The 57,671-nt window shown below is 72.3% G+C and carries 47 protein-coding genes, 1 tRNA gene and 1 pseudogene (1 of these 49 running past the window's edge); 28 read left to right on the top strand and 21 right to left on the bottom strand.

The features are described from left to right. The first annotated feature begins 131 nt into the window (after positions 1-131). The 4 genes from ACZ6TI_RS26250 (at position 132) to ACZ6TI_RS26265 (ending at position 2,994) form a co-directional block, all read left to right on the top strand. Positions 132-413 carry a hypothetical protein gene (locus tag ACZ6TI_RS26250; RefSeq protein WP_465347801.1) on the top strand — a complete coding sequence of 94 codons (282 nt, stop codon included), beginning with the start codon at positions 132-134 and terminating at the stop codon, positions 411-413. 135 nt (positions 414-548) lie between these two features. After that, positions 549-1,391 (top strand): glycosyltransferase family 2 protein, encoded by an 843-nt coding sequence (locus ACZ6TI_RS26255; RefSeq protein WP_465347802.1) that lies wholly within the window; start codon positions 549-551, stop codon positions 1,389-1,391. A gap of 36 nt (positions 1,392-1,427) precedes the next feature. Then, positions 1,428-2,156: a histidine phosphatase family protein gene (locus tag ACZ6TI_RS26260; RefSeq protein WP_465347803.1), complete on the top strand. Its 729-nt coding sequence runs from the start codon at positions 1,428-1,430 to the stop codon at positions 2,154-2,156. After that, the gene (locus tag ACZ6TI_RS26265; protein WP_465347804.1) at positions 2,140-2,994 is read left to right on the top strand and encodes an NAD(P)H-hydrate dehydratase; all 855 of its coding nucleotides are present in this window, start codon (positions 2,140-2,142) and stop codon (positions 2,992-2,994) included. The genes ACZ6TI_RS26260 and ACZ6TI_RS26265 overlap by 17 nt, the downstream gene beginning before the upstream one ends. 11 nt (positions 2,995-3,005) lie before the next feature. Here the strand turns inward: ACZ6TI_RS26265 and ACZ6TI_RS26270 are convergent, their stop codons facing one another. The 7 genes from ACZ6TI_RS26270 to ACZ6TI_RS26300 all read right to left on the bottom strand — a co-directional run bounded on the left by ACZ6TI_RS26270 (position 3,006) and on the right by ACZ6TI_RS26300 (position 8,855). After that, a complete protein-coding gene (locus tag ACZ6TI_RS26270; RefSeq protein WP_465347805.1) occupies positions 3,006-3,218 on the bottom strand; it encodes a hypothetical protein in 213 nt (70 codons plus the stop codon). Positions 3,219-3,364: 146 nt separating this feature from the next. After that, the gene (locus ACZ6TI_RS26275) at positions 3,365-4,309 is read right to left on the bottom strand and encodes a hypothetical protein (RefSeq protein WP_465347806.1); all 945 of its coding nucleotides are present in this window, start codon (positions 4,307-4,309) and stop codon (positions 3,365-3,367) included. An 87-nt stretch (positions 4,310-4,396) separates the two neighbouring features. Then, positions 4,397-4,522: a hypothetical protein gene (locus ACZ6TI_RS26280; protein ID WP_465347807.1), complete on the bottom strand. Its 126-nt coding sequence runs from the start codon at positions 4,520-4,522 to the stop codon at positions 4,397-4,399. Positions 4,523-4,703: 181 nt separating this feature from the next. Continuing rightward, the gene (locus ACZ6TI_RS26285) at positions 4,704-5,888 is read right to left on the bottom strand and encodes a polysaccharide biosynthesis protein (protein ID WP_465347808.1); all 1,185 of its coding nucleotides are present in this window, start codon (positions 5,886-5,888) and stop codon (positions 4,704-4,706) included. After that, positions 5,852-6,877, bottom strand: coding sequence for an NAD-dependent epimerase/dehydratase family protein (locus ACZ6TI_RS26290; RefSeq protein WP_465347809.1), 1,026 nt, complete (start codon positions 6,875-6,877; stop codon positions 5,852-5,854). Before ACZ6TI_RS26290 ends, ACZ6TI_RS26285 begins: the two co-directional genes overlap by 37 nt. Next, on the bottom strand, positions 6,874-7,668 hold the full coding sequence (locus tag ACZ6TI_RS26295; RefSeq protein ID WP_465347810.1) for a glycosyltransferase family 2 protein: 795 nt from the start codon (positions 7,666-7,668) through the stop codon (positions 6,874-6,876). The genes ACZ6TI_RS26290 and ACZ6TI_RS26295 overlap by 4 nt, the downstream gene beginning before the upstream one ends. Then, positions 7,665-8,855, bottom strand: coding sequence for a nucleotide sugar dehydrogenase (locus ACZ6TI_RS26300; RefSeq protein ID WP_465347811.1), 1,191 nt, complete (start codon positions 8,853-8,855; stop codon positions 7,665-7,667). Before ACZ6TI_RS26300 ends, ACZ6TI_RS26295 begins: the two co-directional genes overlap by 4 nt. Positions 8,856-8,977: 122 nt before the next feature. Here ACZ6TI_RS26300 and ACZ6TI_RS26305 point away from each other — a divergent pair, with 122 nt between their 5' ends. Genes ACZ6TI_RS26305 through ACZ6TI_RS26315 form a run of 3 tightly spaced genes read left to right on the top strand, consistent with a single transcriptional unit; the run spans position 8,978 to position 13,290 of the window. After that, positions 8,978-9,721 (top strand): FkbM family methyltransferase, encoded by a 744-nt coding sequence (locus ACZ6TI_RS26305; protein ID WP_465347812.1) that lies wholly within the window; start codon positions 8,978-8,980, stop codon positions 9,719-9,721. Next, a complete protein-coding gene (locus ACZ6TI_RS26310) occupies positions 9,718-11,496 on the top strand; it encodes a hypothetical protein (protein WP_465347813.1) in 1,779 nt (592 codons plus the stop codon). Before ACZ6TI_RS26305 ends, ACZ6TI_RS26310 begins: the two co-directional genes overlap by 4 nt. A 3-nt stretch (positions 11,497-11,499) precedes the next feature. Continuing rightward, the gene (locus ACZ6TI_RS26315) at positions 11,500-13,290 is read left to right on the top strand and encodes an MmpA family trehalose lipid delivery protein (protein ID WP_465347814.1); all 1,791 of its coding nucleotides are present in this window, start codon (positions 11,500-11,502) and stop codon (positions 13,288-13,290) included. Between the two features lie 55 nt (positions 13,291-13,345). Here ACZ6TI_RS26315 and ACZ6TI_RS26320 read toward each other — a convergent pair whose 3' ends face one another. Then, positions 13,346-14,548: a glycosyltransferase family 4 protein gene (locus ACZ6TI_RS26320; RefSeq protein WP_465347815.1), complete on the bottom strand. Its 1,203-nt coding sequence runs from the start codon at positions 14,546-14,548 to the stop codon at positions 13,346-13,348. A gap of 102 nt (positions 14,549-14,650) precedes the next feature. Here ACZ6TI_RS26320 and ACZ6TI_RS26325 point away from each other — a divergent pair, with 102 nt between their 5' ends. The 3 genes from ACZ6TI_RS26325 (at position 14,651) to pgfA (ending at position 22,390) form a co-directional block, all read left to right on the top strand. Further along, positions 14,651-16,348, top strand: coding sequence for a substrate-binding domain-containing protein (locus ACZ6TI_RS26325; protein WP_465347816.1), 1,698 nt, complete (start codon positions 14,651-14,653; stop codon positions 16,346-16,348). 14 nt (positions 16,349-16,362) lie between these two features. Next, the gene (locus ACZ6TI_RS26330; protein ID WP_465347817.1) at positions 16,363-21,231 is read left to right on the top strand and encodes an alpha-(1->3)-arabinofuranosyltransferase domain-containing protein; all 4,869 of its coding nucleotides are present in this window, start codon (positions 16,363-16,365) and stop codon (positions 21,229-21,231) included. Between the two features lie 100 nt (positions 21,232-21,331). After that, the gene (gene pgfA / locus ACZ6TI_RS26335; protein WP_465347818.1) at positions 21,332-22,390 is read left to right on the top strand and encodes a cell envelope lipid trafficking protein PgfA; all 1,059 of its coding nucleotides are present in this window, start codon (positions 21,332-21,334) and stop codon (positions 22,388-22,390) included. A 9-nt stretch (positions 22,391-22,399) separates the two neighbouring features. On the opposite strand, the gene ACZ6TI_RS26340 is transcribed toward pgfA, so the two are convergent. After that, the gene (locus ACZ6TI_RS26340; protein WP_465347819.1) at positions 22,400-23,026 is read right to left on the bottom strand and encodes an SDR family NAD(P)-dependent oxidoreductase; all 627 of its coding nucleotides are present in this window, start codon (positions 23,024-23,026) and stop codon (positions 22,400-22,402) included. A gap of 65 nt (positions 23,027-23,091) precedes the next feature. On the opposite strand from ACZ6TI_RS26340, the gene ACZ6TI_RS26345 reads away from it, so the two are divergent. Together ACZ6TI_RS26345 and ACZ6TI_RS26350 are read left to right on the top strand one after the other, a co-directional pair. Continuing rightward, positions 23,092-23,427 (top strand): TetR/AcrR family transcriptional regulator, encoded by a 336-nt coding sequence (locus ACZ6TI_RS26345; RefSeq protein WP_465347820.1) that lies wholly within the window; start codon positions 23,092-23,094, stop codon positions 23,425-23,427. Between the two features lie 99 nt (positions 23,428-23,526). After that, the gene (locus ACZ6TI_RS26350; protein ID WP_465347821.1) at positions 23,527-24,882 is read left to right on the top strand and encodes a vanadium-dependent haloperoxidase; all 1,356 of its coding nucleotides are present in this window, start codon (positions 23,527-23,529) and stop codon (positions 24,880-24,882) included. Here ACZ6TI_RS26350 and ACZ6TI_RS26355 read toward each other — a convergent pair. Next, positions 24,876-26,225 (bottom strand): NB-ARC domain-containing protein, encoded by a 1,350-nt coding sequence (locus ACZ6TI_RS26355; RefSeq protein ID WP_465347822.1) that lies wholly within the window; start codon positions 26,223-26,225, stop codon positions 24,876-24,878. The two genes, ACZ6TI_RS26350 and ACZ6TI_RS26355, sit on opposite strands and share 7 nt — an antisense overlap. Positions 26,226-26,570: 345 nt before the next feature. On the opposite strand from ACZ6TI_RS26355, the gene ACZ6TI_RS26360 reads away from it, so the two are divergent. Continuing rightward, the gene (locus ACZ6TI_RS26360) at positions 26,571-27,059 is read left to right on the top strand and encodes a hypothetical protein (protein WP_465347823.1); all 489 of its coding nucleotides are present in this window, start codon (positions 26,571-26,573) and stop codon (positions 27,057-27,059) included. Positions 27,060-27,186: 127 nt separating this feature from the next. Here ACZ6TI_RS26360 and ACZ6TI_RS26365 read toward each other — a convergent pair whose 3' ends face one another. The 5 genes and pseudogenes from ACZ6TI_RS26365 to selD form a co-directional block, all read right to left on the bottom strand. Further along, positions 27,187-27,735: a hypothetical protein gene (locus ACZ6TI_RS26365; RefSeq protein ID WP_465347824.1), complete on the bottom strand. Its 549-nt coding sequence runs from the start codon at positions 27,733-27,735 to the stop codon at positions 27,187-27,189. 54 nt (positions 27,736-27,789) lie between these two features. Then, positions 27,790-28,791, bottom strand: a complete 1,002-nt coding sequence (nrfD, locus tag ACZ6TI_RS26370) for an NrfD/PsrC family molybdoenzyme membrane anchor subunit (protein WP_465347825.1) — start codon at positions 28,789-28,791, stop codon at positions 27,790-27,792. Further along, positions 28,788-29,708 (bottom strand): 4Fe-4S dicluster domain-containing protein, encoded by a 921-nt coding sequence (locus ACZ6TI_RS26375; protein ID WP_465347826.1) that lies wholly within the window; start codon positions 29,706-29,708, stop codon positions 28,788-28,790. The genes nrfD and ACZ6TI_RS26375 overlap by 4 nt, the downstream gene beginning before the upstream one ends. 20 nt (positions 29,709-29,728) lie before the next feature. Then, positions 29,729-32,986: pseudogene (fdh, locus tag ACZ6TI_RS26380) on the bottom strand (formate dehydrogenase); the annotation flags it as partial. 83 nt (positions 32,987-33,069) lie between these two features. Next, on the bottom strand, positions 33,070-34,089 hold the full coding sequence (selD, locus tag ACZ6TI_RS26385) for a selenide, water dikinase SelD (protein ID WP_465347827.1): 1,020 nt from the start codon (positions 34,087-34,089) through the stop codon (positions 33,070-33,072). 55 nt (positions 34,090-34,144) lie between these two features. On the opposite strand from selD, the gene ACZ6TI_RS26390 reads away from it, so the two are divergent. The 5 genes from ACZ6TI_RS26390 (at position 34,145) to ACZ6TI_RS26410 (ending at position 39,072) form a co-directional block, all read left to right on the top strand. Next, positions 34,145-34,240, top strand: a tRNA-Sec gene (locus ACZ6TI_RS26390). 19 nt (positions 34,241-34,259) lie between these two features. After that, the gene (gene selA / locus ACZ6TI_RS26395; RefSeq protein ID WP_465347828.1) at positions 34,260-35,549 is read left to right on the top strand and encodes an L-seryl-tRNA(Sec) selenium transferase; all 1,290 of its coding nucleotides are present in this window, start codon (positions 34,260-34,262) and stop codon (positions 35,547-35,549) included. 1 nt (position 35,550) lies between these two features. Further along, on the top strand, positions 35,551-37,347 hold the full coding sequence (gene selB, locus ACZ6TI_RS26400; RefSeq protein ID WP_465347829.1) for a selenocysteine-specific translation elongation factor: 1,797 nt from the start codon (positions 35,551-35,553) through the stop codon (positions 37,345-37,347). A gap of 44 nt (positions 37,348-37,391) precedes the next feature. Continuing rightward, positions 37,392-38,123: a GAF and ANTAR domain-containing protein gene (locus tag ACZ6TI_RS26405; protein ID WP_465347830.1), complete on the top strand. Its 732-nt coding sequence runs from the start codon at positions 37,392-37,394 to the stop codon at positions 38,121-38,123. 238 nt (positions 38,124-38,361) lie between these two features. Next, positions 38,362-39,072, top strand: coding sequence for an ANTAR domain-containing protein (locus tag ACZ6TI_RS26410; RefSeq protein WP_465347831.1), 711 nt, complete (start codon positions 38,362-38,364; stop codon positions 39,070-39,072). Positions 39,073-39,082: 10 nt separating this feature from the next. Here the strand turns inward: ACZ6TI_RS26410 and ACZ6TI_RS26415 are convergent, their stop codons facing one another. Next, the gene (locus ACZ6TI_RS26415) at positions 39,083-41,656 is read right to left on the bottom strand and encodes an ATP-binding protein (protein ID WP_465347832.1); all 2,574 of its coding nucleotides are present in this window, start codon (positions 41,654-41,656) and stop codon (positions 39,083-39,085) included. A 91-nt stretch (positions 41,657-41,747) separates the two neighbouring features. On the opposite strand from ACZ6TI_RS26415, the gene ACZ6TI_RS26420 reads away from it, so the two are divergent. Beyond that, positions 41,748-44,972, top strand: a complete 3,225-nt coding sequence (locus ACZ6TI_RS26420; protein ID WP_465347833.1) for an FG-GAP-like repeat-containing protein — start codon at positions 41,748-41,750, stop codon at positions 44,970-44,972. A gap of 85 nt (positions 44,973-45,057) precedes the next feature. Here the strand turns inward: ACZ6TI_RS26420 and ACZ6TI_RS26425 are convergent, their stop codons facing one another. Next, positions 45,058-45,789, bottom strand: coding sequence for a response regulator transcription factor (locus ACZ6TI_RS26425; RefSeq protein ID WP_465347834.1), 732 nt, complete (start codon positions 45,787-45,789; stop codon positions 45,058-45,060). Continuing rightward, positions 45,786-47,000 (bottom strand): sensor histidine kinase, encoded by a 1,215-nt coding sequence (locus ACZ6TI_RS26430; protein WP_465347835.1) that lies wholly within the window; start codon positions 46,998-47,000, stop codon positions 45,786-45,788. The genes ACZ6TI_RS26425 and ACZ6TI_RS26430 overlap by 4 nt, the downstream gene beginning before the upstream one ends. Before the next feature lie 185 nt (positions 47,001-47,185). Between ACZ6TI_RS26430 and ACZ6TI_RS26435 the strand changes: the two genes are divergently transcribed. Genes ACZ6TI_RS26435 through ACZ6TI_RS26445 form a run of 3 tightly spaced genes read left to right on the top strand, consistent with a single transcriptional unit; the run spans position 47,186 to position 50,039 of the window. Continuing rightward, entirely contained in the window at positions 47,186-47,617 is a 432-nt protein-coding gene (locus ACZ6TI_RS26435) for a DUF6220 domain-containing protein (RefSeq protein WP_465347836.1), read from the top strand. Continuing rightward, positions 47,614-49,581: a multicopper oxidase family protein gene (locus ACZ6TI_RS26440; RefSeq protein WP_465347837.1), complete on the top strand. Its 1,968-nt coding sequence runs from the start codon at positions 47,614-47,616 to the stop codon at positions 49,579-49,581. The genes ACZ6TI_RS26435 and ACZ6TI_RS26440 overlap by 4 nt, the downstream gene beginning before the upstream one ends. A gap of 56 nt (positions 49,582-49,637) precedes the next feature. Continuing rightward, on the top strand, positions 49,638-50,039 hold the full coding sequence (locus ACZ6TI_RS26445; RefSeq protein WP_465347838.1) for a DUF6223 family protein: 402 nt from the start codon (positions 49,638-49,640) through the stop codon (positions 50,037-50,039). A 184-nt stretch (positions 50,040-50,223) separates the two neighbouring features. Here the strand turns inward: ACZ6TI_RS26445 and ACZ6TI_RS26450 are convergent, their stop codons facing one another. Together ACZ6TI_RS26450 and ACZ6TI_RS26455 are read right to left on the bottom strand one after the other, a co-directional pair. Next, positions 50,224-50,616, bottom strand: a complete 393-nt coding sequence (locus tag ACZ6TI_RS26450; protein WP_465347839.1) for a VOC family protein — start codon at positions 50,614-50,616, stop codon at positions 50,224-50,226. Continuing rightward, positions 50,613-51,365 (bottom strand): arsenate reductase/protein-tyrosine-phosphatase family protein, encoded by a 753-nt coding sequence (locus ACZ6TI_RS26455; protein ID WP_465347840.1) that lies wholly within the window; start codon positions 51,363-51,365, stop codon positions 50,613-50,615. Before ACZ6TI_RS26455 ends, ACZ6TI_RS26450 begins: the two co-directional genes overlap by 4 nt. 227 nt (positions 51,366-51,592) lie before the next feature. Between ACZ6TI_RS26455 and ACZ6TI_RS26460 the strand changes: the two genes are divergently transcribed. From ACZ6TI_RS26460 to ACZ6TI_RS26485, 6 genes are all read left to right on the top strand, one after another. Beyond that, positions 51,593-52,234, top strand: a complete 642-nt coding sequence (locus ACZ6TI_RS26460; protein WP_465347841.1) for a hypothetical protein — start codon at positions 51,593-51,595, stop codon at positions 52,232-52,234. Continuing rightward, the gene (locus tag ACZ6TI_RS26465; protein ID WP_465347842.1) at positions 52,231-52,644 is read left to right on the top strand and encodes a hypothetical protein; all 414 of its coding nucleotides are present in this window, start codon (positions 52,231-52,233) and stop codon (positions 52,642-52,644) included. The genes ACZ6TI_RS26460 and ACZ6TI_RS26465 overlap by 4 nt, the downstream gene beginning before the upstream one ends. After that, on the top strand, positions 52,631-53,419 hold the full coding sequence (locus tag ACZ6TI_RS26470; protein ID WP_465347843.1) for a hypothetical protein: 789 nt from the start codon (positions 52,631-52,633) through the stop codon (positions 53,417-53,419). Before ACZ6TI_RS26465 ends, ACZ6TI_RS26470 begins: the two co-directional genes overlap by 14 nt. A 427-nt stretch (positions 53,420-53,846) precedes the next feature. Beyond that, the gene (locus tag ACZ6TI_RS26475) at positions 53,847-55,424 is read left to right on the top strand and encodes a pectate lyase family protein (protein WP_465347844.1); all 1,578 of its coding nucleotides are present in this window, start codon (positions 53,847-53,849) and stop codon (positions 55,422-55,424) included. Continuing rightward, positions 55,424-56,368, top strand: coding sequence for a pectate lyase family protein (locus ACZ6TI_RS26480; protein WP_465347845.1), 945 nt, complete (start codon positions 55,424-55,426; stop codon positions 56,366-56,368). Before ACZ6TI_RS26475 ends, ACZ6TI_RS26480 begins: the two co-directional genes overlap by 1 nt. Further along, positions 56,368-57,333 carry a pectate lyase family protein gene (locus tag ACZ6TI_RS26485; protein WP_465347846.1) on the top strand — a complete coding sequence of 322 codons (966 nt, stop codon included), beginning with the start codon at positions 56,368-56,370 and terminating at the stop codon, positions 57,331-57,333. The genes ACZ6TI_RS26480 and ACZ6TI_RS26485 overlap by 1 nt, the downstream gene beginning before the upstream one ends. Positions 57,334-57,362: 29 nt before the next feature. Here the strand turns inward: ACZ6TI_RS26485 and ACZ6TI_RS26490 are convergent, their stop codons facing one another. Continuing rightward, positions 57,363-57,671, bottom strand: the 3' portion of a protein-coding gene (locus tag ACZ6TI_RS26490; RefSeq protein ID WP_465347847.1) for a helix-turn-helix domain-containing protein. It continues 564 nt past the right edge of the window; 309 of the gene's 873 nt are visible here — the last part of the coding sequence; its start codon lies beyond the right edge, outside the window; its stop codon occupies positions 57,363-57,365.

The raw sequence follows: 57,671 nt of genomic DNA on the forward strand, positions 1-57,671 counted from the left end.
GGCGTACTGGTCCTGCGCATCCCGATCGCCGAGAAAGCCAAGCCCCGCAAGATCAACGTAGTCGGCCGATCGCACGACGACCAGAAGGTGATCACCAGCTGAACCGACGGTTCTCGCCAGAGGTGACCGACATGATCAGCATTCCCATCGCCCGGGCCGGCACGGCGTTGTCCCCGGAGTGGGATCGTGGTTTCGACGAGGCGTTCGTCGAACTCGTCACCGGCGACCGCGACCTGGTCCGGGAGGAGTTCGACGCCCTCATCGGCGCCACCTGGAGCGAGCCGCCCGAACCTCCGGCGCCGCCCGCTCCGCCCACCAGCCGGCCAGAACCACGACCGCCACCCGGCGACGGGCAGAGCTCGTCAGCCCGGCAGTCCGACAACCCCGTCACCGACCAGCGATCACCGCCTTGACGCCCGGTCCGGAGAGTCCGCCACCCGATTCGGGGGCGGACTCTCTCGTTTTGCCGGTCGGCGGCCCGTTTGGCACTTTCCGGCTCGGGTACCCGGGCACGCGCTCAGGACCGAGAAGGAGACCGTGATCCGACCGTGACGACCTTCCCCCGCACCGGCACGATGCACGAGACCGACGAGGTGACGGTGGTGGTCGCCACCCGAAACCGGCCCGACCGGCTGCGGGAGACCGTCCCCCGGCACCGGGCGCCGGTGATCGTGGTCGACAACGGCTCGGAACGCCCGCTCGCCGTCGACGGAGTGGAGATGATCCGCCTCGACGACAACCTGGGAGCGGCCGCCCGCAACGTCGGCGTCGAGCGCGCCCGCACCCCGTCCGTCGCCTTCGCCGACGACGACTCGTACTGGGCGCCGGGCATGCTCGCCGCGGCAGCGGCCCTGCTGCGCGCCCACCCGCGGACGGCGCTGCTCACCGCTCAGGTCCTGATCGGAGCCGACGAGCGGCTCGACCCGGTCTCCGCCGGCATGGCCACCGCGCCACTGGGCGTCCCGCCCGGCGGCGCCGGACCCTCGGTGCTCGGCTTCCTCTCGTGCGCCACGGTGGTCCGCCGGGACGCGTTCATCGCCGCCGGCGGATTCCAGCCGAAGCTGGTGGTGTACGGCGAGGAGGGCCTGCTCGCGATGGACCTCGCCGCGGCCGGCTGGCAGCTGAGCTACGCCCCGAGTCTGGTGGTGCACCACCTGCCGGAGCCGGCCGGCCGGGATCAGCGGGCGCGGCGCCGGCGGGAGGCCCGCAACCGGGTGCTGACCGCGCTGCTGCGCCGCCCGCCGGCCGTGGTGGCCCGCGAGGTCCGCGCCGCGCTGCGCACCGATCCGAGAGCGGTGACCGGCCTGCTGAGCGACCTGCCCTGGGCGCTGCGACACCGCCGTCCGTTGCCGGCCGAGGTGGAAGCCGCGCTGCGCGTGCTGGGCGACTGACGGTACGACGGCGGCACAGCGGGTAAGAGTCCGGCCGTGAACGGAATTCAGTGGCTCGGCGTGGTGCGGCATGGGCAGAGCACGGGCAATGTGCTCGCGCAGGACGCGGAGAACAGCGGTCTGGAGCAGATCGACATCCCGGAACGCGACGCCGACGTGAACCTTTCGCCGACCGGCCGGGAGCAGGCCGAGGCGGTGGCACGCTGGATTGCCGGGCGCGCCGATCACGACCGGCCTCAGGTGGCCCTGGTCTCGCCGTATCGGCGGGCGCGGCAGACCGCCGAACTGGCCCTGTCCGGCTCCGGCATCCCCGCGCTGGTCGACGAGCGTCTGCGTGACCGTGAGCTCGGCGTCCTCGACCTGCTGACCGCCCACGGCGTCGAAGTCCGGCTGCCCGCCGAGGCGGTCCGCCGGCGCCGGCTCGGCAAGTTCTACTACCGGCCGCCGGGCGGTGAATCCTGGGCCGACGTGCTGCTGCGGCTGCGTGCGCTCCTGCGCGAGCAGTCCGCGGACCTGCCCGGCGGCCGGGTGCTGCTGTTCGCGCACGAAGCCACCGTCCTGCTCGTCCGCTACCTGGCCGAGATGCTGGACGAGGAGCAACTGATGACCGTGGCCCGGCAGACGTCCGTCGCGAACTGCTCGATCAGCAGCTGGCGCCGGGTGGACGGCCTGTTCCGGCCGGAACTGTTCAATTCCGTCGATCACCTGCACCGCCACGGTGCGGAGCCGACACGTCAGGAGGATGTCGATGCCGAACCGGTCTGACGAGACCGTCATCACGCCCCGGTTGCTGCGCGACTGGCCACTGCCGGACCCGGGCGGTGACAAGAAGTCGCGCGGCACCGTCCTGATCGTGGGCGGGTCCCGCGACACGCCGGGCGCGGTCCTGCTGGCCGGGGTGGCGGCGCTGCGGGCCGGCGCCGGCCGCCTGCAGCTCGCGGTGGAGGAATCCACCGCGTCGGCGCTCAGCATCGCCGTCCCAGAGGCGAAGGTGGTCGGCCTGCCCGAACACCACGGGAACGTGCCGGACGCGGTGCTCGAGCTGGCCGGCGCCGCCGACGTGATCGCGATCGGACCCGGTCTCGACGACATCGACGAGACCGCCGAGCTGATGCGCAAGGTGCTCGACGCCGCGGCCAAGGACGCCTCGGTGGTGCTGGACGCGTACGCCCTGGGCGCCCTGAGCAACGACGACAGCCTGATTGCCGGCCGTCCGCAGCCGGTCGTGCTCACCCCCAACGTCACCGAGGCGGCCCGCCTGCTGGGCGCGGAGCCCGGCGACGACCTGGCCGCCGCGGCCCGGAGACTGGCCGAGCGCTATCACGCGGTGATCTCGCTGCACGGGCACATCGCAGAGCCCGGCGGCGATTGCTGGCGCGAGGAGACCGGCGACGTCGGACTCGGCACCTCCGGCAGCGGGGACGTGCTGGCCGGCATCATGTCCGGTTTCCTGGCCCGGGGCGCCGATCCCGCCCAGGCGGCGTGCTGGGGCTCGCACGTGCACGCGCTCAGTGGGCGGCGGCTCATCCCGCGCTACGGCCGGACCGGCTTCCTGGCCCGCGAGCTCGTCGACGAGGTGGCCGCCGCCATCGCGACCATCTGAGACCCTGAGCCCTAAGCCTCCCGGTTGCCGGCGCGGCTGTTGATGCCCGCGTTGCTGCTGCCGTCGGCCGGCGTGTCGCCGGTGGGCGCCTCGTCGGTGCGGAAGGTGCCCGTCTCCGGAGCGCCGGTGATGTGCTGATCGGTGCTGCTCCCGGAGACGCCGCCGGCCACGCCCCGGCCGTCGTCCGCGTCCTCACCGGTGCCGGTGTTTCTCGTGCTGCTCATGAGCCGTTCCCTTCGTGTCGCTCGGACATCTCCCACTCGGGTACCCGTGGACGCGCGAGTAAGACACCCGCTGAAGCACCTGGTTTCGTGGGCGGAGGGCCCGCCCCCGGAGCCGGGGGCGGGCGCGTCTCGCCCGCGTCGGCCGATCAGGCGGTGGGGACGGTGATCGGGAGCTTGGTCGTCCCGTCGCCGAACTTGGTTTCGATCGTGTAGTCGCCGCCGGCTCCGCCCTCGGGCCACTTGATGGTGAAGATGACCTCGAGGTCCTGGATGCGCTTCAGCTGCTTCGCGATCTCGTTCGGGCCCTGGTCGGCCGCCTGCGTGGTCTGGTCCGGCAACCGCAGGCGGAAGTCGTCCTGCTGCACGTTGTCGGAGAAGAACTCGTCACCCTGCACCTGCATGTCCAGATAGCAGACGATGGCGCGATAGCCCTTCTTCACCTGGTGGTGCTCGGTCGGGTAGTCGGCCCGGAGCTCGCACTTGTTGTACCAGACCCGGCCCCGCTTGTTGGTCTTGACGATCGGCTTGTCGACGATCGGCTTCGGCTCCAGGTTGATGTCCTGGCCGCCGCCGAGCGGGAACTCGGACTGCGCCTCCTGAGCGCTGCCGACCAGCAGCGTCGCCTGCTTCAGGTCGGTGACCTTGTCGTCCGGACGGAGGTCGAAGGTGATCGTGACGTTCTGGGTCTCACCGCCCGGCAGGCTGGTGAGGTCCTTCTCGAAGCCGCCCTGGTAGAACCCGTCGTCGACCTTGAGAAGGAAGTTGGCGCTGCCGCTGACACTCGACGTCGTGATGTTCTCCACCTTGGCGTCCAGGAACAGCGGCGAGTCCGGCGACTCCTTGGCGGGGTCGTAGGTGAGCGTGCCGAGGCTCAACTTCATCCCGTACGCGATGGCGGTCTTGTTCACGTCGACGGTCTGCGGGCCGTCGACGGCGTCGCCGGTGCCGCTGTTCGAACCGCTCTCGGCGTCGCCGGTGCCGGAATTGCTGGAACTCGACTTCTTCTTGTCGCCGAGTTTGCCGACGCCACCGCAGGAACTCAACGGCAGCAGGGCCGCGACCAGCAGGACTGCAATTGCCTTACGTGACATTTAAAAATACCTTTCCTCGAGTCCCCGGGGACTCGGTTCGATGTTCTGGTCGGCCGACTTGTTCTTCGAGACCACCGTCGTAGTCGTTCATCTGGCCTGGCTTTCCGGCAGCGCCGGGAACGGGACCTCGCCCGCTTCGGACGGCAGCACCACGGCGAGTGCCAGCGGCGCCGCCACGGCGCCACCCACCGCGATCGTCGTCAATTTGCGCATGAACGTACCTTTCTTGAATGCCGCCGCGCGGAATTCCGATGCATCGGGAATGGAAAGGAAACCGCACAGTAAGCGATTTGCTTGAACCGGTTCGGATCCTACCGCGAAGAGTCAAGGCTTTGACGAGCGTGATTGCGTCGCTCTTAGCGACGACACGCATACGTAAAATGACGAACTATTCTTACCGAACCCGGATGGTCGCGAACGCGGTTGCCGCCAGCGCCGCGGCAGCGGTGGCGGCCGCGCACCACAGAATCGCCGTCAGGGTGTGCGGCACGAGCCACTCGGTCGTCACCACCAGCACCGCGGTCGCCGCCCACAACGGGGCCGACGGCCACGGCGCGCCGGCCGCCACCCGGGCGTTCACCAGCACGAACAGCAACGCATAGAGCGCGCCCGTCGTCGCGAAGACCGGGGCGTAGCGGCCCAGCTCGACATAGTCCGGGCCGCCGGCCAGGCGGAACGCCAGGCCCCCGGCCACCGCGGACGCAGCGATCAGCACCGCCCCGCACCCGCCCACCAGGGCGAGCGCGATCAGCAGAGCCCGGCGGCTCCCTTGCGCCAGCCGAGGCAACGCCAGCACGGTGATCACCTGCGGCGCCCACAGCGCGCCCTTGGTCAGCACCGTCCCCACGGCATATGCCCCGGAGGTCGAGGCCGGCAACAGATGCCGGGCCAGCAGCAGGTCCGCGGATGACACGACCAGCATCGCCAGCGTCGCCGAGCAGGCGGTGAGGACCTGCTTCGCGGAAACCGCCGGCCCCCGGGAAGCCGCCCGGCTCAGCGGAGCCAGCACCACCGGGATCAGCAGAGCCGTCGCCGTCCCGAGGAACACCGTCCCGGTCAGGCCGAGACCGAGGAGCAGCCCGGCGATGAATCCGAGGTAGCGCCCGGCCGCCAGCACGGCCATGCCCACGGCCAGGCGCAGGAACCGCGAGTCACCCTGCAACTCCCCCAGCCGTCGACCGGCTACGACGGCCGCCGCGGTGTAGACCGCGAGCAGCAGCATGACCGCCGGCGGCAGGCCGAGCACCGGGCCGGCGACCGGCACCAGCAGAACCACCACGCCCGCGCACACCAGGGCGGTGAGCCGGCCGAGCTGGACGGCGGTCGCGCCCGGATGCCGGGCGCGGTGCACCGCGACCGCGATCTGCAGACCGGTTCCGGGCACGCCCGCGATCGCGGCGATCGCCAGCACCACCGCGAGCGCTCCGAGGTCGGCGGCGCTGAGCCGGCGGGCGCCGAGCACCGGCACCAGATATCCGAGCGCGTTGGTGACCGCCCCGGCAACGGCGACGGCCGCCCCCGCGAGGCCGATGCGACGCCGGGTTACAGCCGGCCCTGGTCGACCGCTCGCGTGATCCACGGGATCACCTCGTCGAGCATCGTGTCCAATGTGGTCTCCGCGGTGAAGCCGAGCACCTCGCGCGCCTTGGTCACGTCCGGCACCCGCATCGCCACGTCGTGCGCGAAGGGCTCGTCGCTCACCCACCGGAACGGCACGTCCGGGCCCTTGATCTTCTGCCAGATCAGCGCGGCCAGTTCGAGCACGGTGGTGGACGCGGCGGTGGACAGGTTGAAGTCCTCGTTCACCGCGGCGTCGGACGACATCGCCGTCACGATGCCGCGCGCCAGATCACCGCCATAGGTGTAATGCCGCACCTGCGACCCGTCGCCGAGAACGTGCAGCGGCGACTGGCCTTTCAGGACCTTCTGCACCAGGTCGGGGACCACGTGGGACATCGCGAGCTTGACGTTGCCGGAGAGCACCTCGACGTCGCCCAGTGCCCGTCCCTCGCCCACCCCGACACAGTTGAACGGCCGCACGATCGTGTAGGGCAGCCGATGCTGATCCCAGGCCGCCCGCGCGTAATATTCCACGGCCAGCTTCTGGAAACCGTAGGACGAGCGCGGCGGCGGGATGCGTCGCTCGTCGCCCTCCTTGGACGGCCAGTGGTCGGTCGATTCATAGACCATCGACGACGAGATGTACGTGACCTTGCGCAACCGACCGTCCCGGTGCGCGGCGATCGCCGCATCGCACGAGGCGGCCATGATGCGCTCGTTGGTGGCGAGGAGGTCGTAGGCGTACGTGTGGAAGTAGGAGATCCCCCCGATCATCGCCGCCCCCGCGATGAAGTGGTCGCAGTCGGTCAGCAGCGAGGCGAGCAGAGCCGGGTCGCGCGCGTCACCGAGGACGAACCGGAACCGCGGGTGGTCGTCGTATCCGTGCGCCACCGGCCCGTACTTGGAATAGTCGTCGAGCCCGACCACCTCGTGCCCGCGGCTCAGCAGCTCCTCGACCAGATATCCGCCGATGAAGCCGGCCGAGCCGGTGACCAGCACCTTCGTCACGCCGGGGTGTCCTCCTTGTCGCGATCGGCCAGAGCGCCGGCAGCCACGTCCGGCTTGAGGTGCGCCCATCGTGCGGCGAGCTGCGCGGTGGTCAACCGGCGGCCGAACGCGAACAGGTACCACCGCAGGTAGCTCGGCAGGAACCGGCCCACGTCGAAGCGCGACTCGCCGAGCTGCCGGTCGAGCCAGATCGTCGGGATCTCGGCCACCGGGCGGCGCAGGCGGGTCGCCTTCGCGGTCAGCTCGATGCCGATCTCGAAGCCGGTGCGCGACTCGATGCCCACCTCGCGGACGAACGCGGTGTCATAGGCCTTGAAGCTGTTCGTCGCGTCGCGGGTGCCGACCCGGGCGAAGAGCCGCAGGCTGCGCCCGGCCCACCGGGACGCCATCCGCTTGAACCGCGGCCCGCCGACCTGCTGCCCGCCGGGCATGTACCGCGACGCCGCCGCGACCACCACGCCCCGGTCGACCAGCCGGGCGAGCTCGTCGATCTGCCGCGGGTCGTCGCAGCCGTCGGCCATCGTCACGACCGCGACCGGCGCGCGCGCCGCGTCGATGCCGAAGCGGACCGCGTTGGCCGGGCCCGGACCGTACGTGTTCAGCACCGTGCGCACCCGCGGGTCGTGGATCGCGACCTGCTGCGCGAAGGGAACCGTGGTGTCCTCCGGCATGTCGTGCACGACCAGGATCTCGGCGGGCAGCAGCACCTCACGCAGGATCCGCTCGAGGTGCCGGACCACGTCCTCGCCCTCGTTGTAGACCGGGATGACCACCGAGACCCGTGGTGTCACACCAGCACGCCCTTTCCGGTCAGTCCCCACATGTCGATCAGCGGCTTGTCCGTCTCGAGGTCGGCGTAATCCGGATGCGGCGCCGCGATCACCAGCAGGTCGGCGCGTTTGAGCACGTCGTCCAGCGGCAGGAAGCGGTCGTCGGCGACGTACGGATCCGTACACAAGGTCTCGCGCGCCTTGAGCGTGAGAATCTTCCGCAGCTTGTATGCCAGGCTGTCCCGCGAGTCGTCGCTGCCGCCCTTGAACGCCATGCCCAGGATGCCGACGGTCAGGTCGGCCAGCTCGAAGCGATCCTCCAGGCGGGACACCAGATAGAGCGGCAGCCCCTCGTTGATCAGCATCGCCGAGTGGCCGAGCACGAAGTTGTTCCGGTTGAAGGCGGCCAGCTGCATGGTGTCCTTGAGCAGGCACGGGCCGGCCGCGAAACCGGGCATCGGCAGATCGGCCGCCCGCGGGTAGTCGAAGGCGACCGCGTGCTGGATCCGCGCGTAGTCGAGGCCGAAGTCGTTGGCCATCATCCAGAACTGGTTGGCGGCCGCGAACTTCAGATAACGCCAGGTGTTGGTGAAGAGCTTCGCCAGCTCGGCCTCCTCCGGCTCCAGCCGCACCACCGAGTCGGTGAGGGTCCGGAACAGGGCCGCGGCCCGGTCGAAGGCCTGCGGGGTGCGGGCGGCGACGATCTGCGGCAGCGTGAAGAGCTCGGTCATCGCCCGGCCCTCGGCGATGCGCTCGGGGCAGAACGCCACGTCGACCACGAGACCCTTGCCGGCCAGCAGCTTCTCGGTCAGCGCGGTCACGCCGGGATAGACGGTGCTGCGCAGCACCACCAGCTGGCCGTCGCGCAGGTGCCGCACGCAACGCTCGATGGCCCGCGGCACCGCGCCGAGATCGGGGTTGAGGTGCTCGTCGACCGGGGTGCCGACGACCACGATCAGCGCCTCGGCGAGCCCGACCGCGGCCGCGTCGGTGGTGGCTCGCAGCCGTCCGGCGGCCAGCGCCTCGGTGAGCAGCGCCGCCGCACCGTCCTCAGCGAACGGCAGCACGCCGGCGTTCACCAGATCGACGGCGGCGGCGTCGATGTCGTAGAGCACGACCGACCGGCCGCGTGCGGCCAGCGCGATGCCCAGCGGCAGCCCGACCCGGCCGCAGCCGCCCACCACGCAGACGTCCACCGCCTCGGTCATGGTCCCTCACATTCACGCCACGCGATGCCCGTCGGGCCTCGGTTCGTGCAGGTTACTCGCGAGGAAACCTCGGGTCTACCCGTAAGTAGCCAGGGGCCTCCGAGGGGCTATTGTGCGTCACCATGGCCGGCACCCTGTCCACCGAACTGAGCTCGCGGTTCGCCGCGGCGCTGCCGTCCCGCGTGGTGGGCGCCGCGGTCCGCGCGGTCTATCCCCGGGTCGAGCCGGAGCTGGCGCGACTGTCGTCCTACGCACCGCGCGGCGGCACGGCCGTCGACGTCGGAGCCTGGTACGGCCCGTGGACCCGCGGCCTGCGCCGGATCGCCGACCGGGTGGTCGCGGTGGAGCCCACCGCCGAGCTGGCCGGCGGCCTGCGCAACGCGTTCCCGGACGTGCGGGTGGTCGAGGCGGTCGCCTCCGATCACAGCGGCACCGCGGAGCTGTTCCTGCCGGCCGGCGGGCCCGGGGTCGGCACGTCCTCGCTGGAATACGGCAGCGGTGAGCGGGTCACCGTCGCCCGGGTGGCCCTCGACGAGCTGGAGCTGCACGACGTCCGGTTCGTGAAGCTCGACGTGGAGGGGCACGAGATGCCCGCGCTGCGCGGGGCCGAGCGGACCATCCGGACGGATCACCCGCTGCTGCTGGTCGAGCTGGAGGAGCGGATCCAGCCGGTGGAGCCGGTGCTCGATCTGCTCGGCGGGTGGGGCTACCGGGCCTTCGTGATGCCGGACGACGAGTGGATCCCGCTGGACGGCTTCGACCTCATCGGACATCAGCGCGGGGCCGTGGGCCGGGTGGACCAGAGCTTCGCGCGACGGGTGGTGCGACCGAAGCCCCGCTACGTCAACATGGTGCTGTTCAAGTGAACCGCAGCCTGAACGCGGCCGCCGCCGCACTCATCACCCTGAGCCTGGCCTGGCGGGCCTGGATCTCCGCGCGCGGCTTCCTCACCATCGACGACTTCCCGATCCTCGCCCAGGCCGACGCCGCGAACCTGACCCCGGGCTACCTGTTCGACACCTACAACAACCACCTGATGCCGGCCGGGCGGCTGATCGTCTTCGTGACCGAGCGGCTGACCGGCTACGAATACTGGCCCTACCTGGTGCTGATGCTGCTCGCCCAGCTCGCGGTCGGCGTGGCGTTCTACCGGCTGCTGCGGCTGGTGCTGCCGGACGGGTGGGCGCTGCTCGTACCCCTCTGCCTGTTTCTCTTCAACCCGATGACCCTGGAGGTCAGCGCGTGGTGGGCGGTCGGGATCAACCTGCTGCCGATGCAGCTCGCCATGGTGCTCGCGGTCGGCGCCCAGGTCCGCTACCTGCGCACCGGCGCCCGCAAGCACCTGGTCACGCTCGGGCTGGCGGTCGTGCTCGGGCTGCTGTTCTTCGAGAAGGCGCTGCTCATCGTGCCGCTCGTCGCCCTGGTGACGCTGTGTCTCTATGCGCCGGGCGGGCCGCTGCGCGCGGTGCTCACCTCGATCCGGCAGTGGTGGCCGTCCTGGGCGGTGCTGGCCGCGATCTCGGTCGCCTACCTCGCCGCCTATCTGCCGGTGTCGTCGGGTTCGATGTTGCGGACGCCGTCGTCGGCCGGTGAGGTGGGCACGTTCCTGGGGCAGTTCTATGGCGAGACGCTCACGCCGGGGCTGGTCGGCGGGCCGTGGACCTGGCTGGACGGCGCGGACGGCGCGGCGCTGGCCGCCCCGCAGGAGCCCGCCCGGTGGATCGCCTGGGTGCTGGTCGCGGCGCTCGTGATCGGCACGGTCTGGCTGCGCCGAGGCGTCGCGGTGCGCGCCTGGCTGCTGCTCGCGACGTTCTCCGCGATGACCGCCGCGCTGATCGCCGCCACCCGGCTGGGGTCGGGGCTGAGCGGGGTGGCCGGGCTGGTGCCGCGCTACCTCGGTGACGTGCTGCTGGTCGCGGCGTTGTGCGTGGGCGTCGCGATCTGCGGCCTGCGCGGTCTGCGACAAGAGGCGGAGCCGACCCCGGCGCCACCAAGGAGCCTGCTCGCGGTGGGCCTGGCGCTGCTCGTCGCGAGCAGCCTCTACAGTGGCGTCGACTTCGCCTCCGACTGGGGCGTCAAGGCCGGCCGTGACTACCTGCGAACCGCGCAAGCCGATCTGGCGGACGCCGAGCCGGGCACGGTGTTCATGGATCGGCCGGTGCCCGAGGCCGTGGTGCCCGGGCTGTCCTCGCCGTGGAACATGCAGTCGAAGTTCTTCGGCCCGCTGGATGACGACGGCCCGGTGTTCGTCACCCAGGCCCGGCGGCTGTCGGTCTTCGACGACAGCGGCCACATCCGGCCGGCCTGGGTCGACGGCGCATCGGCGAAGCCGGGTCCGCTGGCGGGTTGCGGCTACCGGGTCACCGGCGGCAAACCCGTGCGGATCCCGCTGACCGCGGCCGTGATCGACTACTGGCAGGTGGTGCGGATCAGCTATCTCAGCGACCGCGACACCGTCGCGACGATCAAGGTCGGCGACCACAGCGGCGTCTCCTTCGACGTGCACCGCGGCCTCAACGCGATGTTCCTGCTGATGCTGGTCGAGGGCGACGAGGCCACGCTCACCGTGCGCGACCCGGCGGCCAACCTCTGCACCGACGAGATCGACGTCGGCGCGCTGGTGCCGCAGCCGGCCGGGTAGCCGGTGCGCACCCGGGTCGTTCCGCACGCGGTCGCGGCCGCGGTCACCGCGGTGGTGCTCGCGCCGCTGGTGCTGCCGGGTTATGCGCTGCGGTACGACATGGTGTTCGTGCCGCGGCAGCCACTGAGCTGGGAGATGATCGCGCCGGCCGACGCCCTGCCGCGGGCGGTGCCGCTCGACGCGCTGGTGTCGCTCGCCAACCTGGCGGTGCCCGGCTGGCTGCTCCAGCGGATCGCGCTGGTCGCGGTGGTCTATTTCGCCGCGCTGGGCGCGTTCCGGCTGGTGCCGACCACGCGTACGGGCACCCGGACGGCAGCCGCCCTCGCGTTCGCCTGGACGCCGTTCCTGGCCGAGCGGCTGCTCCTCGGGCAGTGGGCGCTGCTGCTCGCGTATGCGGCGTTGCCCTGGCTGGTGGCGGCGGCGCGGGACCTCAGCGCCGGCCGGCCCGGCGCACTCCCCCGGCTGGTGCTCGCCGCCGCACCCGCCGCGGTCACCCCGACCGGCGGCCTGATCGCGCTGGCCACGGCCGCGGTGCTGCTGCCGTGGCGGTCGCGCGCCACCGCGGTCGCCCTCGCCGCCATTGCCGCGCTCAACGCGCCGTGGCTGGTGGCGTCGCTGACCAGCGCGGCCGGCGCCCGCTCGGATGCCGGCGGGGTGGCCGCCTTCGCCGCCCGGGCGGAGAACTGGGCCGGCTCGTGGACCGCGCTGGCCGGCACCGGCGGCATCTGGAACGCGCAGACCGTGCCGGCCAGCCGCAGCTCGCCGCTCGTGCCGGTGGTCACCCTGCTGGTGCTCGCGATCGCCGTGCTCGGCCTGGGCGGGCTGCGCCGGCGCTGGCCGGGTGGCGCCAACCGGCTGTTCGTGCTGGCCGGCGGCGCGTTCCTGCTGGCCGCCGCGGGCACCGCGCCGGGCGCGCCCGCTCTGGAGTGGCTGGTCGCCCAGGTGCCGGGCGCCGGGCTGCTGCGTGACGGGCAGAAATTCCTCATCCCGTACGCGCTGGTGCTCGCGCTGAGCTTCGCGATCGGCGCCGAGCGGCTGGCCGACCGGCTCACCGCACCGCTCAACCTGGCCGCCGGGCGCTTCGTGCTGGCCGGCGCCGTGCTGCTGCCGGTCGCGCTGCTGCCCGACCTGGCGTTCGGCGCCGCGGGCGCGCTGCGGCCGGTGCGCTACCCGGCGGATTGGAACGCCGTGGCGGCGCGGGTGGCCGCCGCACCGGGCGAGGTGCTGTCGCTGCCGTTCGAGGGCTACCAGCGCTACGCGTGGGCCCGCGGCGCCGTGGTCCGCGACCCGGCGCCGCGCTATTTGGACGCGCCGGTGCTGATGAACGACGCCCTGCGAGTCGGCACGATCACGGTCGACGGGGAGAGCCCGCGCGCCGCCCTGGTCCGGCACCACCTCGACGCCGGCCGCCCGGCCGCGGAGCTCGGCGTCCGCTGGGTGCTCGTCCGCGCGGGGATCCCGGGGAATCCGTCGCCGAGCGTCCTCTCCGGACTCCGGCTCGCCTACTCCGGCCCGGCCCTGCAGCTCTGGGAGAATCCGTCGCGGGCCGCCGTGGCAGCGACACCGCCCACCGGCCGGCGCACCGCCGCCCTGGTCGCCCATCTGCTCGCCGCGGCAATCGTGATCTTCACTGTCCCGGCAGTGCTGCGAACCCGGCGACGACCGTGGTACCGTCCGCGCACTCACGAATCCGAGGAGGAAGTTCCATGGCGAAGTTGGCCACGTTCATCGCTGCCGCAGCCGTCGGCGCCATCCTCGGCATCGTCGGCACCATCGCCGCCCTCGGCGCGCTGAGCCCGTCTGCCGACCACGTCGCCGAGCAGACGACCATCGACCCGGCAGCCGCGGTCTACGGCACTCGCTGATCCGCCGCATCCTTCCGCGTCGGAGCCTTCTGGGGCTGCGCCGCGGGGAGTTGATCGGCGACCACCCGGGCGAAGTTCGCGCCGGTCATGGCCCAGGTGAAACCTCGTGCGTGCGCCGCTGCCGCGGTGCCCATCGCGGTGCGTCGCCGCGCGTCCAGCAGCAGTGCCCGGGTGGCCTTGAAGAACTCGAACTCGTCCTCGGCCAGCACCCCGGTCTCGCCGTCGGCCATCGCGTCGACCACGCCGCCCGCCGACCGGAAGGCGACCGAGGGCGTGCCGCGCGCGCCGGCCTCCACGATGGTCAGCCCCCAGCCCTCCTTGAGCGAGGGCAGCAGCAACAACCATGAGCGGCAGAGCAGCTCGTGTTTGTCCTCCTCGGTGACGAATCCGGCGAACCGGACCCGATCCTCGATCTCGAGGTCGGCGGCGAGCTGCCGCAGCGGCTCCTCCCACCAGCCCTGTCCGGCCACCACCAGCTCCAACGTGGGCAGCTCGGTGGCCAGCACGGCGGTCGCCCGCAGCGCGAGCTCGATCCGCTTGTGCGGCACCAGCCGGCCGAGCACGACCAGGCTCGGGTGCGCCGTGCGCGGCACGGCCGGCCCGACCACCTCGGTCGTCCCGTTGTGGACCACGGTGATCCGCTCCGCGTCCACACCGAGCGCGACGAGCTCGTCACGGCTCGCCCCGGAGACCGTCACATAGCGACAGTTGCGATAGACCCGGATGGCCAGCCACGACTCGATCCACCAGCCGATCCGCGCGACCCGGGGGCCGAAGACCACCGGCCACTGCTCCCGGTGCACGTGGTGGACCAGCGCGATCACCGGGCAGCGCGCGTAGAGCCGGCTGAGGAAAGGCATGCCGTTGCAGACGTCGACGATCACGTCGGGGCGGCCGTGCCGGCGACCGGCCAGCACACCGAGACCGAGGGCGCCGGCCACGTAGAGCAGGGCGGCGAAGAGGTAGACCGTGTGCCGGCCGCCGCGCCGCACGATGCGTACGCCCTGCGGTGTAACCTCCTCGGCCGGCGCGGTTTCGTAGGCCTGGCACAGCAGGGTCGCGCGATAGCCGCGGCCGACCAACTCGGCGGCCACCCGCTCGAGGAAGACCTCTGAGCCGCCGCCCTCCGGATGCCCGGTATCGCGCCAGTTCAGCAACAGAACGTGACGACCGAAGGCATCCGTCATGGTCTACTCGGCCACCCCTACTAGCGAGTACGATTCGCGATCGCGTCACACTAGGGCACCCCTGCGATGATCCGCAACGGTGACGTCACAAGGGAGGAACACGTGGGCGACCCGGGCCTGCGCGCGCGACCGGAGTTCTGGCCGGTCGCGTTGCTGAGTGTGGCGCTGGTCGTCGTGCTGGGCGGCTGGGGCTCCGCCGTCTACTTCGAGCGCACCCGGCAGGTGGCCGCGTGCGCCGAGCGGACCACGCTGCGGGTCGCCGCGGCGCCGAGCGTCGCCCCGCCGGCCCGCGAGATCGCCGCCCGGCTCGCCGAGCGCGAGCGCTGCCTCGACGTGGTGGTCGAGGCCCGCGAGTCGGTGGACGTGCTCCGCGACCTGGCGACCACCGCGCCCGGCGGCGCCGGCCCGAGCCGGCCGGTGCGCGCCGACGCCGCGCCGGCGCCCGATGCTTGGCTGCCGGAATCGACACTGTGGCTGCGCCGGGCCCGCGCGGCCGGCGCGTTCCAGGTGCCCGCCGAGGGCGTCTCGGTGGCGAACACCCCGGTCGTGCTCGCTCTCGACGGCCGCTCGGCGGCCCGGCTGGGCTGGCGCAAACGCACCCTGAACTGGCGCGGGCTGGTGGCCGGCAACCGGCCGCCGGTGCCGGTCGTGCTGCCCGACCCGGCCACCAGCCCGATCGGCTTCGGGGCGCTGGTCGGCATCCGGGCCCTGGCTCAGGCGGCCCGGGCGGACGACACCGCGGCCGGCGCGGCGGCCACCATGCGCCGGCTCGCGCCACGCACCGTCTCGCTCGCCGGCGAGAACCCACCGGCGCCGGCCGGGCCGGGATCCGGCGAGTCCGCGGTGCTCAGCACCGAGCAGGCGGTGCTGCTCGGCGCCGCGGGCGGCCGCCGCCAGGTGGCGATCTACCCACCCCGGGCGGTGCCCGGCCCCGACTATCCCTTCGCGACGCTGACCACCGGCGCCGGCCGGGAGGGCGTCACCGCGTTCCTGCGCGCGCTGCTCGCCGCCGAGGGCGCCACCGCGCTCACCCGCCACGGGTTGCGCACCCCGCCCGGCGCTCCCCCGGCGAGCATCCCGGTCGACACCGGCATCCGCACCAACGCCTACCCACCCGCGCCGCTGCCGGCCGAGCCGGACGCGTCGGCGCTGCTCAACGCGTGGGGCGGGGTGCACATCAGTGCCCGCATGCTGGCCGTCTTCGACATCTCCGGCTCGATGGCCGCGCAGGTGCCCGGCTCCGCCGAGACCCGGCTGTCCGCGACGGTGAAGGCGGCGCAGGGCGGGGCGCAGCTGCTGCTGGGCACGTCCGAGATCGGCATCTGGACGTTCTCCACCGACCTCGACGGCGAGCGCGACTACCGCGAGGTGGTGCCGGTCGGCCCGGTCGGGCCGCGGCGTGCGGAGATCGTCGCGGAGCTGGGCCGGATGCGGGTCAAGCCGAACGGCGCGACCGGCCTCTACGACACCACGCTGGCCGCCTACCGGGACGGGACGCGCAACTGGACGCCGGGCCGGATCAACCTGGTGCTGATCCTGACCGACGGCAAGGACGACAACGCCAGCGGGATCGGCCGCGCCGAGCTGCTGCGCGAGCTGGGCGGCCTGGTCGATCGGAAGAAGCCGCTGCCGATCCTGTTCATCGGTGTCGGGCCGGAGATCGACCCCGCCGAACTCCGGCAGATCGCGAAGGCCACCGGCGGCCGGGTGGCGCTGACCGCGAAGCCGTCCGGGATCCGGCAGATCTTCTTCACCGCGCTGGCCGAGTTCAGCTGCCTGCCGCCGAAGTGCCGCCGATGACCACAGTGCCGCCGATGACCGCCGTCGCCCTCGCTCCCACGCCCGTGGCGGCGCCGGTCAGCCGCCGCAAAAGCCGGAACCTGGCCGCCGCCTGCGGTGCGCTGCTGCTCATCGTGCTGTCCTTCCTGCAGCGCCCGGGCAGCACCACCTTCGACACCAAGCTCGACCTCGCCGAGAACCCGGCCGGCTTCATGGCCCGCGCCTTGCACCTGTGGAATCCGCAGTCCGCGTCGGGCGAGCTCCAGCAGCAGGCGTACGGCTATCTGTTCCCGATGGGCCCGTTCTTCGCCGCCGGTGACCGGCTCGGGATGCCGCCCTGGATCACCCAGCGGATCTGGTGCGCCCTGCTGCTCTGCGCCGCGTATTACGGGATCCTGCTGCTGGCCCGGGCGCTGCGGATCGGCACCGAGCCGGGCCGGGTGATCGGCGCGCTGGCCTATGCGCTGGCGCCCCGGATGCTCACCGAGATCGGCCCGCTCTCCTCCGAGATGCTGCCGGTGGTCGCGCTGCCCTGGGTGCTGCTGCCGCTGGTCGCCGCGCGCCGGATCGGCTCGCCCCGCCGGGCCGCGGCGCTCTCCGCCCTGGCGGTGCTGTGCATGGGCGGCATCAACGCGGCCGCCGTCGTGATGGCGCTGGTGCTGCCCGGGGTGTGGCTGGTCACCCGGCGCTGGGACCGGCCGCACGTCAAGCTCGTGGCCTGGTGGTGCGTCTGCGTCGCCGCGGTGAGTCTGTGGTGGATCGTGCCGCTGCTGCTCTTCGGCCAGTACAGCCTGCCCTTCCTCGACTACATCGAGTCGTCCACCACGACCACCGCGGTGACTTCGATGTTCCAGGCCGTCCGCGGCACCAACCAGTGGGGCGGCTACATCGTGCAGGGCCAGCCGTGGTGGCCGGCCGGCTGGGCGCTGGTCGACCACCCCGCGCTGATGGCCGCGACCGCCCTGGTGGCCGCGATCGGGCTGACCGGGCTGGCCTTGCGTGGCCTGCCCGAGCGGCGGTTCCTGATCTTCGGCGCGCTGGCCGGGCTGACCCTGCTGACCATGGGCTACGTGGGCACACTGGACAGTCCGCTCGCGCCGTGGATCCGCGTCCTGCTCGACGGCCCGCTGGCCCCGCTCCGCAACGTGCACAAGTTCGAGCCGGTGCTGCGCCTGCCGCTGGTGCTCGGCCTGGCGCACGCCGCGAGCCGCGCGTTCCGATGGCGCAGGCTGCGGTTGCCGTCCGCACCGGTGGTCGCGCTGCTGCTGATCGTCGCGACGGCGCCCGCCTGGCTGCTCCTGCTGCGTCCCGGGCCCGGCTGGCAGTCGGTGCCCGGCTATTGGAGCCAGGCGACGACCTGGCTGGCCCGGGACCCGCAGGCCCGCACGCTGGTGGTGCCGGGCACCGGGTTCGCCCAGCACACCTGGGGGCGTACCGTCGACGAACCGATCCAGCCTCTCGCCGGCGCACCCTGGGCGACCCGGCACCAGATCCCGCTCGGCTCCGAGGGCAACATCCGGGTGATGGACGCGGTCGAGGCGGTGCTCGAGCAGGGCCGTGGGTCGCCCGCCCTGGCCGACCTGCTGGCCCGGTCCGGCTACAAATACCTGCTGGTCCGGCACGATCTGGATCGGTCCGCGGCGGGCGCACCGCCGATCGCCGTGGTGCGCCGCGCGGTGGCGGACTCACCGGGTCTCACGCCGGTCGCCGAGTTCGGGCCGCGGGTCCGCGCCGGCGGCGTGGCGCCCAGCCCGGTCGACGCGGCGGTGTCCGTGCCCGCCATCGAGATCTTCGCGGTCGACCGTCCGGTGCCGACGGTGTCCGCGACCGCGCTGGCCGACGTGCCGATCGTCGGTGGCGGCCCGGAGTCGCTGCTCGGGGTGCTCGAGCAGGGGCTGATCGACGGCCGGCAGCCGGCGGTGCTGGCCGGCGACGGCCTCGGCGTGCCCGCGGCGGCCGGCCCGCGGGTCGTCACCGACGGGCTGCGGCGCCGCGAGCTGAACGTCGGGCGGATGCGCGACAACGTCAGCCAGACGCTCACCGCCGACGAGGAGACTCGGCTGGGCCGGCTGCGCGACGACCTGCTGCCGTTCCCCGCGGAGGGTCACCAGACGGTGGCCGCCTATCAGGGCATCCGGTCGGTCGACGCGTCCAGCAGCGCCGCCTTCGCCGACTCGATCGGCGCGACCGACCCGTCCGACCTGCCCTTCGCGGCGTTGGACGGCGACCCGGACACGGCCTGGCGCTCGGATCCCTACCAGTCCGGCGCCGGGCAGTGGCTCGAGGTCTCGATGGACACCCCGCAGCGGGTCACCGAGGTGACCCTCGACTTCGCCGACGACGCGCGGATCGCGGCCCCGGTCCGGATCGTGCGGGTGACCACGGATCAGGGGGCGGTCGACCGAGCGGTGCCCGAAACCCCCGGTCCGCACCGGCTCGCGACCCTGCCGGGCCTCACCACGACGGTACGGATCACCGTGCTCGCGCTCCGCGAGGGCTTCGAGGGCGGCGTCGCGCTCCGCGAGCTGGGCGTGCCCGGCCTCGTCGCGCAACGCGGCCTCCGGGCGCCGGCCGACCTCACGACCGCCCCGGCCAAGGCGCCGGAATATGCCTTCACCCGCGCCCGCCAGCAGCGCGGATCGTGCTTCCCCGGCCCGCAGGGCACCCGCTGCGACCAGTTCCTCACTCGCGCCGGCGAGGAACCGCTGGGCATCGACCGGTTCTTCGCGACGCCCGTGGACGCCACCTACGACCTGCGGATGACCGCCCTCCCCCGGCCCGGCGGCACGGTGCCGCTGGCCGGGCGGCTGACCGCGGCCGCCTCGACCGTCCTCACCGGCGACGTCACGGTCGGCGCGCACGCGGCGATCGACGGCGACCCCGACACCGCCTGGCTCGCGGAGCCGACCGACTCCACACCGACGCTGCGGCTGGCCTGGGGCGAGCAGCGCACGCTGGACCGGATCCGGCTGATCACCCCGGCGGCGCCGACGGCCGCCCGCCCGACGCGGGTACTGCTGCGCACGCCCGGCGCGCAGGTCGCCGCCGACGTCGGCGCGGACGGCTGGGTGCGGTTCCCGGCGCAGCGGACCGACCGGATCGAGGTCGCGGTCACCTCCGTCCAGCCGGTGGTCGCCGACTCGCGGGGCAACGGCTGGCCGGCCCCCGCGGGGATCTCCGAGATCGAGGCGCCCGCCCTCACCGGCCTGCTCACGCCGGTCGCACCCCAGACGCCGATCGCTGCTCCGTGCGGACGCGGCCCGGCCGTCGAGATCGACGGGGTGTCCTATCCGACGTCGGTGTCCGGCACGCTCGCGGACATCCGGGCCGGACGGCCGTTGCCGATGACCGTCTGCGACGACTTCGTGGTCGACGCCGTGCCGCTGACCGCCGGCGAGCATCGGCTCCGGACGGTGCCGTCGGGCGCGTTCGTGGTGGAGTCGGCGGCACTGGTCCGCGACGGCACCGGCGGCACCACGCCGGCCGTGCACGAGCGCTCGGTGCAGGTGGACCAATGGCAACCCACCGAGCGGCAGGTCACCGTCGGCGGTGGCGCCGCGGCTCTGCTCGTGGTGCCGGAGAACCGCAACGCGGGCTGGGTGGCGAGGCTGGACGGCCGGCGGCTGGCCGCGGCCCGGGTGGACGGCTGGCAGCAGGCGTTCGTGGTGCCGGCCGGCGACGGCGGCACGGTGACGCTCGAGTTCACCCCGGACCGTCCCTACCGGCTGGCGCTCGCGGTGGGTGCGGCGTTCGTGCTGCTGGTCCTGCTCGCCGCCGTGGTGCCGGCCCGGCGCCGGCTGACGTCGGCCGTCTTTCAGCCCGCCCGAGGCGTCCCCGGCACGAGCTGGTGGATCTTCGTCCCGCTGATGGCGCTGGCGGTGCTGCTCGGCGGCGCCGCGGGGGCCGCCCTGCTGCTGTCGGCGCTCATCGTGCGGCAACTGCGGCCGGGGGCGTTGCCCGGCATCGCGTTCGGGTGCGCCGGGATCGGCATGGCGGTCGCCGTCGCCGGGCGCCTGCTCGGTCACGGGCAGGAATGGGCCTACGGGGCGGCGGTGCAACTCGCCATGCTGGCGGCCGTCTGCGCGGTGGCCGCGACCCTGGCGCCCGCGGCCGGCCGCCCGCCCGAGACCTTCCCGGCCGAGGAGCCCCTGATCGATCCGCACCGGGCGACCCTGCGCCGGTCCATCACGCTGTTCCGCGCGTTCCTGGTCGAGCAGACCGACCCCGACCGGTTCTACTCCCTGCTCGCCCGGGACTCGGTGCGTCAGCTCGGCTCCTACCTGGACCTGTCCGGCGCCACCGTGCTCGACGTGGGCGGCGGGCCGGGCTACTTCGCGATCGAGTTCCAGCGCGCCGGTGCGACCTATCACGGCATCGACCCGGCGGTCGGCGACTTCGCCGCGGCCGGCGCCGGGGTGCGGGACATGGTGCGCGGCAGTGGCACCGCACTGCCGATCCGGACCGGCTCGGTCGACGTCTGCTACTCGTCCAACGTGCTCGAACACGTCGACGCGCCGGAGAAGATGCTCGACGAGATGGTCCGGGTGACCCGGCCGGGCGGCACCGTCTTCGTGTCCTTCACGCCGTGGCGTTCGCCGTGGGGCGGACACGAGACGTCGCCGTGGCACCTGCTGCTCGGCGGCGATCGCGCCCGGCGGCGGTACGTGCGGCGCAACGGCCGCGAGCCGAAGAACCGGTTCCGGGAGACGCTCTTCCCGGTCAGCGCGGCACAGACCATGCGCTGGGCGAGGGCCACCCGCCGCCACGGCGCGGTCACCATCGTCGATGTTTTGCCGCGTTATCACCCCCGCTGGGCGACCTGGGTGGCCCGGATCCCGGGCCTGCGGGAGGCATTGACGTGGAACTTCACCGTGGTGCTCCGGCGAACTGAGCCGCCTGCTTAAATCCTTGTTACAGAAAGTCGCGCCCAGGGGTACCTTCCGCATGGTACTCGGTAGTAACCTTCCGCCAGTCCCCCAACATTCTCCTGCTCGTGGAGGCACCATGAGGTCCCGCGTCATTGGCGCCGCGCTTGTCGGCCTCGGATTCCTGGCGTTGGTGTTCGCCGGCGGCCTGGTGCTCATCATCGCGCCCAAAGTGGAGCAACTGCCCTACGACATGGAGCGCACCCAGTCGGTCGCCGAGGCGCCCAACGCGACCTTCATGCAGATCACCAACGGTGCGGCAAAGATCAACACCGGCACGCTGCGGTCCACGGTGACCGTGCAGGCGGACACCAAGGCGACCGCCGCGCTGGAGGGCCCGCTCGACGGGAACGCGCTGGTGTGGCTGGTCGGGCAGGAAGTGGTGCGCACCGACACCAACGACCTGGTCCTCGCGTACAGCACCTCGCTGGCGGTGGACCGGCGGACCGCCGCGGCGCAGGCCTGGGACAAGGACTGGCTGGACACCGGCAACGACCGGCAGAGCATCGACTACGCCGGTCAGATCTACAAGTTCCCGTTCGGCACCGAGCGGCGGACCTACGACATCTTCGACCGCGACATCCTGAACACCCAGCCGGCCCGCTTCGTGCAGACCGAGCAGATCGAGGGGCTGGAGACCTACCAGTTCACCCAGCAGATCACCGACGGCCGCCAGCAGTTGCCGGCCGACCGGCTGCAGGTGATCCTGAGCCAGCTGACGCCCGGCGCGACGTCCGGCGAGGTCGTCTACCGAAACACCCGCACGGTGTGGGTGGAGCCGACCACCGGGCAGTACATCAAGGTGCAGGAGCAGCAGCACAAGGACCTGGTGGCCGACGACGGCCGGTCGGTGACCATCCTGGACGCGACGTTCACCTACACCCCCGAGACGATCAGCGCGGCGGCCGAGACCGCCAAGTCCAACCGCCAGCAGCTGCGGCTGGTCACGTTCTGGGCGCCGATCGTGCTCGCCGTGCTCGGCCTGGCCCTGGTGATCGTGGGCTTCGTGCTGGTGGGGCGCCGCCCGAGCACGGACGGCACGCCGACCCAGCGGCGCGGCAGTGCCCGGCACGCCAAGTCCGACCCGGACCGCACCGACCCGATCCCGGCCGACCCGGCCCGGAGCAAGGCCGAGTGACACGCTCGTTCAGACGTTGAAGGTGACGCCGGTGAGGCGTTCGCTTTCGTGCCACAGCGTGGCGCCGGTGGCCGGGTCGTCTGCTCCGCGGGGCAGCCGGGCCGGCTTCGGCGTGCCGGAGTCCTGGCGGCGTCCGGCCGGCCCGATGAACGACCCGCTCGGCACTTCCGCGTTGGTCGCCGCGTAGCCCGAGGGCCACGCGGCGCCCTCGGGTGAGCCCATCGCCAGCCTTCCGAGCACCGGCATCATCAGGCGGGAAGCGGCGCCCTGGGAGTGCCGCTGCAGGTTGGTCAGGGCAGCACCGGGATGCACGGCGACCGCGGTCATCGGCGTGCCGGCCAGCCGACGGGCCAGTTCGGTGGTGAACACGATGTTGGCCCGCTTCGACTTCGCGTAGGCGCTCATCGGCCGGTACTTCCGCTCGCTCAGCAGATCGGTCAGCTCGCCGCTGCGCCAGCGGGCGGCGATCGCGCTGACCGTCACCACGCGGGCCGCCGACGCCGAGCGCAACGCGGGCATGACCTGGGCGGTGAAGGCGAAGTGGCCCAGGTGGTTGGTGCCGAAGGTCATCTCGAACCCGTCGGCGGTGGTCTGCCGCTCGGCGATGTTCATCACGCCGGCGTTGTTGACGAGCACGGGATCCTGAGACGAAGCGGCAGCGGCTGCTCGATGCGGCGCTGGAGGAGTTCGCCGCCCACGGGGTGGCCGGGGCGCGGGTCGACCGGCTGGCGAAGCGGGCCGGCATCAGCGCCGGACTGGTCTACTCGTTCTACGAGAACAAGGACGGCCTGTTCGAGGCGGTCTTCGACCTGATCGTCGAGCAGACCGTCACCGCCATCCCGATCGATGCCGACGACCTCGGCGAGTACGCCGGCCGCCTCTGCGACGCCGGCACGGCCCACCCGGATGTGCTGCGTTTCGTCGCCTGGTACCAGCTCGAACGCGGCCGCCGGGCCGCCGTGGTCGAGGCTGTCCGCCGCCTGACCGGTCGAGATCGTCCGGATCATCCGGACGCTCGACTTCGGACAGACGCCTGAACCGGCCGGACCCGTCCGGATCCATCCGAGAACCCTTCCGGGTCGCCCGCACCCGCCGACACGCTCCTCGCCGAGATCAATCGGAGCGGGGAGGCAAGGGTGCGAATCACGAGAAACGTCCGGCGGGCCGTGGCGCTGACGGTGGCCACGGTCCTGGCATCGACCGGGATGGTGCTGGGACAGCAGCAGGCTGCATCGGCGGCGGTCAACTCCGCCACCGTCTACTACTGGAACGACACTCTGCTGGAGGTCTTCCGCCGGCAGGGAGGCGGGCCCGGGCCGCTGGCCCGGGGCGCCGCGATGATGCACGGCGCCATCTTCGACGTGGCGAACTCGGCACAGTGGTCGCGGCAGAACCTGGTGGGTGCCGGCTATGACCGGGCCTTCGCGCTGCTCGTGCCGGATCCGGCGGTGAACGACGACCTGGCCGCCGGCATGGTCGCCCGGAACATGCTGATCGACGCCTTTCCGGCGCAGAGCACCTACATCCAGCAGCGGTACACCCAGCGACACGGCTCCGCCACGCAGCCGGCGGCGGTGTCGTTGGCCGATCAGGAGACGGCGATCGTACGGGAGAACCGGGCCAACGACGGCTCGGCGGCAACGGTGAACTACCCTCCGGGCACCGTTCCCGGCGCATGGCGGCCAACCGGCAACGGGTGTGCCGCGCCGGTCGATCCGCAGTGGGGCAGGGTGCGGCCCTTCGCGCTGTCGTCGCCGTCGCAAACTCGGCGTCCGCTGCCCGGTGGATACACCACGTACCCCGCCCTGCTCGCCAGCTCCCTCTACGCGGCGCAGGTCAACGAGGTGAAGTCACTCGGGAAGAACACCTCCACCACGCGTACGGCGGACCAGACCCAAGCCGCGCATTTCTGGGCGAACGACGCGGACGGCACCTACAAGCCGCCGGGGCAACTTCTCGACCACACGCGCGTCGTCGCGCAGGCCCGGCTGACCAATCCGATCCAGATCGCGCGGCTCTTCGCCATGGCCTCGTGGGCGATCGCCGACGCCGCGATCGCCGCCTGGGACCACAAGTTCGAGACACCGATCGACCTGTGGCGGCCGGTCACCGCGATCCAGCGGGCCGCCGAGGACGGCAACGCCGCGACCGTGCCGGACACCGCCTGGCAGCCACTCGGCGCCACCCCGTGCTTCCCCGCCTGGACCTCTGGGCATGCCACGCTGTCGGCCGCCTGGGCCGGGGTGATGAACACGGTGATCGGCACGAGTGTCGGCTTCACCGGCGGCACGAACGACCCGAACGCGGTCGGTGTGACTCGGACGTTCAGCACCTTCAACCAGGCCGCGATCGAGAACGCCCGGAGCCGGATCTATCTGGGCGTGCACTATCAGTTCGACGCCGATGACGGGCGGGCCAGCGGCGGAGCGGTCTTCACCGTCGTGTCCACCACCCGGTTCCGGGCGATGAACTGCAACGTTCCCTGCTACTGACCGAGATCCATCCGGGCTGCGCCTCGTCGCCGCGGGCGGCGGGGCGCAGCCGCGCGCGGCGCCGCCGTGACCGTCACCGCCGCCGCGTAGAGCCGCAACAATTCCGCCATCGCGTAGCGCGCCGGCCCCACGGTCTCCACCAGGTGCACGGCGACCAGCGTGTCGAGCTGCCGCAACACCTCCGCGGGCGGCAGCCCGGTGGCGCGGACCGAGTCGTCGACCCCGAAGTCCGGCTCGGGTGCGGCGGCGAGCCGCTGGAACACCAGCCGGGCGCCGGTGGGCAGGATCGAATAGGAGCGGTGAAACGATGCCGCCAGTCCCGCGCTCTCCTCACCGGCGATCGTGAGGTTGGCCAGCCGATCATCCTCGAGCTGCCGCACGTAGGTCTGGATCCGGCAGTCTGGGCGGTCGCCGAGGTGGGCGGCGGCGATCCGCACGGCGAGCGGCAGGTGTCCGCACAGCCGGGCGAGCCGCCTGGCCGCCTCGGGCTCCGCGGCCGGCCGCGCGTCGGCCAGCAGCGTGCCGAACAGGCGCACGGCGTCCGCCGAGGTCAGCGGCGGCAGGGTGACCCGGCGGGCGCCGTCCTGAGCGACCAGCGCGGACATTCGGTTGCGGCTGGTCACCACGGTGCTGCAACCGGGACCACCGGGGAGCAGCGGGCGGATCTGCTCGGCGTCCCGGGCGTCGTCGAGCACGATGAGCAGCCGGCGGGTGTAGGTCAGCGACCGATACATCCCGACCCGCGCGTCCAGCCCGGCCGGCATATCGGACTCGGCGACGCCGAGCGAGGTCAGCAGGCGGGGAAGAACCTCAGCGGCGGTCAGCGCCCGATGGGGCGCGGTACCCAGGGCGACGAAGATCTGCCCGCCGGGGTACCGCCCGGCGGCGCGATGCGCCCAGTGCACCGCGAGCGCGGTCTTGCCGACTCCCGGGCCACCGACGATCGCCGTGGGCGCGCCGCAACGCCCGCCCGCGCCGCCGTCGCGGTGCGAGGCGTCCAGCTGAGTGAGCACGTCCTGCCGGCCCATCAGGTGCGTGATCTCGGCCGGGAGCTGCCGGGGCACGGCGGCGTCGGCCCGGCCCAGCCACGGCCGGGCGATGTCGTCGAGGCTCGCGTCGATCCGCCGCCACGCCTCCTCCCAAGCCCCGATCTCGGCCGGGCGAGCGTCGCAGGCACGCACGAACGCCCGGACCACCTCCCATCGTGGCAGGGTGGATCGGGCCGGCCGGACGGCATCGGCGAGGGTGCTGTCCGGCACAGCGCACCGGCGGCTCATGGCCGCGAACGACGGGTTCCCGGCCCATCGTTTGACCTGCCGCAGACAGGCCACGAATTCCGTCACGGTGTGCGCCGTCAACGGATTCGGTGCCCGTTGCCCCCGTTCTCCCCCGAATGAACTGTGGGCGGTCATGACTCTCCTCCGTGATCCCACCGTTCCCCCGCGGAATCACCGACGACCTTGTGGAAATGTACCCAAGACTGTCGCACAGGGGTTCGACAATGCGTAGGAGGACCGTGTGCCACCTGCGCGGTTGTGCGGCAGCAACCAACGCGCTTGGCCGTAGAAAGTCCATTCCCCAAAGCATTGGTCCAACATGGAGGATGACGCAAAAATGGACCCGGCGGCGGCGGGCAGACGCTGCAGCCGGAATGGCCGGGGAAGCCGTCGCCGTGGTTGAATCGGGCGATGCACGTCGGTCAGAGCCGCGCGGCGGTGACCCGGCCGGACCGGCGGGTCAGCCTCGACGACCTCGGCGCGTGGCTGCTGAAGGGCAACGCCGACCACACCGACCTGCTGGGCCGCTTCGCCCGCGACCCCCGGGTGACCAGGTGGTGCCTGCAACCCAGCTACCGGCTCGACCTCATGCGCGCGGGTCAGCCGGTGCTGTTCTGGGCCAGCGGCAGCCGGCGGCGCGGCACCGCGTACGGAATCTGGGGTTGGGGTCGTCTTGCCGGCAGACCCGAACGTGACGCCGCCGATGGCGGGTGGTCGGTGCCGCTCGATCTGGCCATCGCCGATCCGGCCGGCCGGCTCCCCCGGCAGTCGCTGCGAACCGATCCGCGGCTGGCCGATCTGGAGGTGCTGCGGCAGCCGCAGGCGGCGAACCCGTCGTTCGTCACCGTGCGGCAACTCGCCGCGATCCGCGAGCATCTCCCCGCGTCCGGCGGGATGTGACATACGGCAGGCAGGCAGGCAAGGCCGGTCGGCGGGGCGGACGCGCAGACCAGCGTGCGTCACCGAGTCACGACGGGTGGGTGCCGGGCCGGGCCGGCGGCGGGACGGCCCGGCACCCGGTCGGCGCTCACCGGGTGAAGCGTGCCAGGAAGCCCTTCTTCACCTCGCTCGCGCGCTGCTGCTCGCCCGCGAGCGAGCTGACCACGATGAGCGCGCCGGTGATCGCCGGCACGGCCCACTGCAACACCGACAGCTGCTTCTGCGCCTTGGCGACGTCGTCCGGCGTGCTGGTGGCGGGTTCGGTGCCGGCCAGCGCCGGCACCGAGGTCTCGTCGTTCACCTTCCGGCCCAGCAGCCGGCTGTACCCGGTCACGGCCAGAGCGGCCACGGTCAGGCCCGTCTTCGCCAGCGCGGTCGCGCCCGCGCCGCGCTGGGCGACCAGCCGCGTGCGGTTGCCGACGAGCTCGCCGATGCTGCCCGCCAGGTGCGCGCCGATGGCGGCCGCGTTGACCGGCGTCCACTTGTTCCAGCCGGTGTTCGCCACCCGGCCGGTGCCGTTGGCCGTGTCCGCCTGGGCGGCGGCCGGGTTGAGCGCGACGGCGTTGGCCAGCGTGCCGCCGAACCAGGCGGCCAGGCCGACATCATGCAGAGATCGGGAAAGAGTGTCCTTCGCCACGGTGTCCTCCAAAGTACGAGTTGCGGTCCCGGCTGGGCTACCCCGCCTGCCCTGCTACACCGATTCAGCTCCCGGGTGACGTGCCTCATCGGACCGGGCGGCCAGCCGTTCGCGCTGCGGCACGACCGTGTAGCGCGGGTCCCGCGCCGAGGCGACGCCGCCCTCGAAGATGCCGAACCGGGTGGCGAGGGAGGCGGCCAGCAGCGATGCCCCGGACAACGCGGACACCACCCGGCTGCAGCGCCCGAGCACGGCGCCGGCCACGCCCGCGATGGTGAGCACGCGGGCGGCCCGCAGCAATCGACCCGGCCGGCCCTGCCGGTAGGGCTCGCTCAGCAGACCCTTGGACTCCTCGATCCGGTGGGTGGCGTACAGCTCCAGGGCGGCGCCGCACACGGCCAGCCGGCGCGCCGGTCCGGCCTGCTCGACCGGCGCGGCGATCAGTCCCACCGCGGCCCCGCTGGCCAGGGCGCTGCCGGCGAACACGAACGGCAGCTCCGGATAGGCGGCGTGCCAACTCGGCGTGGCGGTGTCGGCCAGCAGCACCGCGGTGTAGGTGGCCAGCGCGGGCGCGGCCACCGCGGCGCCGTACTGGCCCGCGGTGCCCAGCGGCGGCAGCACCGCCCGGGCCAGGCCCGGCACGCCGTGGCGCGGCAGCATCGGGGCCGCCTCGGCGACCGCCGCGACCCCGGCGCCGAGCGCGAAGGCGCTGAAGATCCAGGTGCCCATCGACATCGGTGACGTCGGCTTCGCGACCCGCAGCATGTGCAGGAAGCGTTCCGGCCGGCCCAGGTCGTTGACGAGGAAATAGGTGCTGGCTCCGACGGCGCCGAGGACGGTCAGCCGGCCGGCCCGCCGCAGCGCGGGCCGGCCGGTCGCGTCGCCGCCGGCCGCCAGCAGCGCGGAGCCGGCCGCCAGGCCACCGGTGAACAGGTATGCCGCGATGTCGTGCCGCCAGACCGGCGCCTTGACGATCGGCCGCCCATAGTAGGAGCGGAAGTCGGCCGGTGGCACCATCGGCCGGTCGCCGCCGCCGCGCCGCCGTGCGGGGCTCATCGGCGCCGCCCCAGGAACGCGACCACGACGGACGCCGCCATCGCGAGGGCCGCCGCGCCGGCGTGCTTCCACATGGCCGGCAGGTCGCGGGTGGTCACCACCGGGTCCGGCGGCAACCCGTACACCTCCGGCTCGTCGAGCAGCAGGAAGAACGCGCCGTCCCCGCCGACGCCGTCCGCCGGGTCGTGGCCGTACAGCCGGGCCGAGCTCTCGCCCTGCTGGTGCAGGCTCTCCACCCGGTGCGCGGCGCGGGCGCGCAGCTCGTCGAGTTCGCCGTACTGAATGGACTCGGTGGGGCAGGCCTTGGCGCAGGCCGGGGTGAGACCGTCGCCGATCCGGTCGTAGCAGAGCGTGCACTTCCACGCGCGGCCATCGTCCTTGCGCTGATCGATGACGCCGTACGGGCACGCCGGAATGCAGTAGCCACAACCGTTGCAGATGTCCTCCTGCACCACCACGGTGCCGAACTCGGTGCGGAACAGCGAGCCGGTCGGGCACACGTCGAGGCAGGCGGCATGGGTGCAGTGCTTGCACACGTTGGACATCATCAGCCAGCGGAAGTCGGTGCGCGGGGCGTCCATGGTGCGGCCCGGCAGGTCGGTGCCCGGCATCCCGAGGAACTGGGTGGTGCCGGCGGCGGCGAGCGCGTCGACGCCACGGTCCGCGGCCGGCTGCTCGATGAAGGCGACGTGCCGCCAGGAGTCGGCGCTCAGCCCGCCGGTATTGTCGTACGAGGTGCCGAGCAGGTCGAAGCCGTCGTCCGGGACCAGGTTCCACTCCTTGCACGCCACCTCGCACGCCTTGCAGCCGATGCAGACGCTGGTGTCGGTGAAGAAGCCCATGCGCGGCGGCGCGTCGACGTAACCCGCGTCCGGCGCGGGGTCGAGCGGGCCGTAGAGGCTGTTCGGTCCGGCCACTATGCGGTCTCCTCCGGCTCGTCCTTGGTCACCATCGGCGTGTGGTGGTCCGGCGCCAGGCCGGCCCGGGCGCGGTAGCCGGCCACGAACTCGGCCAGCGCCCGCCCCGTCGGGCGACGGCCGGGCCGGATGTCGCAGGTGCCGACCTTGCTCTCCTGGATCAGCACGTTCGGGTCGAGCGTGATGCCGATCAGGTCGTTGGCGGAGTCGCCGGTGCCCAGGCCCTCGTTCCCCCAGTGGTAGGGCAGCCAGATCTGGTGCACGATCCGGCCGTCGATGCGCAGCGGGGCGAGCCGGTCGGTGACCAGCACCCGCGCCTCGATCGCCGCCCGGGCGGTGACGATGTGCGCCCAGCCGAGATGCTCCAGCCCGCGCTCGCCGGCCAGCTCGGGCGAGACCTCGACGAACATCTCCGGCTGCAGCTCGGTCAGGTATGCGAGCTGCCGGCTCATGCCGCCGGCGGTGTGGTGCTCGGTGAGGCGGCTGGTGGTGAACACGAACGGGAAGACCTCGAAGTGCGGCTCGGGCGCGCTGGGGTTGGTCGGGTTGTCGGACCGCTCGTAGACCTTGCGGGTCGGGTTGGCCTGCTGCAGGTAGAGCGGGTTGCGCACCGGCGACTCGACCGGCTCGTAGTGCGTGGGCATCGGGCCGTCGATCACGCCGCTGGGCGCGTAGAGCCAACCCTTCCCGTCGCCCTGCATGATGAACGCGTCGTCGCCGGAGATCGCCTCCACGCCGGTCGCGCCCTCCGGCGGACGGTAGGACGGCGGCTTCGTCTTCTCGAAGTCGGGCACGTCGTAGCCGGTCCACTCGCCGCTCTGGCCGGCCTCCGGGTCCCACCACACGTACTTCTTGCGTTCGGACCACGGCTTTCCGGACGGGTCCGCGGAGGCGCGGTTGTAGAGCGTGCGGCGGTCCGACGGCCAGGCCCAGCCCCATTCGCGGGCCACCCAGTCCTGCTCGGCGCCGGGCTTGCGGCGGGCCGCCTGGTTGATCCCGTCCTTGAAGACGCCGGAGTAGATCCAGCAGCCGCAGGCGGTGGAACCGTCCGCCTTGAGCGAGGTGAAGTTCGGCACCGGGGCGCCGGTCGCGATGTCGTAGCCGTTGATCTCCCTGAGCACGTCCTCGGCGCTCGGCTCGTCACCGCGCTCACCGTGCAGCGGGTAGTCCCAGCTCAGGTTGAGCAGGCCCTGGTCGCGGGGCAGCGTGGAGCCGGCCAGCCGCTCCCGCACCAGGCGGCCGAGGTGATGGAAGAACCACAGCTCGGAGCGGCAGTCTCCGGGCGGCTCGACGGCCTTCTCCCGCCACTGCAGCATCCGCTGGGTCTGGGTGAAGGTGCCTTCCTTCTCCGCGTGCGAGGCGGCCGGCATGAAGAAGACCTCGGTGCGGCACAGCTCCGGCACGATCTCGCCGGTGGCCACCTCCGGGCCGTCCTTCCAGAACGTGGCGCTTTCGATCATGAACAGGTCGCGGACGACCAGCCAGTCGAGGTTGGCCATGCCCAGGCGTTGCGCCTTGCCGTGCGCGGAGCCGACCGCCGGGTTCTGCCCGAGCAGGAAGTAGCCCTTGATCTTGCCGTCGATCATGTCGAGCACCTGCTGATAGGTGCCGTGGTCGCCGGTGAGCCGGGGCAGCCAGTGGTATCCCCAGTCGTTCTCCGCGGTGGCGGCATCACCCCAGTACGCCTTGAGCAGACTCACCGCATAGGACTCCGCCTCGGCCCAGAAGCCCTGCTGCTCGGGATGCCGGATCGCGTCGATCCACTGCCGGAACGTCTCGTGCTGCTGGAAGTGCGGCATCGGCAGGTAACCGGGCAGCAGGTTGAACAGCGTCGGGATGTCCGTGGAGCCCTGGATGCTCGCGTGTCCGCGCAGCGCCATCACGCCGCCGCCGGGCCGGCCCATGTTGCCGAGCAGCAACTGGATGATCGCGCCGGTGCGGATGTACTGCACGCCGACGCTGTGCTGGGTCCAGCCCACCGAATAGACCAGCGCGGTGGTGCGCTCGCGGCCCGAGTTGGCCGTCCACGTCTCGCAGACCTCGAGAAACTTCTCCTTGGGTACGCCGCAGAGCTGCTCGACGACCTCCGGGGTGTAGCGGGCGTAGTGCCGCTTGAGCACCTGGTAGACGCAGCGCGGGTGCTGCAGCGTGGGATCGCGGGGGACGTCGGCCGGGACCGGCGGGCCGTGCGACTCCTGCTCCAGCCCGGAGGCGGTCTCCCGGTCGGCGTGCGCCTCGTCCTCGTCCTGGGCATCCTCCTCCTGCCCCGCATATGCCCAGCTGGTCTGGTCGTACGTCCCGGTATCGGTGTCGTAGCCGGAGAACAGCCCGTCCAGGTCCTCGGTGTCCTGGAACTTGTCACTGACCAGCGTGGACGCGTTGGTGTACGCCAGCACGTACTCCCGGAAGTCCTTCTCGTTGGTCAGGATGTAGTTCACGATCCCGCCCAGGAACGCGATGTCCGCGCCGGCCCGCACCGGGACGTACCGGTGCGCGAGCGCACTGGTCCGGGTGAACCGCGGGTCGATGTGGATGATCCGGGCACCGCGCTTCTTGGCCTCCACCACGTACTGGAAACCCACCGGGTGGGCCTCCGCCATGTTGGAACCCTGGATGACGATGCAGTCGGCGTTCGCCAGATCCTGGAGGAATCCGGTGGCCCCGCCACGGCCGAAGCTGGTTCCCAGACCGGGAACGGTGGCAGAGTGTCAAATGCGCGCCTGGTTCTCGATCTGCAGCGCGCCCATCGCGGTGAACAGCTTCTTGATCAGGTAGTTCTCTTCGTTGTCCAGCGTCGCGCCACCGAGGCTGGCGAAACCGAGCGTGCGGTTGAGCGGGCGCCCGTCGCCGTCGGCGTCCTCCCAGGTCGACTCGCGGGCGGCCAGCACCCGGTCGGCGATCATCTCCATCGCGGTGTCGAGGCCGAGCTCCTCCCAGTCGGTCGCGAACGGCCGCCGGTAGAGCACCTTGCGCTGCCGCCGGTCGCTGGTCACCAGGCTCTTGCTCGCCGAACCCTTCGGGCACAGGCGGCCCCTCGAGATCGGACTGTCCGGGTCGCCCTCGATCTGGACGACCTCACCGTCCTTGACGAAGATCCGCTGGCCGCAGCCGACCGCGCAGTAGGGGCAGACCGAGCGGGCCACCGCATCGGCGGTCTCGGTGCGGGCCGTCAGCGACCGCGACCGCTCGGACTGCGCGGCGGCGCCGCGGCCCAGCGGGTCCGTGCCGGTGAGCTGGCGGTAGACCGGCCAGCCCTCGATCCATGTGCGGACGCCCACACCTGCACCGTAGACAATCGCGGACCGGCTCGCAGGGTGGTGTTTATCTCGGTTTGCCAGGGGCATCCGGCGAGAGTCGGGCGCTACCTGACCACCAGCGTGACGCCGTCCTCCCGGGCCGGCCGAAGCTCCCCCACCACCGGATGTCCGGGCAGCTCACCGGCGATCAGCAGGCCCCCGGAGGTCTGCGCGTCGGCGAGCAGCAACAGCTCGTCCTCCCCGTGGTCGCCGGCGTCGAGGTGCGGCCGGACCCAGTCGAGGTTGCGCCGGGTGCCGCCGCTGACGAAACCCGCCGCGAGGGCGGCACGAGCACCCTCCAGGTAGGGCACGCTCGCGGCGTCGACATGCGCCGTCACGCCGCTCGCCCGGGCCATCTTGTGCAGGTGTCCGAGCAGCCCGAAGCCGGTCACGTCGGTCGCGCAGACGACACCGGCGGCGACCGCGGCGACCGAGGCGTCGGCGTTCAGCGTCGTCATCGCTTCCACGGCCTGCGCGAAGACCTCCCCGGTGGCCTTGTGCCGGCTGTTCAGCACTCCGATGCCGAGCGGCTTGGTCAGGGTCAGCGGAACCCCGGGCCGGCCGGCGTCGTTGCGCAGCAGGCGGTCGGGGTCGACGATGCCGGTGACCGCCATGCCGTATTTGGGCTCCGGATCGTCGACGCTGTGTCCACCCGCGACGTGGCACCCGGCGGCGCCCGCGGCCGCGAGGCCACCGCGCAGCACCTCGGCCGCCAGCGTCATCGGCAGCACGTCGCGAGGCCAGGCCAGCAGGTTGACCGTCACCACCGGCGTGCCGCCCATCGCATAGACGTCGGACAGCGCGTTGACCGCGGCGATCCGGCCCCATTCATAGGGGTCGTCCACGACCGGGGTGAAGAAGTCGGCCGTGGCGACCACCGCCATGCCCGCACGGATGCGCACCACCGCGGCGTCGTCCCCGTCGTCGAGGCCGACCAGCAGCTCACCGGCGGGCGGCGGACCGGCGGCGGGATCCGGGCGGAGCAGGCCGGACACCACCGCTTCGAGCTCGCCGGGAGGGATCTTGCACGCGCAACCGCCACCGTGGGCGTAGCCGGTCAGTCTGCCGATCGAGGTCGTCGCCATCCGACGACTGTGCCACGCCGGGCGTCCGGCCGCCCGAGGACATATGGTGATCCGCGGAGGCGTTCAGGCGGCTGGTGCCCCTCCCGGTCTTCAAAACCGGAGCGGTCCGGGATCCGGGCCGGGCGGGTTCGATTCCCGTCCGCCTCCGCCACTCGTCGCCCGGGAGAGCCATGGATCCACGCCGCCGCATTCCGCGCACCGACGTCGTGCTGGCCGACCCGATCTTCACGGCCGCGGCCGCGTCCTTCGCCCCGGCCGTCGCAAAGGAGGCCGTGGTCGCGGCGCAGGCAGCGGCGCGGCGCGGCGCGATCGCCCCGGAGGACGTCGCCCGGGTGGCCGCCGCCGCGCTCACCGCCGGCGGCACCCGGCCGGTCATCAACGCCACCGGCGTCGTGCTGCACACCAACCTGGGCCGGGCGGCGTTGTCGCCCGCGGCCGTGGACGCGCTGGTCACCGCGGCCGGCTACACCGACGTCGAGCTGGATCTGCGCACCGGCCGCCGGGCGCGGCGCGGGCGCGGTGCGATGGCCGCGCTGGCCGCGGCCGTGCCCGACGCCGGCGCGGTGCACGTGGTGAACAACGGCGCGGCCGCCCTGGTGCTGGCCGCGACCGCGATGGCCGCCGGGCGCGAGATCGTGGTCAGCCGAGGCGAGCTCGTCGAGATCGGTGACGGCTTCCGGCTGCCCGACCTGCTGGCGTCGACCGGCGCGCGGCTGCGCGAGGTCGGCACCACCAACCGCACGTCGCTCGCCGACTACGCGGCCGCCCTCGGCCCGGAGACCGGCTTCATCCTCAAGGTCCATCCGTCGAACTTCGTGGTCCACGGGTTCACCTCGGCGGTGCCGGTCGCGGAGCTGGCCGGCCTGCCGGCGCCGGTGGTCGCCGACATCGGCTCCGGGCTGCTCGCACCGGACCCCTTGTTGCCGGCGGAGCCCGACGCGGCGAGCGCGCTGCGGGCGGGCGCCGACCTGGTCACGGCCAGCGGCGACAAGCTGCTCGGCGGTCCGCAGGCCGGACTGCTCCTCGGCGGTGCCGACCTGGTGAGCCGGCTGCGCCGGCATCCCCTGGCGCGGGCGTTGCGGGTGGACAAGCTCACCCTGGCGGCGCTCGAGGCGACGCTGCGCGCGGCGGCCAGCCCGACCTGGGACGCGTTGCGGGCCGATCCCGGCGACCTGCGCGAACGCGCGGCGGCGCTCGCCGCCGTCCTCACCTCCGCCGGGCACGAAGCGGCCGCGGTGGACAGTGCGGCGGTCGTCGGCGGCGGCGGCGCGCCCGGCGTCGAGCTGCCTTCCTGGGCGGTCGCGGTGCCCGAGCGCCTCGCGCTCGCGTTGCGGCTGGGTGACCCGCCGGTCGTCGGCCGGGTCGAGAACGGCCGCCTGCTGCTCGACCTGCGCTGCGTGCCGCCGGCTCAGGACGACACCCTCGCCGCGGCGGTGGGCCGCGCCGGCCGGGTCGGCTGAGATGCACGTCGTCGCCACCGCCGGCCACGTCGACCACGGCAAATCCACCCTGGTGCGCGCGCTGACCGGGATGGAGCCGGACCGGTGGGCCGAGGAGCGCCGGCGGGGCATGACGATCGACCTCGGGTTCGCCTGGACCGGTCTGCCGTCGGGCGCCACGGTGGCCTTCGTGGACGTGCCGGGCCACGAGCGGTTCGTGCCCAACATGCTGGCCGGGGTCGGGTCGGTGCCGGCCGCGCTGATCGTGGTCGCCGCCGACGACGGCTGGATGCCGCAGTCGGCCGAGCATCTGGCCGCCCTCGACGCCCTGGACGTCCGGCACGGACTGATCGCCGTGACCCGCAGCGACCTCGCCGATCCGGCCGCGGCCGCCGAGCACGCGCGGGCCGAGGTGGCGGCCACATCGCTCGGCGACGTGGAGACGGTCACGGTGAGCGGCGCGACGGGAGACGGCCTGCCAGCGCTGGTGGCGGCGCTCGACCGGCTGGTGGCCGCCCTCCCGCCGCCGGTCGTCGACGGACCGGTACGGCTGTGGGTGGACCGCGCCTTCACCATCCGCGGCAGCGGCACCGTGGTGACCGGCACGCTGGGCGCGGGCCGGGTGCGGGCCGGCGACGAGTTGACGCTGCCCGACGGCCGGGCGGTGCGCGTACGCGCGGTGCAGTCGCTCGGCGACCCGGTGCCGGAGGCGGCCGCCGTCGCCCGCGTGGCGCTCAACCTGCGTGGCGTCGACCCGGCCGAGGTGAGCCGGGGAACCGCTCTGCTCACGCCGGGCGAGTTCGTCGCCACCGACCTGGTGGACGTGCGGGTGACCGGCGGCGACGTCGCCGGCCTGCCCCGCACGGCGACCCTGCACGTCGGGTCGGCGGCCGTGCCGGCGCGGCTCCGGCCGATCGGCGAGGACACCGCGCGGCTCCGGCTCGAGCGCGAGCTGCCGCTGCGGCAGGGCGACCGCGCGCTGCTGCGCGATCCCGGCCGGCGCCGCCTCGCCGGCGGCGTCACGGTCCTGGACGTGGTGCCGCCGCCGCTGCGCCGGCGGGGTGCGGCCGCCGCCCGGGCCGCGGTGCTCGCCACGATGGACGGCAGACCGGACGAGCGCGCCGAGGTGCGTCGCCGGCTGCTCGTCCGCCGCGCCGATCTGCGACGGATGGGCGTCCCGAGCGTGCTGCCACCGGTCGCGGGCGATTGGCTGGCGGATCCGGAGCACTGGGCGGCGATGCGCGCGCGGCTGGCGGCGGAGGTGGAGCACTACGGCCGGGCGCATCCGCTGGAGCCGGGCATGCCGGTCGACGAGCTGCGCCGCCTGCTGGACCTGCCCGACCGGGCGCTGGTGGAGAGCCTCGTGCGGCCGCCGCTGGTGTCGCGCGGCGGACGGGTCCGCGTCGAGGGTGCCGGCGGGCTGCCCGAGCCGGTCGCCGGCGCCGTGCGGCAGGTCCGCGCCGATCTGGCGCGGGAGCCGTTCGCCGCGCCGGAGGCCGCCCGCCTCGCCGAGCTGGGACTCGGACCACGGCAGATCGCCGCCGCGGTCCGGGCCGGCGCCCTGCTCCGGCTGGGTGACACGGTCGTGCTGGCGCCCGGCGCGCCGGAGGCCGCCGCGGTCGTGCTGGCCGGATTGCCGCAGCCGTTCACCCTGAGCGACGCCCGGCGGGCCCTGGGCACCAGCCGCCGGGTGGCGGTTCCGCTGCTGGAGCTGCTCGACCGCACCGGCCACACCCGGCGGCAGGCCGACGACCGGCGCGTCGTCACCCGCCCCGGGCAGACGGAACATTCCCGGAATGAACCCGGCCTCGACGGGTAGTACCTGCCGTCCGCATCGTCGACCGTCGAGGGAGAGTTCGGGTGGTGACGAACCCCCCGCCGGCATCGTCCGCACCGCGCGCACGTGGCAGCCTGATCGACACACTCGTCACCCTCGCGGGCACACCCGACGATTCGTCGCGGATCGACGGCCTGCTGGTCGCCATCGCTCAGCTCTGCGCAAAGCAGGTGACCGGCGTCAGCTACGCGTCCGTGACCGCCCGCCGCGAAGGCGCCTTCACCACGGTCGCGAGCAGCGACGCCATCGCAACGGCGGTCGACGAGGCGCAATATGCCGATGACGCCGGCCCGTGCCTGGAAGCACTCGTCTCCGGCGCCCCGCGCACCGTGCCGGACATCGCCACGACGATGATCTGGCCCGGCTTCCGCGACACCGCCGTCCGCCTGGGGCTGCGGGCGTCGCTGTCCATCCCGCTCTTCGCCGGGCGCGGCACACCGGCGGCCGCCCTCAACCTCCACAGCCGTGACCAGACCACGATGGCACGACTCACCGCGGCGGTCTGGGCGGCGTACGACCAGGCGTCACCGGACGCCGACGACCGGCCCATCGCCGATCCCGGCGTGGCCGACCTGGTCGAGGGCCTGACCGAGGCGTTCGCCGTGCGGGCCTCGATCCAGCAGGCCATCGGCATCACCATGGGCCGGCGGGGGGCCGGCGCCGACGAGGCCTATCTGGTGTTGCGGCTGGAGGCGGCCAACTCCGGGCTGTCACTGGCCGAGGTGGCCGGCGCCGTCGTCGCCCACCACCGGAACTGATCCCACCCCCGGCCGGCACGAGGAACAAATCTCGGACGAAAGCGTTTGCCGCCGCCGCTGACGGGAAGTCCATCTCGTCCCCTCCGGCGGTGACGCTTCATGAGTCGCGCCGTGTCGGTGCACCGGCGTCAAGAAATGGCGCGGATCTGGGGTCCTCCGGACGGAGGGTCCCGGGAACTCGCTCGCCTCGACGCCAACCGGCGCCGAGGACGTCTCCTGAAGATGCTGGGAGGCTTGGATGACCGACTCGCAGCCCTTGGATCCGGCCGAGGCCTTCGGACGACTCGGCCGGATGAAGCTCGGGGAGACCGACCTCAAAGGCGTCCTGGATCAGGTGGCCGACCTGGCCAAACGAACGATCCCGGGGACGGACGAGGTCTCCGTCACGCTGATCGGTGACCGGGCCCGGACGGTCGCCTGCACCGGGCCGCTGGCCCTGAGCCTCGACGAGCGGCAGTACGCGAACGGGCGCGGACCCTGCCTCGACGCGTCCGCCGCCCACGCCACGCTGTCGTTGCCGGACATGACCACCGAGGACCGCTGGCCGGAGTGGGCCGCCGAGGCCCTCGACGCCGGGGCCCGCAGCTCGCTGTCGATCGGGTTGCCCATCCACGAGACGGTCACCGGCGCGCTCAACGTCTACTCCACCAAGCCCGACGCGTTCGACAGCGACGCGATCATCCTCGGTCAGACGTTCGCCGGCTACGCGGCCGTCGCGCTCGCCAACGCCCACAGTTACGACGCCCAGGCGAACCTGGCTCAGCAGATGCAGGCCGCGATGCAGAGCCGCGCGACCATCGAGCAGGCCAAGGGCATCATCATGGGCAGCCGGCGCTGCTCGGCCGACGAGGCGTTCGCCATCCTCACCCGGCTCTCCCAGGACACGAACCGCAAGCTGCGGGACGTGGCCGTCGCGCTGGTCGCGAGCGCCGCATCGGACAAGAGCTGAGCCGGCGCGCCTAAACCGCGGCCGGTCGGCCGGCCACCCGCGGCCGCGGCCGCGGCACCACCCTGCCGATGTCCGCCATTGCGCCCCGGCCGAGCTCGGCGCACAGTGTGGCCAGCCCGGCGGGGTCGAGCGCCGCCCCGGCGGCGTGCTCCTGCTCGTATCCGACCTGGCCCAGGGCCGCGCCGCAGCGCCGAGCGGTCTCCCGTGCCCGGCGCTGATCGGGCTCGGCCACCGGCCGGCGCGGGTCGCCGCGATAGCGTCCGGCCGCGCCCAGCAGGCGCGCGGCCAGGTCCGGCGCGGCCGGTGCCAGCAGCTCGGCGTGCCGCTCCAGCATGGTCGCGATGTCGACCCGCTCGAACCGGCGGGTGGCGCGCGGCAGGGCTTCGGCGAGGGCCCGGCCGGCCGCCTCCGGCCCGGCCACGACGTGCAGGACCACGCTGCGGCGCAGGCCGATGAGTCCGCCGACGACGGCCAGGTCGTCCGACGAGCCGGCGATGAGTTCCCAGGCCCGCTGGGCCGCCGCGCCGGCCTCGGCCACCGCGTCCGGGTCGCCCAGGTCCAGCAGTGCGAGCGCCCGCACCGTCAGCGCGTCGGCGGCCATCCGTCGCCGTCCGGCCGGCAACGTCAGCGCCACGATCTCGGCCGCGAGCGCCGCGGCCCGCTCCGGATCCCCTCGCTCGAGCACGGTTTCGGCCAGGTTGCTCAAGGTGCAGGCGACGTCGACCGGGTCGTTGACCTCGGCGCGGTAGGGCAGCGCTTCGGAGAGCAGCCGGTCGGCCTCGGCCAGATCGCCGCGTTGCAGAGCCAGGTTGCCCAGGTTGTTCAGGGACCGCCCGATCAGGGCCGGGTCCGCGCGGTCGCGGGCCGACGCGAGCACGTATCCGATGTGTGTCGCGGAGGTGGCGAGGTCCCCGCGGTGGGCGGCGGTCTCGGCCAGCAGCAGCCGGGCCCGGCTGCGCCCGCTGTCGTCGGCCGGGTCGAGCAGGTGCAGCGCCTCGTCGGCCAGTGCGGTGGCCGGGTCGAGTTCGTGCCGGGTGGCGGCCAGCTTCGCCGCGCGCAGCAGTGCGCCGGCTCGCACCGTGGGTGAGGCTTGGCCGGCGCCGATCGCCGCGAGCACCGCTTGCCCCTCGGCCAGGTGACCGGTGATCTCGGCCAGCTCGTAGACGTCCTCCACGGTGGCGGTGTCGAGCAGGTCCGGCGCGTGGGTGGCGGCCCAGATCAGCGCGGCCCGGATGTTGTCCCGGTCCCGGTCCGGCGGCGAACCGGCGGCGGCCGCGACCCGGGCCGCCGGCAGACGCCGCAGATAGCGGGCGCTGACCGCCGCGTACACGGCGGAAGCGCTGGGATCGGCGTCGAGCGACTCACGGGCGTATTCCCCGATCGCGCCGGCCAGCCGGTAGCGGCTGGCCGCGGCCTCGGTGGACACGGTCACGATCCGGGCCGCCACCAGCTCGCCGAGCGGGTCCAGCACCCAGCCGCCGGCGCGGTCCAGTGCGCCGGCCATCGCCTCCAGATCGGTCAGCAGCACCCCGCCGGGGCAGGCGCCGAGCCAGCCCAGCAGCTCGCGGGCGGCGCCGGTGACGACCTCCACGCTGGACTCGATCGCGGCCCGCAGCGAGCGGTGCCGGGCCGGCACGCCGAGCGGCCCGCCGGCCAGCAGGTCCAGTTGCCGGTTCAGGCGCGCGTGCAGTTCGGCCGGGCTGAGCACGCGCAGGCGCGCCGCGGCCAGCTCCAGCGCGAGCGGGAGGCCGCCGACCGCACGGCAGATCGCCGCCAGCTCGGTGGTGTGCGCGTCGTCGGTCGCCAGTTCCGGCCGCGCGGAAGCCGCGCGCCGCCGGAACAGGTCCATGGCCGCCGGCAACGGCAGCTCGGCCAGGGGCAGTTCGTGCTCGCCGTCGACGCCCAGCCGCACCTGGCTGGTGGCGATCACGATCAGTCCCGGGCAGCGGTGGGTCAGCGAGCGGATCCAGGGTGCGGCGCCACCGACCCGTTCGAAGCTGTCCAGGACCAGCACGATCCGGCGGGTCCGCAGCTCGGCCACCACCCGGTCCAGCGGGTCCAGCCTCGACCGGCCACCGGCGCCGAGCGCCTCGGCGACCAGCTCGGGAACGGCGTCGGTGGAGTGCGTCGCGGACAGGTCGAGGCAGCGGACGTCCGTGCGCAGCCGGCCCCGCAGAACCGTCACGGCCTCGCCGGCCAGGCGCGACTTGCCCACTCCGGCCGGTCCGGTGATGGAGATGACCCGGTGCCGGGCCTTGGCCGCGCACTCCACGAGCTCACCCAGCTCCACCCGGCGGCCGAGAAGCTCGCCGCCGGTGGGCAGATCGGCGACCGGCGGGGCGGTCAGCTCCGGAACCCGGGCGGCCACCTCGAAGCGGGCCAGCCGTTCGCCGTCGAGGCCGAGGGCCGCGCCGATCGCCCGCACCGTGTGGCGGCGCGGCTGGGCGGTGGCGCCGGACTCGATGTTGCGCAGCGCGCGCTCACTCATGCCGCAGCGTGCGGCGAGCTCACCCTGACTGAGACGGGCCGAGTGCCGGTACCGCACGACCAGCTCGGCCCACGGGGAGCGCGTGGTGCCATCCATGTCGACGACCGTAGAAGAAGACCGGAAGTTTGACCGGCATTTTCCCGACGGCTGCGGGTTCCCGACAGTGCGCGGGGCTCAGGCTCGCCGCATGACTTCTCACCATGTGCTCACACACCGCCACCGCTACAGACGGCGGCGCGGACGGCCGATCGCGGCGGCGGCGACCGTCGTGGCGATGGCCGCCGGGCTGCTCGGGGTCGTGGTGGTGGCCGGCCCGGCCGCCGCCGATGTGGCCAACGGCGCCCTGATCTACCAGGTCGGCAACAACGAGGGCCAGGTCAACGTGTACCGGGCCGACGGCTCCTTCAGCCACAGCTTCGCCAGCGGCATGAACGGCGGAGACCAGTTCACCTCCGGGGACGTCGACGGAGACGGCGTCGAGGAACTCCTCGTGCTGGGCACCACGACCGGCGGCCTGACCGTGTTCGAGGACGACGGCACCGGGCACCAGCCGTTCGGCACCTTCGCCGACGGCGGGGACCGGCTGGCCGCCGGCGACCTCGACGGCGACGGCAAGGACGAGATCATCATCGCCGGGGACGGCGACGGCCTGGTCGAGGTGTACGCCGACACCGGCGCCAAGCTGGACGACTTCCCCTCCGTCCTGGACGGCAGCGACTACCTCGCCGCCGGCGATGTGGACGGGGACGGCCGCGAGGAGATCGTCATCCTCGGCGACGGCAACGGCGACGCCTACTTCTATCGCGGTGACGGCACCCAGCTGCACGGCTTCTTCGACACCGGCTACAACTCCGACGACAACTTCGCGCTGGGCGACGTCAACGGCGACGGCATCGTGGAGATCCTCATCGCGGGCGACGTGGGGCACCAGGTGGACATCTTCAATCACCTGGGTCAGCCGATCCTCCCGGACGTGGCGACGTCCTACACCGCCGACGACGGCTTCGCGGCCGGTGACGTGAACGGCGACGGCAAGGACGAGATCCTGGTCGCCGGAGACGGCAACGGCGACATCGACGTCTACGACTTCCTCGGCAACCAGGTGGGATTCGTCGACCACTCCGGCTTCGACGACGACGACTTCCTGGTGGTCGGCGGCAGCCGGGACGTGGACACCGACGGCATTCCCGACCAGGTCGAACGCTTCGGCATCCGGACCCCCGACGGCGGCTGGTCGTTCCGGCCGCAGGACTTCGGCGCGAGCCCGTGCCGGCCGACGATCTTCGTGAAGGCCGACCACATGGCCGCGACCACCGGCACGGGCGCGCACCCGCACGCCCCGGCCGAGGCAGCCATGCAACTGGTCAAGGACGCGTTCGCCAAGGCGCCCCGTCCACCCCTGGCCAAGTGCCCCTTCCCGAACTACGCCAACAACGGCGGCGTCCTCCTCGTGCTCCTGCCTGGCGAGGAGTATCCGCACCGGACCCTGCTCACCCCCAGCGGCGACGACGATCAGATCTACGCCGACTTCAGCGACATCCGGGACGGCACGAACAACAACGGCAACAACCCCGGCGGGCACGATCGGCTCGCCGATCCGCAGCGGCCCTACGTCCACTACGCGCTCTGGGCGCACAAGCTGGTGACCTCCGGGGACGACTACGGCGGCCTCGCCATGGGCAAGGACTTCGTGGTCAGCCTCGGCGACACCACCGGCTCGCTGGGCGCGACGCAGGGACAGGCGGCCACGTTCATGCACGAGCTGGGCCACACCCTGGGCCTGGGACACGGCGGGTCGGACAGCATCAACTTCAAACCGAACTACATCAGCCTGATGAACTACGCCTTCCCGCTGGGTCTGCTGCCGGGCAACCGGCTGGACTTCTCCACCGGCAAGCACGCCGACCTGGACCAGTCGTCCCTGGACGAGCGGCGCGGCATCGGCGACGCGACCGTGCGGACCGGGTTCTACCGAAACGGCACCACCCTCTCGTACGGGCCGGGCGAAGGACCGCTGAACTACAACGGGAACACCAGTGATCAGGACAGCGGCATCGACGTCGACATCAACGGCGACAACGGTGGCGACTGTGTCAGCCCCGGCAAGGACAAGCAGCTCACCAGCCCGACCGCGGGCGACGATCGCAAGGCGGTGCCACCGCAGTCGGCGGTCAACCCGACCATGGTCATCCATGCCGGAGCCAACTACGTCTGCGAGACTGACGCCGCCCGGGGCAGCGACGGCGAACCGGTGGACTACCAGGATCAGCCGTCCGGCACCGACATGCGGCTCCTCAAGGATCACGACGACTGGGCCCAGCTCGAATTCCGGGTGCGGGAACGCGCGGCCGACACGCCGGCGCCCTTGCCGGCCGAGCTGACCACGGGTCAGCTCGAGGCGATCGTCGCCACCCAGGACCAGTCCGTCTATCCGGACCGCACGCTGAGCTTCGGCGCCGTGCCGCCCGGCACCGAAGCCGACGCGCCCGGGGTGGCGCACGACGCGAATCGGATCTATGTGACCTGGGGCTATCACCCGATCGGCAACCCGCACGGCGACCCGCACGCGGGCCAGTTGGTGGTGCTGGACCGGGCCACCCTGCGGGTCCTCAAGCGGATCACGGTCGGTCATGAACCGCGGTCGGTCGCGGTCAACCCGGTCACCAACAAGATCTACGTGGTGAACTACGGGCCGAGCAGCTACAGCGTGTCGGTGATCGACGGCGCCACGCTGGCGGTGAAGGCCACGATCCCGACCGGCCAGGCGCCGATCGACGTGGCGGTCAACTCGCGCCTCAACCGGGTCTACGTCACGCTGCCGTACCAGGAGAAGCTGGCGGTGATCAACGGCGCGACCGACACGCTGGCGACCAAGGTCGACGTCGGGCCCGGCCCGACCGGGCTCGCGGTGGACGAGGCCGCCGGCACCGTGTATCTGGCCCTGGACAACCGTTCCTATCAGCCGTTCGTCAACGCGCTCGGCGTCGTGACCGACACCGGGTCCACGGTGACGGCACGGCCACCGGTGCCGATCCCGGGCTTCACGCTGCCGCGGGCGGTCACCGTGGACCAGAACCGGGTCTACGTGGGCAACCTCGGCGGCGGCGGTGTCCAGCCGGGGGTGACCGTGTTCGACAAGGCCACGCTCGCGATCACGGCCACCCTGGCCATGCCCGGAAGCGTCCGGTCGATCGGCGCCGACCCGGTCGGGGGCATGCTGTTCGTCAGCACCGACCGGGGCGTGCACGCTGTGCACACCCAGTCGCTGACCACCGTGCGGGTGATGCGCAAGGACACCCCGATGTGGACGGTCAGCGTGGGCAGCGGGCTCGGCCGGGAGTTCTACGTGGGCGACCGCACCGGCGCGATGACGCGGTTGTCCTACTCCAGCGGCTCGGCGCCCCCGGGCTGAGCCGCGCTCGCCGGACGCCGGGTGTCGTGGCGCTGGGTGTCGCAGCCCAGTGCCACCCCGGCGTCCGTCGGGTGGTTCCCGCCGCTCAGGGACCAGGGGCGTGCCCGGGGCGGCGCACCTCGTCGGTGAGCGGGCTGACCAGGCCCGTCTGAAAGGCGATGACCACCAGTTGCGCGCGGTCCCGGGCGCCCAGTTTGCCCATCGCATGGCTGACGTGAGTGCGGGCGGTCGCCGGGCTGAGGAACAGCTCGGCGCCGATCTCGTCATTGCTCAGCCCCTGCCCCACCAGCGCCAGCACCTCACGCTCGCGCTGGGTCAGCACCGCCAGCCGGTCCGCGCTGTTCCTGGCCACCGTGCGGGCCGAGGTGACCTGCGCGATCAGGCGGCGGGTGATGCGCGGCGCCAGCAGTGCCTCGCCGGCGGCGACGACCCGGATGGCGTGCAGCAGCTCGGCGGGGCCGGCGTCCTTCAGCAGGAATCCGGACGCGCCCGCCTCGAGCGCCTCGAACACGTACTCGTCCGTCTCGTAGGTGGTCAGGATCAACACCCGGACCTGCTGGAGGCCGACGGTCCGGGCGATCTCGCCGGTCGCCTGGATCCCGTCCAGCTTGGGCATCCGGATGTCCATCAGGACGACGTCCGGCCGGGTGGCGCGGGCCTGTGCGACGGCCTCGATGCCGGTGGTGGCCTCGGCCACCACCTCGATGTCGTCCTCGACGTCGAGCAGCAGCTTGAATCCGGAACGCACCAGCCACTCGTCGTCGGCGAGCAGCACCCTGATCGGCGGACCGCCGGATGACACGTCGTCCGGGCTCACCGGCGCACCGGTTCGGCCGGCGCCAGCGGCAGCCGGGCCTTGACCTCGAAGCCGCCGTCCGGCAGCCGCCCCGCGGCCAGCTCGCCACCCAGCAGGAGGCAGCGCTCGCGCATCCCGAGGATGCCGCGTCCGGGCTCCGCCGGGACCGTGCGCCCGTTCTCTGCCCCGGCATGGCCCGCCTCGTTGGTCACCCGGACCTCCAGGGTGTCGATCCCGTATTCCAGCACGACCTTCACCCGGGTCGGGCCGACGTGCCGGATCACGTTGGTGATCGACTCCTGCACGATGCGGTAGGTGGCGCCGCTGACCACGCTGGGCGGCGGCGACGGTGGCTCGGTCAGCTCCAGCTTGATGTCGAGTCCGGCCTCGCGGGCGGTGGCGGTGAGCTCGTCGATCTCGGTCAGGCCGGGAGCCGGCGCCCGGTCCCCGCCGGAGTCGCGCAGCACGCCGAGGACGGTCCGCATCTCCTGCAGTGCCCGGGAGCTGGTCTGCTCGATGGTCCGCAACGTCTCGCGGGCCCGTTCCGGCCGCTTGTCGAGCACGTGCGCGGTGACGCCGGCCTGGATGTTGATGATCGCGATGGCGTGCGCGACGGTGTCGTGCACCTCCCGGGCGATCCGCAGCCGCTCGGCGTCCACCCGGGCGCGGGCCTCCTCCTCCCGGGTCCGTTCGGCCGCGTCCGCCCGGGCCACCGCCTCGGCCGCGATCACCCGCCGGGACCGCACGGACTCGCCCAGGGCGGCGCTCATGATGCTGCCCCCGATCCGGAAGAACACCCACCCGATCGCGGCCCGGGGCTCGATGTCGGCCGCGGCGACCAGCCAGCAGGTGGCCATCGCCGCGATGCCCACCCCGGCCAGCACGAGGGACCGCCGGCCGTCGCCGAGGGCGGTGAGCGTGTACGTCGCGACGAAGAGCCCGAGCCAGCTCGGGCCGTCGGGAAAGTCGAGGGTGTAATAACCCACGCTGGACAACGCCGTCGTGACGAACACCGCGACCGGCCAGCGGCGCCGGACCGCCAGCACGGCGCCGCTGACGATGATCAGGGCGAAGCCCAGGTATCCGAGATCGGACAGCGGGCGCAGCACCGTCTCGGGCTCCGCCGCCACCCGCCGGAGAGACCCCTGAACCTGCATCACCGTCACGAAGATCGCGATGATCAGGTCCTGCGCCCAGGTGGGCGGCCGGAGCGAGCTGATTCGGTCCCGCATGCCGACATCGTAGACAGCGCGGGAACGACGCGACTCCCGTCAGACGCGTACGTGCCTACGACGAGGAGCGCGGTCGGCGCCGGGCCGCCTACGCCCGAGAGCGTAGGCGATAGCCGTCCCTCGGCCGAGGACCCGGCCGCACCGCCGATGCGACGATCGCTTCCTCGACCTGAGGGGGCTCTCCCATGCGCAAGGCATTCAATGGACTGGCCGCGTTGGTCATGCTGGCCATCGTCGTGCAGTTCTTCCTGGCCGCCAGCGGGGCGTTCGACTCCGCCCCCGCCGAGGAGGCGTTCCGCCCGCACCGGATGCTGGGGCTCGGCACCGTCGTCCTCGCCATTCTGCTGACCGTCTTCGCCGCCATCGCCCGCATGCCCGGGCGTCTCATCGGCCTGTCCGGCCTGATCGCGGGGCTCGGCCTCCTGCAGGCCGTGATCGTGGTGATCGCCAAGGCATTCGGTGACACCGGGGAGACCACGACGGCCGGACAGCTCGTGTTCGGCCTGCACGCGGTCAACGGCCTGGCCATGATGGCCGTGATCGGCATGATCGTGCGGCAGTCCCGGGCGTCGGCCGCGACGGCGCCCGCCGGCAGCCCGGCGCGATCGGTGTCATGACCGCGGTTCACCTGATCCTGCTGGACCACGGGGTCGCGCTGCTCGGTGTGGCCGCCTGGTTCGGCGCCGCCGTCACGGCCGCGCTGCGGCGCTACCGGCTCTCCTCCGCGCTGCTCATCGCCGCGGTCGCGGCGACGGTGATCCGGATCGCGAGCGTGGCGGCACTGTCCGCTCGAGGCTGGTGGTTCGTCCAGGAGAAGGCGCTGCTCGGCCTTCCCCTGCTCGGCCTCTCCGGGCTGGCCGCCGTGCTCGTCGCCTGGCCTCGGCTGCGCCTCGCCGGCCGGACGCCCGCCGGGACCGTGCCGGCCGGTGCGGTGGTCGCCCTCTTCACTGCCGGGTACGCGGCCCTGGCCGGTCTCGTGGTCACCTTCGTCGCCGGGTACCCGCTGCGGTGGAGCACCGCGCTGATCGCCGTCTCGCTGGTCTGCGCCGGCGCGCTGCTGACCTCGAGGGTCATCGCGGCACCGGCCGGGGAGCCCGCCGACGCCGACCCGCCGGACGGTCCGACGGCGGCGCCGCGCGGCAAGCTCTCCCGGCGCCGTTTCGTCAGCCTGGTCGGCGCGGTCGCCGCGGGAGCCGGGATCACCGGGACCGGCCTGCTCTTCCGGCGCCCCCGCACCGTCGTGACCGGCGGTGGGCCGGGGCCGGCCGCCGCGACGACGGTGTCGGTGGCCGACCTGCGCGGTCCCGGTGCACCCGGCCCCGCCGGCACCATCCGGCGGCACACCGTCACCGCCCGGACCGCGACGGTGCGCCTCTCCTCCGGCCACGATGTCAGTGCGTGGACCTATGACGGCAAGCTCCCCGGTCCGGCGATCACCGCGACGGAGGGTGACCTCATCGAGGTGACGTTGCGCAACGCCGATGTCGAGGACGGCGTCACCGTGCACTGGCACGGCTACGACGTGCCCTGCGGCGAGGACGGCGCGCCCGGCGCCACCCAGCACGCCGTGCCACCGGGCGGTGAGTTCGTCTACCGGTTCGGCGCCGACCAGCTGGGGACGTACTGGTACCACACCCACCAGGCCTCGCATCCGGCCGTCCGGAAAGGCCTGTACGGGACGCTCGTGGTGACGCGGCGGCCGGACCGGCCGGAGAAGGTGGAGCTGGACCTGACGCTGCCCGTGCACACGTTCGACAGCGCGGTGGTGATCGGCGATCAGGAGGGGCGCGCCGTCCACGAGGCCGGCCCCGGAGCGTCCGTGCGACTCCGACTGATCAACACGGATTCGACCCCGCACCGGTTCGCCGTCACCGGCGCGGCGTTCCGGGTGACGGCCGTCGACGGCCGCGATCTCCATCGGCCGGGCGAGGTGCGCGAGGCCGGGCTTCGCCTGCCGGCGGGCGGACGGTACGACGTGGTCCTGACCATGCCGGCCACACCGATCGCGCTGGTGCTCGACGGCCGGAACGACCGCGGTGTCCTGCTGCGACCCACCGGCCCGGCCGGGAGCGAGCCGGTGCTGCCGGACACCTCCGGATGGCCCGAGCTGGACCTGCTGCACTACGGCGAGCCCGCAGCCGTGCCGTTCAATGTCGACGACGCCGATCGGCACTTCACCATCGTGCTGGACCGATCCCTGGCGATGGTCGACGGCAGCCCTTCCTATGCGCAGACGGTCGACGGCCTCGGGCATCCATCGGTCCCCGACCAGCTCGTGGCCGAGGGCGACGTGGTCCGCTTCACCGTGGTCAACCGGAGCGTGGAGACCCACCCGTGGCATCTGCACGGCCACTCGGTGCTGATCGTCTCGAGGGACGGCACGCGCTCCTCGGGCAGCCCGGTGTGGATGGACACCTTCGACGTGCGGCCGGGTGAGGTCTGGGAGGTGGCTTTCCGGGCCGACAACCCGGGGATCTGGATGAACCACTGCCACAACCTGCCGCATCAGGAGCAGGGCATGATGCTGCGCCTCGTCTACGACGGCGTCAGCACTCCATTCGACGCGTCCCACGCGCACTAGCCGCACGCCACTGGAACACCTGACCGTTGCCATTCCGCTGTCCGAAGGGAATCCCGATGTCCGTTCGTCGTCTTTTCACTGCCGTCGCCACCGCGGTGCTCGGCTCACTCGCCATCGCCGCACCGGCCGCAGCTCAGGTTTCGGCCGCAACGGAGACCGGCGGCTCCGGCCGAGCCGGAGCCACGATCGCCTTGGCGCTCGCGCTGCTCGGGGTGATCGCCGGTGTCTGGGCGCTGCGCTCCGCCGCTCGCCCGGCGGGCAACGGCCGGATGGTCGCCATCGTCGCCGTGGTGCTGGCGCTCGCCGGCCTGGTCGTCGGCGTGATCGCGCTGCTGGGCGCGGACGGCGGTGTCGGCACCGGCAACGGCCTGGGCGGCGCCATCGTGGCGGTGGTGCTGGCCCTGATCGGGCTTCTCGCCGGCGGGATGGCACTCGCCCGGTCCCGCCGCGCCGCCTGACCCGCGACGCCACGACAATGGCGGCGACCGGTCGGTCGCCGCCATTCGCCTGCCGGTGGTCGTCGGACTGGCGAGCATCGACACCGTCTGCGGATGTGCGGCGGCGGCCCACCGGAACCGACACACCCGATCCGGCCTGTCGCCGGGCAACGGTGCCGAGACCGGCGGACGGCTCGTCGCCCGGTCAGCGTCCGGCGGGCTGGAACAACTCGACCGGGTTACCGGCCGGATCGTCGAGCACAGCCTGCCGGCCACCCGGCCCGGACACGATGTCACTGCGGAACTCCACGCCGCCGGCGCGCAACTCGGCCACCGCCTTGTCGATGTCCTCGACGATCAGATGGATGCGGTTCCACCCACCCGGCTGCGGCTGCCGACCACCCGGCAACGCCCGCCCGGCCGAACTCGTCGGACCCGACAGCAGCAGACGCAGACGGCCGAGCCGCACGTCCGCGAAAGCCGGCAGGAACACCGAGTCCGGCGTGAACCCCAGATGAGTCGTGTAGAAGTCGACCGCCGCCTGCACATCGTCCACCAGGTAGCGGACGTTGACGGTGTCGTCGATCGGTGTCGTCATGACGCCTCCGTTTCGGATCGGACAGTGAGCACGTGCAACAGCAACTCGATCCGCTCCCCCAGCCCGGCCGCGACCCGCTCGAACGCCGCCTGCCCATCCGGCTCGGTGGACGGATCCGGAATGCTCCAATGGATGCCGGCCGGACGGCCGGGAAACTCCGGGCACACCTCGCGGATCTTGTCGCACAGGGTGACCACGAAGTCGAAATGCTGGCCGGTGAACTCGTCGAGATGCTTGGACCGGGCCGCACTGATGTCGACGCCGAGCCCGGCCATCGTGGCGACCGCGTCCGGATGGACCGGCTTGGGCCGGCTGCCCGCGCTGAACGCCGACACCGCACCACCGGACCGGCGGCGCAGCAGGGCCTCAGCCATCTGCGAGCGCGAACTGTTGCCGGTGCAGAGAAACAGAACCCGCGCTCGCACCGGCGGCGCCGACGCGGGCGAGGTCGGTCCCAGCGAAGGGTGCAGCGCGCCGCCGACCGCCGCCAGCAGCTCACCGCAGCGGGCGATGTCCAACCGGTAGTAGGTGTCGCGGCTGTCCGCCGAACTGCGCCGGGAGCGCACCAGATCGGCCTTGCGCAAAAGCCCCAGATGGTATGAGACCAGACTCTGCTGCTGACCGAGCAACGCCGTCAACTCGTGCACCCGCCGGTCGCTGTGCGCCAGCTCGCTCAACAGCCGCCACCGCACCGGATGCCCTGCGGCCTGCAGGAACACCGGAGGCGCAGACGACGGTCGACTCTCCACGGGAACCACCCCTCAGAGATTACATCAAATCAGTTTGATGCAATAGCGACCGACCGGATGCGTTGCGCAGGTGCGCACCGGATCCGCGGTCCACGGCGTTAGCGCCGCGGAGACGGCCCTATGGTCGTCCGTGGAAAAGACACCCCGTCGAATCCTGCCGTGTGGTCCGGGCCGTGCGGCGGCTTCGGATCGGTGTGCCACGGGGGGATCGAGAGGGGCTGTCTGAAGTGGACTTCGTCCTGCCCGAGTTGGCCTTCGCGGGCGACCGGGAACAGATGCGCGCTGATGCGCTGGCTGAGCTCGAGGCGGCCGGCGGGCTGACCTATCGGGCTCCGCCGTTCGTGGAGACCGGCGACGACACCGGCACGGTGCGGGTGGCCGTCGATCACACCAACGCGGTCGTCGACGTGCACTTCCGGTCGGACTGGCAGCGGGAGCTGACCTCGTCCGAGCTGGGCGAGGCGCTGCTGGAGGCGAGGCGCAACGCGTCGTTCACGATGATGACCGCCCTCGCGCTGGACGCGCTGGCGAAGGAGGAGAGGGTGCGGGCCGGGTACGACCCCGAGCCGGTCGAGCCGACGCCGCCGCCCGTCGCGGATCCCGCACCGGACATCCGCGAGATCTGGCGGCGGATCACCGAATCCGAGGACCGGTACTACCGCGCCACCAAGGCTGCCCGTGCGGCGCGCGAGATCCGTACGCTGCGCACTCTCTCCGGGCTGATGACCGCCACCTGCGAGGGCCGCACGATCACCGGCATCGCGGTCGACCCGGTGGCGGCCCACCGGGCCGGCCCGGAGCAGCTGCGGTCCGCGGCGATGGAGCTGTTCCAGCAGGCCGCCCAGCCGATCGAGAGGGATGACCGATGACGAGCGTGCAGATCATCACCGACACTGTCCGCGAAGAGGCGAACAAGTGGCGCCGGCTGTCGGGCGACATGCGGGAGGTCTACCAGAGTCCGGTCGTGGACGGCCTGGAGCTGGGGGTGTCGTCGTTCTTCATCGGCCCGACCGAGATGGTGCCGACCGCGATCCACTGGGATTCCTACTGCCAGTTCCTCAACCACTTCAAGACGCTGACCATCGGCGCGGCCTTCGAGTGGGAGCAGATCCAGGAGGCGTTGAACTGGATGGCGGACGAGTTCGACCGCGTCGACGAGATCGCCGTGGAGAGCATCAAGGCGGTCTGGACCGAGCGAACGACCGTCGACGGAACCCTGGCGGCCAACCCGGACGCGTCGGCGGACGACGGCGGGAGGCCCGCTCATGAGCCCCAGTGAGCCGCAGAACACGGCATTGGACCACACGAGCGCGATCGAAACGGAGATCGAGCGGATCCGCGAACGGATCAACGACATCGCCAACCGCTTCACCGCCGTGATCGAAGCCATCGACAAGAGGTGGCTGGAGCTTCCGGCGTCGGTGCAGAACAGGGTCCGCGGGTTGATCGACGCCATCCGCACGTCGATCAACAAGATCCTGGACATCGTGTCGGCGGTCCTGGCCCACTATTCGCCGATCATCTCGATGATCGACATCAGCTTCCACTGGCTGCACGCGGTCAAGCGGCCGATCTCCAACATGGTGGGCGCGACCGCCAAGTGGGCCAGCCCCGACATGGCCAAGTGGGAGGGCGACACCTCCGTCCACTACAAGGAGCAGGTCCTGGTGTTTCAGCCGGCCGCCACCGAGGCGCTGGCCGACCAGGCAGGTTTCATCAGCGCCTGGCTCTACGAGATCGTGATGGCCAACGTCGATTACGTCACGAATCTGGCAACGGTGGTCGGCACGGTCGCCGGGGAGATCACGACCGCCGCCATCGAGGCCGCCACGGTTGTCGACGTGCCCTTCGCCGTCGCCGACCTCGCGGCGGCGGTGGGCGCGTGCGTGGAGTCCTCGGTCAACAACCTCATCGGCATCGGCAACCGGATCATCGTGGCCGGCGAACGGTCCCGGCAGGTCCTGGACACCCTGGTGAACGAGAGCAGGTTCACCAACGGGCTCTGGCCCGAGTCGGTCGCGCCCCCGGATCCCAAGGTCACCCTGAACGGCTGAGCCCGCGCCACAGGCTGCGCCGTGCGCGCAGATGATGCGAAGGCCCTTTCGGGACGGCAATGGGCGCGCCACGATGTGCGAACAGGGCCGCCGACGGAAACACGGTTGCAAACACCGGCCCTCCCGCACCCGAGCGAAACGGGGCGAAGAGCTCAGCCCGGCCATCGATGTGGCCGGGCCGGACGCGTGCACGCCCGCGCGGTGCAACATTCCTGCATATGCATCATATTGACCCTTGGCGATGCGTGAACCTATCGTCGATGACATGCATTCCTGACGCTTCGCAGGACGATCGCGCAATTGTTCGAAGAATTGCCGACACCGGAATCCGCCCCGGGACCCGCGCATTCTCGCCATGCCACCAATGGATGGGGATGCCGCGTGTCCACATTGCGCCGGGGCATCCGGCACACGCCGAAGGACCCCCATGACACGCCTCCGTCTGATCGCCGCCGTCGCGATCACCGCCACCGCCGTGGTGCTGACCGCCGTCGCCGCCCGCCCCGCCCTCGCCGACACCCTGTTCACCGACGACTTCAACGACGGCAACGCCAACGGCTGGAGCCGATCCGGCGGTTCCTGGTCGGTGGTCGTCGACGGCACGTCCGCCTTCCGCCAGTCCGGCACCAGCGCCGACGCGAAGGCCCTCGCCGGCGCCACCTCCTGGACCGACTACACCGTCCAGGCCCGGGTCAAGCCGATCGCGTTCGCCGGCTCCGCCCGGTCCGTCGGCATCGCCGCGCGAGCCCGGTCGACCAGCGAGTTCTACGCCCTGGTCCTGACCGGCGGCGCGGCGGCGCAACTGCAACGGGTCAGCGGCGGCACGGCGACGGTTCTCGGCACGGCCCCGGCAGGCAGCGCCACCGGCTGGCGCACCCTGTCGCTCAGCGTCCAGGGCACCACGCTGACCGCCTCTCTCGACGGCACGCGGGTGCTCCAGGCCACCGACAGCGCCATCGCCGGCGGCCGCGCCGGGCTGATCGCCAACTACGCCTCCGGGGTCTTCGACGACGTCGCGGTCACCACCGGCACCGTCGACCCCGGCCCGTCGCCCACCGACCCGACGCCGCCCCCGGCCGGTGACTGCCGGGTCTCGGGTTCCCCGGCCGGCTTCGCCACGGTCAGCGCGCAGGGCCAGAGCGGCACCTCCGGCGGCGCGGGCGGACCTACGGTCGCGGTCGACACCGCCGCCGAGCTGATCTCGGCGATCGCCACCAGCGGGCCGCTGACCGTCTGCGTCTCCGGCACCATCGCGCTGCCGGCCGGCATGTACGACGTGACCAGCGACAAGTCGATCCTCGGCGTCGGTGCGAATGCCGGCATCACGGGCGGCGGTTTCAACGTCGGCCTGCCGGTCTCGTCGGTGACAGCACCGCCCAGCGACGCCGTGCACAACGTCATCATCCAGAACCTGTCGTTCCGCGACGCCTCCGACGACTCGATCAACGTGCAGATGTTCAGCCACCACGTCTGGATCGACCACAACGACCTGGCCGAGGGGTACGACGGGCTGATCGACATCAAGCGCGGCTCGTCCTATGTGACGGTCTCCTGGAACCACACCCACCACCACACCAAGAACATGCTGCTCGGGCACGACGACAACAATTCGGCCCAGGACACCGGCCGGCTCAAGGTGAGTTACCACCACAACTTCTTCGACCGTACGCCGCAGCGAAATCCACGCGTCCGGTTCGGTGAGCCGGTGCACGTCTACAACAACTACTTCGTCTACAACACCGACACCGGGGTCGCCTGTCAGAACAACGGCGGTTGCGTGGTCGAGGGCAACTACTTCGAGGATGTCGAGGAGCCGGTCACCAACACGTACGCCGGTCCGGCCGGCCGCTGCGTGGCCCGCAACAACGTGTTCGCCGGCGAGTCCGGCGCGCCGGAGTGCAGCGGCACCGTGCAGGAGCCGTCGTCCTACTACCCGTACACGCTGGACGATCCGGCGTCGGTGAAGTCGATCGTGACCGCCGGCGCGGGTGTGGGGAGGGTCTGATGCACCTCGCCCTCGCGGCCGCACTCGCGGCCACCGTGCTGATCACACCGCAGGCGGCCGCCGGACCGGACGGCTTCGCCGCCGTGGCCGGGCTCGGGTTGTCCGGCACCACCGGCGGCGCGGCCGGGCCGACGGTCACGGTCACCAACGGCACCGACCTCGCGCGGTACGCCGGCACGAACTCGCCCTACACGATCCTGGTGTCCGGCACGATCTCGATCAGCGACATGATCACCGTGGTCGCGAACAAGAGCATCCTCGGCGTCGGTTCGAGCGCCGAGATCAGGGGCGGTGGCCTGCAACTGGGCTCCACCACGCGGCCCGGCAACAACGTGATCATCCGGAACATCCGCTTCGGCACCGCGAGCGACGACTCGATCAGCGTCACCAACGGCGCCCACCACGTGTGGATCGACCACAACGAGTTCCTGCCGGGCTATGACGGATCGCTGGACATCAAGCGTAAGTCGACCTTCGTCACGGTGTCCTGGAACAGATTCCGCGGCACCGACAAGTCCATGCTGCTCGGCCACTCGGACACCTACCGGGACGACATCGGCTACCTGAAGGTCACCTACCACCACAACTACTTCGACGGCTCCAACCAGCGGCACCCACGGGTCCGCTTCGGCGAACCGGTGCACGTCTACAACAACTACTACCGCGACAACGGCGAGTACGGCGTCGCCTCCACCGAGAACGCCGGGGTGGTCGTCGAGGGCAACTACTTCGAGAACGTCGAGTTTCCGTGCCACTCGGTCAGCGGATACGCCGAGAGCGAACCCGGCCGCCTGGTCCAGCGCGGCAACGTCTTCCTGAACAGCGGCGCCTGCGAGGCGGGCGGCGCCGTGGCCGAGCCGCGGTCCTACTACCCGTACACGCTGGACCCCGCGTCCAGCGTGCCGTCGATCGTCGGCTCGGGCGCCGGCGTGGGGAGGATCTGATGCGCAAGCTGCTCTGCGCCGCACTGCCGGCGCTGCTGGTGACCGGTGGGAGCCTGATCGCCGCGACGGCCGCCGCGGCGGCCGCGTCCAACGCGGTGGACGGGTTCGCGTCGGTGGCCGCGCTCGGCCTGCCCACCACCACCGGTGGTGTCGCCGGCCCGACCGTCACGGTCGACACGACCGACGAGCTGCTGGACGCCATCGACACGGTCGGCCACCTGACGATCCAGGTGCAGGGCACGATCCAGATCGAGAGCAAACAGGGCGTACGCCCGAACAAGACGATCATCGGGGTCGGCGCGAACCCGGCCGTCTCGGGAGGCGGTTTCGACTTCTACCGGTCGTCCAACGTGATCGTGCGGAACCTGACGTTCGTCGACGCCGAGGACGACGCGGTGAACGTCGGCCAGAACTCGCACCACATCTGGATCGACCACAACACCTTCCGGCGGCCGGTGGACGGCTCGATCGACATCGTGCGCGGCGCCGATTACGTCACGGTGTCCTGGAACCACTTCGCCGGCACCGACAAGAGCATGCTGATCGGCCACTCCGACGGGGCCTCGTCGACCGACGTCGGCCACCTGAAGGTCAGCATCCACCACAACTTCTTCGACGGATCCCGCCAGCGGCATCCGCGGGTCCGCTTCGGCGAGCCGGTGCACGTCTACAACAACTACTTCAGGAGCAACGCTCTCTACGGGGTGGCCTCCACCATGAACGGCGGTGTGCTCGTCGAGGGCAACTACTTCGAGAACAACCCGTTCCCGTGCTTCTCCGCGAGCGGGTATGCCGACAGCGGGCCCGGCCGCCTGGTGCAGCGCGGCAACGTCTTCACCGGATCCGGAACCTGCGAGACGGGTGGTGCGGTCGCCGAAGCGCGCCAGTTCTACCCGTACACGCTGGACCCGGCCTCGTCCGTACCGTCGATCGTGCCGGCCGGAGCCGGCGCCGGAAAGATCTGACCTGAACGGCGACGCGGCTTGCGTACCCGTCAGTCGAGGTCTCTGAGCACGGAGCGCAGGATGTCCGGGGTGTGGTCCGGGGGTCTCGCCTCGATGATCAGCTTGGACACCGCGGCGGTGTATCGGTCGATGTCCTCGCGCTTGTCGAGATAGAGCGCGCCGGTGAGGTGCTCCATGTAGACGGTGTCGGGCAGATCGTCCAGGGGAAACCGCAGAATCGTGAAGGCGCCACCCGCGGCCGCGTGCCCGCCGAGGGCGAACGGGATCACCTGGAGACTGACGTGGGGGTGGTCGCACTGCTTCAGCAGCGCGGCCACCTGCTCCCTCAGCACGTCTCT

The sequence above is a fragment of the Actinoplanes sp. NPDC051388 genome, from assembly GCF_055586225.1.

Coding starts and splice junctions, on each gene's coding strand:
- ACZ6TI_RS26250 (WP_465347801.1), top strand. CDS start 132: ATGATCAGCATTCCCATCGCCCGGGCCGGCACGGCGTTGTCCCCGGAG.
- ACZ6TI_RS26265 (WP_465347804.1), top strand. CDS start 2,140: ATGCCGAACCGGTCTGACGAGACCGTCATCACGCCCCGGTTGCTGCGC.
- ACZ6TI_RS26270 (WP_465347805.1), bottom strand. CDS start 3,218: ATGAGCAGCACGAGAAACACCGGCACCGGTGAGGACGCGGACGACGGC.
- ACZ6TI_RS26275 (WP_465347806.1), bottom strand. CDS start 4,309: ATGTCACGTAAGGCAATTGCAGTCCTGCTGGTCGCGGCCCTGCTGCCG.
- ACZ6TI_RS26280 (WP_465347807.1), bottom strand. CDS start 4,522: ATGCGCAAATTGACGACGATCGCGGTGGGTGGCGCCGTGGCGGCGCCG.
- ACZ6TI_RS26300 (WP_465347811.1), bottom strand. CDS start 8,855: ATGACCGAGGCGGTGGACGTCTGCGTGGTGGGCGGCTGCGGCCGGGTC.
- ACZ6TI_RS26305 (WP_465347812.1), top strand. CDS start 8,978: ATGGCCGGCACCCTGTCCACCGAACTGAGCTCGCGGTTCGCCGCGGCG.
- ACZ6TI_RS26320 (WP_465347815.1), bottom strand. CDS start 14,548: ATGACGGATGCCTTCGGTCGTCACGTTCTGTTGCTGAACTGGCGCGAT.
- ACZ6TI_RS26330 (WP_465347817.1), top strand. CDS start 16,363: ATGACCGCCGTCGCCCTCGCTCCCACGCCCGTGGCGGCGCCGGTCAGC.
- pgfA (WP_465347818.1), top strand. CDS start 21,332: ATGAGGTCCCGCGTCATTGGCGCCGCGCTTGTCGGCCTCGGATTCCTG.
- ACZ6TI_RS26360 (WP_465347823.1), top strand. CDS start 26,571: ATGCACGTCGGTCAGAGCCGCGCGGCGGTGACCCGGCCGGACCGGCGG.
- nrfD (WP_465347825.1), bottom strand. CDS start 28,791: ATGAGCCCCGCACGGCGGCGCGGCGGCGGCGACCGGCCGATGGTGCCA.
- selD (WP_465347827.1), bottom strand. CDS start 34,089: ATGGCGACGACCTCGATCGGCAGACTGACCGGCTACGCCCACGGTGGC.
- selA (WP_465347828.1), top strand. CDS start 34,260: ATGGATCCACGCCGCCGCATTCCGCGCACCGACGTCGTGCTGGCCGAC.
- selB (WP_465347829.1), top strand. CDS start 35,551: ATGCACGTCGTCGCCACCGCCGGCCACGTCGACCACGGCAAATCCACC.
- ACZ6TI_RS26410 (WP_465347831.1), top strand. CDS start 38,362: ATGACCGACTCGCAGCCCTTGGATCCGGCCGAGGCCTTCGGACGACTC.
- ACZ6TI_RS26415 (WP_465347832.1), bottom strand. CDS start 41,656: ATGGATGGCACCACGCGCTCCCCGTGGGCCGAGCTGGTCGTGCGGTAC.
- ACZ6TI_RS26420 (WP_465347833.1), top strand. CDS start 41,748: ATGACTTCTCACCATGTGCTCACACACCGCCACCGCTACAGACGGCGG.
- ACZ6TI_RS26430 (WP_465347835.1), bottom strand. CDS start 47,000: ATGCGGGACCGAATCAGCTCGCTCCGGCCGCCCACCTGGGCGCAGGAC.
- ACZ6TI_RS26435 (WP_465347836.1), top strand. CDS start 47,186: ATGCGCAAGGCATTCAATGGACTGGCCGCGTTGGTCATGCTGGCCATC.
- ACZ6TI_RS26440 (WP_465347837.1), top strand. CDS start 47,614: ATGACCGCGGTTCACCTGATCCTGCTGGACCACGGGGTCGCGCTGCTC.
- ACZ6TI_RS26445 (WP_465347838.1), top strand. CDS start 49,638: ATGTCCGTTCGTCGTCTTTTCACTGCCGTCGCCACCGCGGTGCTCGGC.
- ACZ6TI_RS26450 (WP_465347839.1), bottom strand. CDS start 50,616: ATGACGACACCGATCGACGACACCGTCAACGTCCGCTACCTGGTGGAC.
- ACZ6TI_RS26465 (WP_465347842.1), top strand. CDS start 52,231: ATGACGAGCGTGCAGATCATCACCGACACTGTCCGCGAAGAGGCGAAC.
- ACZ6TI_RS26470 (WP_465347843.1), top strand. CDS start 52,631: ATGAGCCCCAGTGAGCCGCAGAACACGGCATTGGACCACACGAGCGCG.
- ACZ6TI_RS26475 (WP_465347844.1), top strand. CDS start 53,847: ATGACACGCCTCCGTCTGATCGCCGCCGTCGCGATCACCGCCACCGCC.
- ACZ6TI_RS26480 (WP_465347845.1), top strand. CDS start 55,424: ATGCACCTCGCCCTCGCGGCCGCACTCGCGGCCACCGTGCTGATCACA.
- ACZ6TI_RS26485 (WP_465347846.1), top strand. CDS start 56,368: ATGCGCAAGCTGCTCTGCGCCGCACTGCCGGCGCTGCTGGTGACCGGT.